General features: G+C 66.5%; 40 protein-coding genes, 1 other RNA gene and 1 pseudogene. 21 read left to right on the top strand and 21 right to left on the bottom strand.

Annotation, left to right across the window (positions count from 1 at the left end; genetic code table 11):
• Positions 1-340: 340 nt before the first annotated feature.
• Positions 341-1,678, bottom strand: coding sequence for a type I glutamate--ammonia ligase (gene glnA, locus ACLMAJ_RS37695; RefSeq protein WP_412018698.1), 1,338 nt, complete (start codon positions 1,676-1,678; stop codon positions 341-343).
• A 145-nt stretch (positions 1,679-1,823) separates the two neighbouring features.
• Positions 1,824-3,350, bottom strand: a complete 1,527-nt coding sequence (locus ACLMAJ_RS37690) for an alpha/beta hydrolase (protein WP_412018703.1) — start codon at positions 3,348-3,350, stop codon at positions 1,824-1,826.
• A 190-nt stretch (positions 3,351-3,540) separates the two neighbouring features.
• Between ACLMAJ_RS37690 and panB the strand changes: the two genes are divergently transcribed.
• From panB to ACLMAJ_RS37665, 5 genes are all read left to right on the top strand, one after another.
• Positions 3,541-4,398: a 3-methyl-2-oxobutanoate hydroxymethyltransferase gene (gene panB, locus ACLMAJ_RS37685; protein WP_412018702.1), complete on the top strand. Its 858-nt coding sequence runs from the start codon at positions 3,541-3,543 to the stop codon at positions 4,396-4,398.
• Positions 4,399-4,411: 13 nt separating this feature from the next.
• Positions 4,412-5,272, top strand: coding sequence for a phosphotransferase (locus ACLMAJ_RS37680; protein WP_412018697.1), 861 nt, complete (start codon positions 4,412-4,414; stop codon positions 5,270-5,272).
• Positions 5,273-5,376: 104 nt separating this feature from the next.
• Positions 5,377-5,817, top strand: coding sequence for a hypothetical protein (locus ACLMAJ_RS37675; RefSeq protein ID WP_412018696.1), 441 nt, complete (start codon positions 5,377-5,379; stop codon positions 5,815-5,817).
• Positions 5,817-6,779, top strand: coding sequence for a prolyl aminopeptidase (pip, locus tag ACLMAJ_RS37670; RefSeq protein ID WP_412018695.1), 963 nt, complete (start codon positions 5,817-5,819; stop codon positions 6,777-6,779). Before ACLMAJ_RS37675 ends, pip begins: the two co-directional genes overlap by 1 nt.
• Before the next feature lie 2 nt (positions 6,780-6,781).
• On the top strand, positions 6,782-7,714 hold the full coding sequence (locus ACLMAJ_RS37665; protein ID WP_412018694.1) for a CHAD domain-containing protein: 933 nt from the start codon (positions 6,782-6,784) through the stop codon (positions 7,712-7,714).
• 24 nt (positions 7,715-7,738) lie between these two features.
• Here ACLMAJ_RS37665 and ACLMAJ_RS37660 read toward each other — a convergent pair whose 3' ends face one another.
• A complete protein-coding gene (locus ACLMAJ_RS37660; RefSeq protein ID WP_412018693.1) occupies positions 7,739-9,319 on the bottom strand; it encodes an RNB domain-containing ribonuclease in 1,581 nt (526 codons plus the stop codon).
• A 17-nt stretch (positions 9,320-9,336) separates the two neighbouring features.
• Complete coding sequence (locus ACLMAJ_RS37655; protein WP_412018692.1) at positions 9,337-9,672, bottom strand: hypothetical protein; 336 nt, start codon at positions 9,670-9,672, stop codon at positions 9,337-9,339.
• Between the two features lie 425 nt (positions 9,673-10,097).
• Here ACLMAJ_RS37655 and ACLMAJ_RS37650 point away from each other — a divergent pair, with 425 nt between their 5' ends.
• The gene (locus tag ACLMAJ_RS37650; protein ID WP_412018691.1) at positions 10,098-10,481 is read left to right on the top strand and encodes a hypothetical protein; all 384 of its coding nucleotides are present in this window, start codon (positions 10,098-10,100) and stop codon (positions 10,479-10,481) included.
• A gap of 1 nt (position 10,482) precedes the next feature.
• Here ACLMAJ_RS37650 and ACLMAJ_RS37645 read toward each other — a convergent pair whose 3' ends face one another.
• Positions 10,483-11,301, bottom strand: coding sequence for a slipin family protein (locus ACLMAJ_RS37645; RefSeq protein ID WP_412018690.1), 819 nt, complete (start codon positions 11,299-11,301; stop codon positions 10,483-10,485).
• A gap of 88 nt (positions 11,302-11,389) precedes the next feature.
• Positions 11,390-11,798: RNase P RNA component class A (gene rnpB / locus ACLMAJ_RS37640), an RNA gene on the bottom strand.
• 76 nt (positions 11,799-11,874) lie between these two features.
• On the opposite strand from rnpB, the gene ACLMAJ_RS37635 reads away from it, so the two are divergent.
• From ACLMAJ_RS37635 to ACLMAJ_RS37625, 3 genes are all read left to right on the top strand, one after another.
• A complete protein-coding gene (locus ACLMAJ_RS37635) occupies positions 11,875-12,762 on the top strand; it encodes an alpha/beta hydrolase (protein ID WP_412018689.1) in 888 nt (295 codons plus the stop codon).
• Positions 12,763-12,938: 176 nt separating this feature from the next.
• The gene (locus ACLMAJ_RS37630; protein WP_412018688.1) at positions 12,939-13,457 is read left to right on the top strand and encodes a TrmH family RNA methyltransferase; all 519 of its coding nucleotides are present in this window, start codon (positions 12,939-12,941) and stop codon (positions 13,455-13,457) included.
• Between the two features lie 74 nt (positions 13,458-13,531).
• Complete coding sequence (locus ACLMAJ_RS37625; protein ID WP_412018687.1) at positions 13,532-14,101, top strand: NUDIX domain-containing protein; 570 nt, start codon at positions 13,532-13,534, stop codon at positions 14,099-14,101.
• A gap of 131 nt (positions 14,102-14,232) precedes the next feature.
• Here ACLMAJ_RS37625 and ACLMAJ_RS37620 read toward each other — a convergent pair whose 3' ends face one another.
• The 4 genes from ACLMAJ_RS37620 to ACLMAJ_RS37605 all read right to left on the bottom strand — a co-directional run bounded on the left by ACLMAJ_RS37620 (position 14,233) and on the right by ACLMAJ_RS37605 (position 17,829).
• Positions 14,233-14,727: an SgcJ/EcaC family oxidoreductase gene (locus tag ACLMAJ_RS37620; RefSeq protein ID WP_412018686.1), complete on the bottom strand. Its 495-nt coding sequence runs from the start codon at positions 14,725-14,727 to the stop codon at positions 14,233-14,235.
• 177 nt (positions 14,728-14,904) lie between these two features.
• Entirely contained in the window at positions 14,905-15,603 is a 699-nt protein-coding gene (locus ACLMAJ_RS37615) for a S1 family peptidase (protein ID WP_479725050.1), read from the bottom strand.
• Positions 15,604-15,732: 129 nt separating this feature from the next.
• A complete protein-coding gene (locus ACLMAJ_RS37610) occupies positions 15,733-17,025 on the bottom strand; it encodes a bifunctional RNase H/acid phosphatase (protein WP_412018700.1) in 1,293 nt (430 codons plus the stop codon).
• Positions 17,026-17,091: 66 nt separating this feature from the next.
• The gene (locus tag ACLMAJ_RS37605) at positions 17,092-17,829 is read right to left on the bottom strand and encodes a zinc ribbon domain-containing protein (RefSeq protein WP_412018685.1); all 738 of its coding nucleotides are present in this window, start codon (positions 17,827-17,829) and stop codon (positions 17,092-17,094) included.
• Between the two features lie 340 nt (positions 17,830-18,169).
• Here ACLMAJ_RS37605 and ACLMAJ_RS37600 point away from each other — a divergent pair, with 340 nt between their 5' ends.
• Genes ACLMAJ_RS37600 through ACLMAJ_RS37585 form a run of 4 tightly spaced genes read left to right on the top strand, consistent with a single transcriptional unit; the run spans position 18,170 to position 21,404 of the window.
• Complete coding sequence (locus tag ACLMAJ_RS37600) at positions 18,170-18,667, top strand: DUF3558 domain-containing protein (RefSeq protein ID WP_412018684.1); 498 nt, start codon at positions 18,170-18,172, stop codon at positions 18,665-18,667.
• Positions 18,668-18,718: 51 nt separating this feature from the next.
• A complete protein-coding gene (locus tag ACLMAJ_RS37595; RefSeq protein ID WP_412018683.1) occupies positions 18,719-19,123 on the top strand; it encodes a hypothetical protein in 405 nt (134 codons plus the stop codon).
• Positions 19,123-20,460: a hypothetical protein gene (locus ACLMAJ_RS37590; protein WP_412018682.1), complete on the top strand. Its 1,338-nt coding sequence runs from the start codon at positions 19,123-19,125 to the stop codon at positions 20,458-20,460. The genes ACLMAJ_RS37595 and ACLMAJ_RS37590 overlap by 1 nt, the downstream gene beginning before the upstream one ends.
• On the top strand, positions 20,457-21,404 hold the full coding sequence (locus ACLMAJ_RS37585) for an ESX secretion-associated protein EspG (RefSeq protein WP_412018681.1): 948 nt from the start codon (positions 20,457-20,459) through the stop codon (positions 21,402-21,404). Before ACLMAJ_RS37590 ends, ACLMAJ_RS37585 begins: the two co-directional genes overlap by 4 nt.
• Here ACLMAJ_RS37585 and ACLMAJ_RS37580 read toward each other — a convergent pair.
• From ACLMAJ_RS37580 to cobC, 3 genes are all read right to left on the bottom strand, one after another.
• Entirely contained in the window at positions 21,317-21,961 is a 645-nt protein-coding gene (locus ACLMAJ_RS37580; protein WP_412018680.1) for a hypothetical protein, read from the bottom strand. The genes ACLMAJ_RS37585 and ACLMAJ_RS37580 overlap by 88 nt on opposite strands.
• 116 nt (positions 21,962-22,077) lie before the next feature.
• Positions 22,078-23,202, bottom strand: a complete 1,125-nt coding sequence (locus ACLMAJ_RS37575) for a Nif3-like dinuclear metal center hexameric protein (RefSeq protein ID WP_412018679.1) — start codon at positions 23,200-23,202, stop codon at positions 22,078-22,080.
• Positions 23,203-23,260: 58 nt separating this feature from the next.
• On the bottom strand, positions 23,261-24,298 hold the full coding sequence (gene cobC, locus ACLMAJ_RS37570; protein ID WP_412018678.1) for an Rv2231c family histidinol phosphate aminotransferase CobC: 1,038 nt from the start codon (positions 24,296-24,298) through the stop codon (positions 23,261-23,263).
• A gap of 44 nt (positions 24,299-24,342) precedes the next feature.
• Here cobC and ACLMAJ_RS37565 point away from each other — a divergent pair, with 44 nt between their 5' ends.
• Entirely contained in the window at positions 24,343-24,861 is a 519-nt protein-coding gene (locus ACLMAJ_RS37565) for a low molecular weight protein-tyrosine-phosphatase (protein WP_412018677.1), read from the top strand.
• The gene (locus ACLMAJ_RS37560; protein WP_412018699.1) at positions 24,861-25,721 is read left to right on the top strand and encodes an SURF1 family cytochrome oxidase biogenesis protein; all 861 of its coding nucleotides are present in this window, start codon (positions 24,861-24,863) and stop codon (positions 25,719-25,721) included. Before ACLMAJ_RS37565 ends, ACLMAJ_RS37560 begins: the two co-directional genes overlap by 1 nt.
• 242 nt (positions 25,722-25,963) lie before the next feature.
• On the opposite strand, the gene ACLMAJ_RS37555 is transcribed toward ACLMAJ_RS37560, so the two are convergent.
• Positions 25,964-26,887 carry a cobalamin biosynthesis protein gene (locus ACLMAJ_RS37555; protein WP_412018676.1) on the bottom strand — a complete coding sequence of 308 codons (924 nt, stop codon included), beginning with the start codon at positions 26,885-26,887 and terminating at the stop codon, positions 25,964-25,966.
• A 241-nt stretch (positions 26,888-27,128) separates the two neighbouring features.
• Here ACLMAJ_RS37555 and sigJ point away from each other — a divergent pair, with 241 nt between their 5' ends.
• Positions 27,129-28,106 carry an RNA polymerase sigma factor SigJ gene (gene sigJ, locus ACLMAJ_RS37550; RefSeq protein WP_412018675.1) on the top strand — a complete coding sequence of 326 codons (978 nt, stop codon included), beginning with the start codon at positions 27,129-27,131 and terminating at the stop codon, positions 28,104-28,106.
• Between the two features lie 154 nt (positions 28,107-28,260).
• Here sigJ and ald read toward each other — a convergent pair whose 3' ends face one another.
• Together ald and ACLMAJ_RS37540 are read right to left on the bottom strand one after the other, a co-directional pair.
• Positions 28,261-29,373 (bottom strand): alanine dehydrogenase, encoded by a 1,113-nt coding sequence (gene ald, locus ACLMAJ_RS37545; RefSeq protein WP_412018674.1) that lies wholly within the window; start codon positions 29,371-29,373, stop codon positions 28,261-28,263.
• A gap of 280 nt (positions 29,374-29,653) precedes the next feature.
• The gene (locus tag ACLMAJ_RS37540) at positions 29,654-30,421 is read right to left on the bottom strand and encodes an MBL fold metallo-hydrolase (RefSeq protein ID WP_412018673.1); all 768 of its coding nucleotides are present in this window, start codon (positions 30,419-30,421) and stop codon (positions 29,654-29,656) included.
• A 71-nt stretch (positions 30,422-30,492) separates the two neighbouring features.
• Here ACLMAJ_RS37540 and ACLMAJ_RS37535 point away from each other — a divergent pair, with 71 nt between their 5' ends.
• The 4 genes and pseudogenes from ACLMAJ_RS37535 to ACLMAJ_RS37520 all read left to right on the top strand — a co-directional run.
• Entirely contained in the window at positions 30,493-31,470 is a 978-nt protein-coding gene (locus ACLMAJ_RS37535; protein WP_412018672.1) for a GlxA family transcriptional regulator, read from the top strand.
• Between the two features lie 34 nt (positions 31,471-31,504).
• The gene (locus ACLMAJ_RS37530) at positions 31,505-32,020 is read left to right on the top strand and encodes a gamma carbonic anhydrase family protein (RefSeq protein WP_412018671.1); all 516 of its coding nucleotides are present in this window, start codon (positions 31,505-31,507) and stop codon (positions 32,018-32,020) included.
• A 165-nt stretch (positions 32,021-32,185) separates the two neighbouring features.
• On the top strand, positions 32,186-32,371 hold the full coding sequence (locus ACLMAJ_RS37525) for a hypothetical protein (protein WP_412018670.1): 186 nt from the start codon (positions 32,186-32,188) through the stop codon (positions 32,369-32,371).
• Between the two features lie 472 nt (positions 32,372-32,843).
• Positions 32,844-33,317, top strand: a pseudogene (locus ACLMAJ_RS37520) (TetR/AcrR family transcriptional regulator); the annotation flags it as partial.
• Here ACLMAJ_RS37520 and ACLMAJ_RS37515 read toward each other — a convergent pair.
• Entirely contained in the window at positions 33,285-35,324 is a 2,040-nt protein-coding gene (locus ACLMAJ_RS37515; protein ID WP_412018669.1) for an N-6 DNA methylase family protein, read from the bottom strand. The pseudogene ACLMAJ_RS37520 and the gene ACLMAJ_RS37515 sit on opposite strands and share 33 nt — an antisense overlap.
• A gap of 114 nt (positions 35,325-35,438) precedes the next feature.
• Between ACLMAJ_RS37515 and ACLMAJ_RS37510 the strand changes: the two genes are divergently transcribed.
• Positions 35,439-36,161, top strand: a complete 723-nt coding sequence (locus ACLMAJ_RS37510) for a nitroreductase (protein ID WP_412018668.1) — start codon at positions 35,439-35,441, stop codon at positions 36,159-36,161.
• 1 nt (position 36,162) lies between these two features.
• On the opposite strand, the gene ACLMAJ_RS37505 is transcribed toward ACLMAJ_RS37510, so the two are convergent.
• The 4 genes from ACLMAJ_RS37505 to ACLMAJ_RS37490 all read right to left on the bottom strand — a co-directional run.
• A complete protein-coding gene (locus ACLMAJ_RS37505; protein WP_412018667.1) occupies positions 36,163-36,648 on the bottom strand; it encodes a winged helix-turn-helix transcriptional regulator in 486 nt (161 codons plus the stop codon).
• Positions 36,649-36,681: 33 nt separating this feature from the next.
• The gene (gene dctA, locus ACLMAJ_RS37500; RefSeq protein WP_412018666.1) at positions 36,682-38,070 is read right to left on the bottom strand and encodes a C4-dicarboxylate transporter DctA; all 1,389 of its coding nucleotides are present in this window, start codon (positions 38,068-38,070) and stop codon (positions 36,682-36,684) included.
• Between the two features lie 164 nt (positions 38,071-38,234).
• On the bottom strand, positions 38,235-39,668 hold the full coding sequence (locus tag ACLMAJ_RS37495; protein WP_412018665.1) for an acyl-CoA carboxylase subunit beta: 1,434 nt from the start codon (positions 39,666-39,668) through the stop codon (positions 38,235-38,237).
• Between the two features lie 124 nt (positions 39,669-39,792).
• The coding region (locus tag ACLMAJ_RS37490; RefSeq protein ID WP_412018664.1) for a beta-ketoacyl synthase N-terminal-like domain-containing protein at positions 39,793-40,551 on the bottom strand (759 nt) is incomplete at its 5' end.

Raw genomic sequence — 40,551 nt, 5'->3', positions numbered from 1 at the left:
CCGCACGGCGACCGGGCGTCGGGAGCGGTGGGTGAGCAACTGGTAGGCCCGATGGCGTTCGGTCGTCAATACCACTGCATCGCAAGCGATCCGCTCACCCCGGTCGGTATGCACCGCGAGCGGGCCCCCCCCCCCCCCCCCCCCCCCCCCCCCCCGGGGGGGGGGGGGGGGGGGCCCCCCCCCCCCCCCCCCCCCGACGCCGGGAACAGCTGAACGAGCAGACGGCGGCCGGACCATATGTCCAACTTAGTTCGCCCGGGAAGTCTTTCCGCGCGGGCGGGTGGAAAGACGCGCAAACGTAGCCGTTATGGACCTGCGAGCAGTCGTCGGCCGTGTTCGACTACAAGCCGAGGTATTCCTTCAGCTCGAACGGCGTCACCTGGCTGCGGTAGTCCGCCCACTCCCTGCGCTTGTTGCGCAGGAAGAAGTCGAACACGTGCTCGCCGAGGGTCTCGGCGACCAGTTCGGAGCGCTCCATGGCCTGCAGTGCCTCGTCAAGGGTGCCCGGCAGTTCACGGAAGCCCATAGCGCGACGTTCCGCGACGGTGAGCGACCACACGTCGTCCTCCGCCTCCGGCGGCAGCGTGTAGCCCTTCTCGATGCCACGCAGGCCGGCGGCGAGCAGCACCGCGAAGGTCAGGTACGGGTTGCACGCCGAATCTGGGCTGCGGATCTCGACGCGGCGCGAGGAGGACTTGTTCGGGGTGTACATCGGGACGCGAACCAGCGCGGAGCGGTTCGACCTGCCCCACGAGGCGGCGGTCGGCGCCTCGCCACCGTGGATGAGCCGCTTGTAGGAGTTCACCCACTGGTTGGTGATAGCGCTGATCTCCGGTGCGTGCTCGAGGATGCCCGCGATGAACGCCCGCGCGGTCTCCGACAGGTTGATCGGGTCGTCCGGGTCGTGGAAGGCGTTCGCCTCGCCCTCGAACAGGCTCATGTGGGTGTGCATCGCCGAACCCGGGTACTGGGCGAACGGCTTGGGCATGAACGTCGCGCGCACGCCCTCGTCGATGCCGACTTCCTTGATCAGGTAGCGGAAGGTCATCACGTTGTCGGCCATGGAAAGCGCGTCGGCGTAACGCAGGTCGATCTCCTGCTGGCCCGGCGCGCCCTCGTGATGGCTGAACTCGACCGAGATGCCCATCGACTCGAGCGCGTCGATGGCGTGGCGGCGGAAGTTCGGCGCCGAATCGTGCACGGCCTGATCGAAGAAGCCGCCGGCGTCGGCGGGGCGGGGCTCGGAGCCCTGCGGGCCGTTCTCCAGCAGGAAGAATTCGATCTCCGGGTGCACGTAGCAGCTGAAGCCGACGTCAGCGGCCTTGTTGAGCTGACGACGCAGCACGTGCCTCGGGTCGGCCCATGACGGCGAGCCGTCCGGCATGGTGATGTCGCAGAACATCCGCGCGGAGTGCTGGTGGCCCTTGCTGGTTGCCCACGGCAGGACCTGGAATGTCGACGGATCCGGTCGGGCGACCATGTCCGCTTCCGACACGCGAGCGAAGCCCTCGATGGCAGAGCCGTCGAAGCCGATGCCCTCCTCGAAGGCGCCCTCTAGCTCGGCCGGCGCGATGGCGACGGACTTCAGGTAGCCCAATACGTCGGTGAACCAGAGCCGCACGAAGCGGATATCCCGTTCTTCGAGCGTCCGCAGCACGAATTCCTTCTGGCGATCCATGAACGCGAGCGTAAGCACCTGGAGTTAAATCCGTGTTACATACGCGTCTAGGGATTGCAATCCGATGTTTTGAAATAGATCGCACCGCCGCGCAAACATGGTCTGTGAGGCCGTCATGGCGGCGGATCGCACCCGCACGCACCGATCAGCAGGTGAGCCCCTGCTCCGGAACCTTCAACTCGGTGAGGTAGGCGATGACCGCATCGTCGAGGCAGGCATCGCCGGCGACGAGGGCAGCGGTGTGCCTGGTGCCACGGAAGGTCACCAATGCCGCGCCGAGCTGTCCAGCGAGCTCGACACCGGCCTGGTAGGGCGTCGCCGGGTCCTCGGTCGTCGAAACGACCACCGTCTTCGGCAGCCCGTTCACCGCGATCTTGTGTGGTCCGCTGGTGTTGGGCACCGGCCAGGCGTTGCAAACCTCGAGCGGAGCCGCGCCCGTGCCGCGCCCGTCGTCGAGGAAAGGCGCCGCCTTGCGGTATTCGGCGTCCTGCGCGGCCGCCACGGCGGGATCGGCGATCCGAGGATCGTCGACACACCGGATCGCGTTGAACGCGTCCTGGGTGTTGTTGTAGGTGCCGTCGTCGCGGCGGCCGTCGTAGATATCGGCGAGCTGGAGCAGAGTGTCGCCGCGGCCGTCACGCAACTCGGAGAGGCCGAGGGTGAGCACCCGCCAGAATTCATCGGTGTAGAGCGCCTGCTGCACGCCGGTGATGGCATCGTTGTAGCCGAGCCCGCGCGGGTCGTTGGTCACGGCCGGCTTGTCGCGCAACGGGTTCACCAGCGCACGGAACCGCGCGACGGACTGCGCGGGGTCGGTGCCGAGCGGGCAGTCGGCTTCCTTGGCGCAGTCGGCGCTATAGCCGTCGAACGCCTTCTGGAAGCCCGCGGCCTGGCGCAACGACTCCTGCACAGGATCCGCCGCGGAGTCGACGGCGCCGTCGAGCACCAGCGCGCGCACATTGCCTGGGAACTTCTCGGCGTAGGCCGAGCCGAGCTTGGTGCCATAGGAGTAACCGAGATAGGTGAGCTTCGGGTCACCGAGCACCGCGCGGATCACGTCCATGTCCTGGATCACCTCACGGGTGCCGACATGGGCGAGCAATTCGGCGCCGTTGCGCTCGGCGCAGTGCCCGGCGTACGTGCGGTTCTCGTCTTCGGATTTGGCTATGCCCTCCGGCGTGTTGTCCGTCGGCGGCTCGGCGCGCTCGCTGTCGGACTCCTGCGCGGTCTGGCAGGCGATGGCGGGGAGCGAGGAGCCGACGCCACGCGGGTCGAACCCGACTCGATCGAAACGCTCGGCGAGCGGTGTCTTGGCCGCGATGCTCGACATCGACAGGCCGGACACCCCCGGACCACCGGGGTTCAGCAGCAGCGAACCGATGCGCTTGCCGCTGGCCTCCAGTCGGGAAAGGGCGATCTGCGCGGTCGGACCGTCGGGCTTCTCGTAATCGACGGGCACCGTGATGCGGGTGCACTGCGTCTTCGGGGCGAGCTTGTCCTCGAGGTCGCCGAAGCCCTCGCAACTGCCCCATTGCGGAACCTGCGCGTAGAACTTCTCCAACCCGCCGGGCGGCGCGGGCAGCGGACCGTTCGGCTCCTCCTCGGTGACGCTGCACCCTGCCAGCACCATCGCCAGCACCGCCGCAACGAGCACACCACGCCCACTCCGCATCCACGCCATGCGTGAAATCCTGACAGGGCCGCAGCCACGCGCGAAATCAGTCGTTTCGCCGCTAGGGCGATGTGACCAATCGCACCGGTCACGGCCCTGATCCAGCTGAAGCGTCGGTGGCACACTGAACGTGTCAGACAAACCCGGGGACCCGTATGGGCCTCGAGGAGACACGACGAAAGGGACGATGATGTCCGTGTCCGATTCGGAAACTCCCGCGTACGGCAGCGCACCCACCACTCCCAAGGCAGCCAAGCGCAAGACGCGGGTCCACCACCTCCAGCAGATGAAGGCCGAGGGTGAGCGCTGGTCCATGCTCACCGCCTACGACTACTCCTCGGCGCGGCTGTTCGAAGAGGCCGGTATTCCGGTGCTGCTTGTCGGCGATTCCGCGGCGAACGTGGTGTACGGCTACGACACCACCGTGCCGATCACCGTCGACGAGCTGATCCCGTTGGTTCGCGGCGTGGTTCGCGGCGCACCGCACGCACTGGTCGTCGCCGATCTGCCGTTCGGAACCTACGAGTCCTCGCCGCAGCAGGCGCTGGCGACCGCGACACGGTTCATGAAGGAAGGCCAGGCGCACGCGGTCAAACTGGAGGGCGGTGAGCGCGTCGCCGAGCAGATCGCGCTGATCACCTCGGCGGGCATTCCGGTGATGGCGCACATCGGCTTCACCCCGCAGAGCGTCAACACCCTCGGCGGCTTCCGAGTGCAGGGGCGCGGTGACGCCGCCGAACAACTCGTCGCCGACGCCATCGCCGTCCAGGAGGCCGGCGCGTTCTCCGTGGTCATGGAGATGGTTCCCGCCGAGCTCGCCGGTCAGGTCACCCGCAAGTTGACGATCCCGACCGTCGGCATCGGCGCGGGCGTCGACTGCGACGCGCAGGTGCTCGTGTGGCAGGACATGGCGGGCTTCACCAGTGGCAAGACCGCCAAGTTCGTCAAGCGCTTCGGCAATATCGGTGACGAACTGCGCACTGCCGCAGCCGCTTACGCCGACGAGGTTCGTCGAGGCACCTTCCCGGGCCCTGAACACAGCTTCTGATCCGGGACCATCGATGATCGGCCGAGCAGTGCACGCACCCGTGGCACTGCTCGGTCAACCGGTGGAACCGATGCTGGAATGGGCCACCGGAATCCTCGCGGCGCGTGGCATCGAAATCACCGGCCCTCCTGCGCAATTGCGGCGGCGCGCGTGGTCGTTGATCGTCCGCATACCGACCGACGCGGGCCCGGTATGGCTGAAAGCCAACGCGCGGGCCTTCGCACACGAAGGTCCACTGCTCCAGCGAATCGCGGAGCTTCGCCCCGGCAGTGTGCTGGAACCCATTGCGGTGCGACCCGATCACGGCTGGCTGCTCAGCAAGGACGGCGGCGACACCGCCAAGGACGTCGACGCCGAGTGGACCGGGCTCATCGAGAGCTACGTCGATCTACAGCAGTCGCTCGCCGCGCACATCGAGGACCTGCGAGCGACCGGCACACCGTATCTGCCACCGACACAACTGGTTACCGTCTACCGGCACTTCGAGCCGCGCATTCCAGGACTCACTGCCGCGATCGAGGAGACGGCCGCCGCGCTGGCCGAATTCGACAGGCTCAGCATCGAACACAACGATCTACACCCCGGCAATGTGTTCGCAGGGGCCACTCCGGGCACCGGCATGCTGTTCGATTGGGGCGACGCGGTGATCACCCACGCCTTCCTGTCCCAGCGCATGCTCAACGGCCCGTACCGCACGCAGTACCTCGCGCACTGGCGGCGGCGCGGCCCGGTCTCCGAATTGGAAATCACCCTCGCCGAACGCCTGGCCCCCCTGGTATCGCTGCATCCGTGGCGCACCATCGACACCTCCCAACCACGATTCGCCAGGATGGTCCAGGAATTGCTGGACGGACTACAGGCCGGTTTCCGTTAGGCCGGATCGGGCAAGGCGCAAGGGCCCGACCGATTCGCACGGGCCCGATAACGCAAACAATGGCAGACTCGATGCGGACAATGTCGACACGAGCAGAGGTACCGATGCCGCAGCCCCGTTGGATTTCACGTAGCACACTGCTGCTGGCCGGAGTTTTCACCGCCGCGGCGCTGACCGCCTGCGGAACAAGTTCGGACCCGGCACCGACCGGTAGCTCGGCATCGACAACGGGAGCCGCGACCAGCGCACCGGGCAGCTCGACCGGCAAGCCTGCCCCGACGGTCTCCGATGCCTCGGCAACCCAGCTGTGCGACATGCTCCGCCAGGAGCTGTCGAACTGGCGGATCCAGGGCGGGACGCTGGGCAAGATCGGCCTCAACGCGCTGGTACACGAGTGGGCGCTGCGAAACGGCGGCATCAACGGCCAGGTGCTCGCAGACAAGGCGATCCTCGACCGGACCACAACCAAGAGCTGCTCCGATGTACGTCAGCAGGCGATCGAGGCGCTCGGAATTCCCAACCTCGCCGCCGGGCTCGCCTTCTGATGCGAACCCTGTACCCCCCGATCGAACCGCACCAGACCGGAATGCTCGATGTCGGCTCGGGTCAGTCGGTGTACTGGGAGGTCAGCGGCAACCCCGACGGCAAGCCGGTGGTGTTCCTGCACGGCGGTCCCGGCGGCTGTACCTCGCCGTATCACCGGCAGTTCTTCGACCCGGCCGCCTACCGCATCGTGCTGCTCGACCAGCGCGGCTGCGGCCACTCCAGCCCGCACATCGCCGACGGCGCGAGCCTGGAAACCAACACAACGCCGAACCTGATCGCCGACATCGAGGCGCTGCGTACCCATCTGGGCGTCGATCGCTGGCAGGTCTTCGGCGGCTCCTGGGGTTCGACGCTGGCGCTCGCCTATGCCCAGCGGCATCCGGAACGGGTGACCGAGTTGGTGCTTCGCGGGATATTCCTGCTGCGGCGCAAGGAAATCGACTGGTACTACAACGGCGCGGCGAGTTACGTCTACCCGGACGAGTGGGAGAAGTTCCTTGCCCCGGTGCCGGAAGCCGAGCGCGGCAACGATCTGGTCGAGGTTTACCACCGGCTGCTGCACTCCGCCGACGAGCAGGTCGCCCTCGCCGCGGCCGTGGCCTGGTCCACCTGGGAGAGCGCGACGAGTTCACTACTGCTCCAACCGGATCGGGTGGCCCAGACCGCCGATCCGCGTTTCGCGCTTGCCTTCGCTCGGATCGAGAATCACTACTTCATACACGGCGGCTTCCTCGAAGAAGGCCAGCTGCTGCGCGATATCGACAGGGTCGCCCACATTCCCACCGTCATCGTGCAGGGCCGCCACGACATCGTCTGCCCCGCCGTCAGCGCATGGGACCTGCACCGCGCACTGCCCGGCTCGCGGCTGCACATCGTCGACGACGCGGGGCACGCCGCCAATGAGCCGGGCATCACCCATCACCTCGTCGAGGCAACCGACGGATTCGCGAAAGTGAGCTGAACATGGTCGGCGCCGCAAACGCCCTCGTCACGGCATTGGGCGACGACGTGGACCGGCTGCTGGCCGCCGAACCGGAAGTCCGTGCGAACGATGATGATTCGGTGCACCAGATGCGGGTGGCCACCCGCCGTCTGCGCAGCGTGCTGCGTTCGTATCGCAGCCTGTTCGAACAGGCGCCCGCCGCCACGATGGGTGATGAACTCAAGTGGCTCGCCGGACTCCTCGGCGTAGCCAGGGACGCCGAGGTGCGCGCCGAACGCTTCACCGCTCTGGTGGCCGAGCATGCCCGACCCACCGAATCAGGCACGGCCGCAAGAGAGCCGGCTACGGAAGCCGAAGCGAACAGAGCTGAACTCACAGCCGCCGACATCGTTTTCCTCACGACCGAACTGGTCGGCGCGGAGCAAGCGAGGTATGCGCGCGCACATGCCGAAATCCTGACCGAACTCGACGGCGACCGGTATCGCAAACTGCGCGAGGAATTGTCGATCTGGCGCACCGATCCCCCGCTGCACCCCACCAAGGCCGACCGGCCCGCACCGGAAGCCTTCGAGCGCATACTGCGCCGCGACCGTAAACGACTGCGCCGCCTGGTATTCGCCGAGCCTGTCGTCCCCGCCACCGAGCGAGTCGAGTTACTGCACGATATCCGCAAGGGCGCCAAGCGCTTACGCTATTCCTGCGAAGGTGCGGCGCAGACACTCGGCGAGGCGGCCACCGAGCTCGGCAGCAGCGCGAAACGACTGCAAACCGTTCTAGGGGACCACCGCGACGCCGTCGAGTCCCGCGAAGCCATCCTCGTCCGCGCCGCCGAAGCCGCCGCACGAAGCCCGGCAAGGGCGCTCTACGAAATCCTCGCCGACGCAGAGGAAATCGCGGCGGGCAAAGCACTCGCGCGTTACCCGGCCGCCGCCGCATTCGTCTCGACCGACTGACTCCGGACCGCGCGGGTCGCGGGCTCAGACCGGGAAAGCGAAGCTGATCTTGCGGGCGACCGGGTCGGCCGATACCAGGCGAACGCGCACCGCCGCGCCTTCGGGCGGTGCGCCGATGCACGGCCCGACCACGGGCGGGTCGGCGACGAATACCTCGGCGGGCCGGTTGCTGGTTGCTTCACGCACCACCACCGCGTCGAACTCCGCACCGCTTCGCTCGGCGAGCAGGGTGGCCTCGGTCAGGTCGATGCAGGCGCGTTCCACCTTGTTCGCGAGGGCGTCGCTGCGCTTCATCGAATCGGCGGTCGGCAACAGTCCATCTCGAACCCATTGCGGGACTTCGACTCCCGCGCACAGGGCAAGGCAGATCTCGGTGGCGAAGCGGTCGGCAAGGCGACGCAGCGGCGCGGTCACATGTGTGTAGGGCGCGCCGATCGCGCTGTGCTGTAAGTTGTTCGGCTCGCCCGGCCTTCTGGTGTTCGAATGGCCGTCGTCGGCGCGCCGGTCGTCCGGCTGCTCGGGCCGCCGCGCATCAGGCTCGGCATCCGCCCGCGCGGCCCATGGCCGCGCACCATTCGAAGAGGCGGTGTCCGATCGGTCCGCGGCCGCACCGTCGAGCACGGTGTATCCGGCCCCGCGCAGCAACCCGGTCGCCTCGGACATGAGCACGAGTGCCGCGGGCGTATTCGGATCGAGCCCGGCCAGCATCCTGCCGACCGACTGATCGGCGGGCCAAGAGATGCCCACCGCCGCGGCCGTCCTGCGAATCGAATCGATCGCCGATTCGGGCGGCGGCGGCATGGTCCGCAGCAGCGCGACGCGTTCTCCCGACGGCGGCGCGTTATCGAGCATGATCCTGGCCGCGCACATTCCGGTCAGTAGCGACACCTGCTCGTTCCAGTCGTCGGCGGCGGTGCGCGGCTCCAGCACAAGTCGCCAGTGTCCGTCGGCCTTGTCGTCGCCGATCACGCTCTGCGCGGGCAGGCGCAGCCCGATCGCGCCGCGCACCAGTCCCGCCTCGATGCGCCGCGTGCCGAATTCCGGCAGGGCTGCGATCGAGGGGTGCAGGCGGCCCGCGTCGGCGTCGGCCTGCACGCCCGCGTAGTCGAGCCTGGCCCTGGATCGAACGAGCGCACGCACCACCGAGAACCGCCGCGGTTCGGCGTTCTCGTCGAGTTCGATGGTCCACAACGCGGCGGGCCTGGTCTGATCCGGCAGCAGGCTCGCGGTGTCTTCCGACAGGACCGGCGGATGCAGCGGCACGGTGCTGTCCGGCAGATAGAAGGTCTGGCCCCGAGCGCCCGCCGCCGCGGCGAGTGCGCTTTCGGGGACGATCACGGCGCCGACATCGGCGATCGCGTAGTGCAATGTGAAGCCGGAGGCGGAGCGCTCCAGGTGCAATGCCTGATCGAGGTCCATCGCGCCGGGCGGATCGATCGTCACGAACGGGATGTCCGTGCGATCAACGCGGTTGCCCGCGAACGCGTCGATCGCGTCGCGGGCTTCCGTGGTTGCCTCGGCGGGATACGCCGAGGCTAATCCGAATTCGGAACGGATGGCGCCGAAATCAACCGGCGCCGAGACGATCCGCTGGTGCAGTTCCACGCTGTTGGTGTCGAGCTCTACTGCAGCGCCAACATGGTGCCGCTCAATTCATTGAACGGTCCGTACACAGTGAAAGTCACGCGCCCGTTGGGGACGTTCGACGACACTCCGGCCGCCGCGTCGAGCGCCTGACCGAACGAGGCCGCCGACGGGTGCGGCAGACCCGCGATGACCGTCTTCCCGATGTGACTCTGGTACACCCAGGTGGTGTCGGCGGGGCTGAGGTCGACCTGGACCCCACCTGCCAGCGGGGTCACCGCGACCGCGCTAGCGGACCCGGCACCCAGCAGTGCGAAAACCGATGCAGCCCCGGCGATCAACGCGCCGGTGACCAGTGAACGAGCGATCCGCATAGAGTTGAGACCTACTTTCCCGCGATCGAAGAATGAACGGCCCTGCTGCCCGGCAGCGGGCCGTGCCAACGGCGACCACTCTATGACGTCGCTCACGTTATAAGCCAGTCCCCGCCGAATCGCCATGCCGGACACGCCGAGCACCGCCCACCACGACCGACTGCTAGCGTTGCCGGGCGTAGCGGAGGTTTCGATCTCCCGCACATTTCTAGATGTCCCGTACGTCGACAATTGGGAGTTACGCACTCATGTCATCGCTGCTTTTCGACTACCTGATGCCGCTGCTCGGCCCTGAGCAGGCCGCGTATTGGGCGCAGGTCTTCATGGTCTCGCCGGTCTGACCTCACCGCCTCCCGTGCGGCCTCGTCGCCTCCCGTTAACCACATGGGAGGCGACGTTCGTCAAGTGCCGCTAGCATCCCGCCCGTGCAAAGAACTTCCGCCGCTATCGCGGCCAGCGTCACCCTCTTCACCTTGCTTCTCGCAGGCTGCAACGACGACACCGCCGGCAGCGCCGCCCCCTCGACAACGGCGAGCGCGGGTGCCTCCGCCGCGGGCAGCGACCCCGGCGACAACATCAAAGCGGGCACCTTCGTGGTGAGCTTCCGCAGCGCCTTCCCGAAGCTCGCCGACGGCAAGGACGACAACAAAATTCGCGACCTGCTCGTCGACACCTGCAAAGACGTCAAGGACGGCAAAGCCGAGGACGCGGTCGTGCTGAACATCATCAAGCGCACCAGGACCGGTTCGACCGAGGCGAGCAAGGAAGAAGCGCAGGCGATCTATCAGATGGCCAAGCTGCTCTGCTGAACTACGTGTGCGTTGCGCCCTGACCGCCCGCGGGCGCGTCGTCCGAAGGCTGCGCCGATGGGCTACTGCGCTCCAGGAAGCGCAGCAGCTCCACCGGGAACGGCAGCACCAACGTCGAGTTCTTCTCCGCCGCAACCTGGACCACGGTTTCCAGCAGCCGCAGCTGCAATGCCGAGGGATGCTCCGACATCTTGGCGCCTGCCTGGGCGAGCATGTGCGAGGCCTGCAACTCGCCCTCGGCCGAGATAACCCTGGCGCGGCGCTCCCGCTCCGCCTCCGCCTGCCGCGACATCGAGCGTTTCAGCGAATCGGGCAGCGCCACATCCTTGATCTCCACCCGGTCGATGTGCACGCCCCACGCCAGCGCTGGACTATCGATCATCAGCTCCAGGCCCTTGTTCAACTCCTCGCGGTTGGACAGCAGATCGTCGAGTTCGCTCTTGCCGATGATCGAGCGCAGCGAGGTCTGGGCCACCTGGCCAACCGCGAACAGATAGTTCTGCACCTCGACGACGGCGGCGATCGGGTCGATCACCCGGAAGTACACCACCGCGTCCACCCGCACCGTGACGTTGTCGCGCGTGATGCCGTCCTGTGCGGGAACCGGCGTGGTGATGATCTGGATGGAAACCTTACGCATCCGATCGACGAACGGAATCAGCATGCGCAGTCCGGGGTCTCGTACCCCCACCACCCGGCCGAATCGGAACACCAGTCCCTTCTCGTACTGCGTGACCACCCGCGCGCTCATGGCGGTCAAAACACCGCCGATGATCGCCCCCGCACCGAAAATACTGCCGATAATGGCAAGAATGTCCATAGCTACACCGCCAAGGCGAATCGTCCACCGCGCCGGAAAACCGGGCTCCCGGCCCACCTCCATGATGGCACCGTATGCACTGTGCGAACGGACGAGTTGGCCTGTAAGCCGGATCCTGTCCCCGGTTCGCACCGGGTGACGACCATCCATCTGGACACACCGTTGCCGGGTGCCTCGAGCGATCCACCCGCAGGCTCGGGCGAGCAGCCCTCGAACACCTGCGCAGCCGCAACGCGAGCGATGCGACCTTTGACCTTGCTCCGGGCGGGGTTTACCTAGCCGCCCCGGTCGCCCGGGGCGCTGGTGCGCTCTTACCGCACCGTTTCACCCTTACCGATGCTCGCGCATCGGCGGTCTATTTTCTGTGGCACTGTCCCGCGGGTCACCCCGGGTTGCCGTTAGCAACCGCCCTGCTCTGTGGAGTCCGGACTTTCCTCGGCGACGGGCGGCGGCACAGTTGTGCCCGTTCCCTTCGCCGCGGTCGCCCGGCCAACTCGTCCGCAGCGTCCAGGGTACGTTGTTCACGGGCCTGACCTCGCAGCTGGTCGGAGCAGAACAGTACGGTGGGGTGCCATGGAACGTGTCGAGGTCAGTTTTCCGTCGGGTAGCGAGCAGTGTGCCGCCTGGCTGTACCCGCCCGACGGTGTCCCCAAGCCTCGCCCACTGATCATCATGGGGCACGGTCTCGGGGCCAATCGGGAAATGGGATTGGATAGATATGCGCGCCGGTTCGCCGCCGCTGGGATGGCAGTACTGGTCTTCGACTACCGACATTTCGGCGCCAGCCAGGGCACGCCGCGTCAGCTACTGAATATCGCGCGCCAGCGCGAAGACTGGCGCTCCGCCATCGCATACGCGCGCACTCTCCGTGGTATCGACGCGACCCGAATTGCCCTGTGGGGCACCTCCTTCGGCGGCGGCCACGTGCTATCGGTGGCACCCGACGACGACTACATCGCGGCCGTCGTCGCACAGGTGCCCTTCACCAGCGGCTTAGCCTCGGCATGGGCGAAGGGGCCGACCAGCCTGACCAAGGTGGCGACCATCGCCGCCACCGACCTGCTCGTCGGGTCGCTGCGCCGCAAGCCGGTGCGCATCCGGCTCGCGGGGCGCAAGCGCTCGGCCGCGCTGATGAGCGCGAAGGATGTGCCGGAGGGTTTCGGCAGGCTTGCCGACGAAAGCGAAAGCTACGAACCGAAAGTCGCCGCACGGGTTGCGCTCTCGACGCTGTTCGACTCTCCCGGCCGCCGAGCCAAGTCACTGAAGATGCCGGTCATGTACGTCATCGCCGACAACGATTCGATCGCACCGGTCAAACCGACCTTGCGTGCCGCGGAACGCACCAAGCACGCCGTCGTGAAGCGTTATCCGGTAGGACATTTCGATGTCTATTTCGACGACCACTTCGAGGTCGCCGTCTACGATCAGACCGAATTCCTGGTCTCGGTACTGCGTCCCTGACCGAGTCCGGCGTCGGGACTTCTGCCGGTGGTCTCGACGCCGGTATGCTCGAACCGTACGGTTCGGCCGGTTCGACGGCCGCCACCAATGATGGCCCGGATGCGCCGCGAAGCATTCCTCATGATGAATCTTGTTATCTCCCCCGCATTCCCCGGGAAGGACCTTCCCGTCCGCCGTTGACCGCCGCGCGGGTACGGACCCGTCCCGAGCTCCGGCGTCAACGCAGGCAGCGGGCACACGGCTGCTGGAATCACCTGCTCATCGCACCGCTGTGGCCGATGCACGGCGTCAACCTCGGCACCCTGCTGCGCACCTGCGATGCGGTCGGCGCGTGCATGGCGGTGCCGCGCCGCCCTTGGATTCCGCAAGCGCTCGCGCAGGGCAACACATTGCGCCGTCGGCAATGCGTGCACTGGATCGACGGTCCCGTGGAAAGGTGGCTCGATCGCCAGCGCGCCGGAGGTTCCGCGATCGTCGGCGTCGAGCTCACCGACGAATCCATCCGGCTCGCCGACCTCCCCACCGCACGAAAACGCACCATCATCGTCCTCGGCCACGAAAGCAGCGGCATCCCACCCGAGGGCCTCGAACTCCTCGACATCACCGTCGAAATCCCCATGGTCGGCACCGGCCACAGTCTCAACGTGGCGGTCGCCGGGTCGCTGGTGCTCTATAAACTCTCCGGGCTGTGCTGATCGACCGCGACCATGCGACGTGCGCCCGTCGTGCCGGACCTCCCGTGGCGACATCTATCGCTCATACTTTTCCCATGAACCTCGCGACCGCCACCGTCGCCGAAATCATCGGTGCGATAGTGCCGTTCGACGCGCTCGAGCAGCGCCACATCGAGGAAACGTTGACCTGGCTCGAGTCGACCGATGATGTGTTCCGTCGCATCAAACCCGACACTCCCCCACGTCATCTGGTTTCGTATGTGGTGCTCGTCGACCCGGATGCCCGCGCCGTCCTGCTCGGCCGACACCTCCTCGCCGGACTGTGGCTGCCGACCGGCGGTCACATTTCGCCGGGCGAACACCCGCGGGTCGCCGCTAGGCGTGAGGCCGCCGAGGAGCTCGGTATCGACGCCGAATTCACCGTCGTCGGGGACGAACCACTCTTCCTCACCGTCACGACCACGGTCGGCACAACCAGCGGCCACGAGGACATCAGCCTCTGGTATCTCATCCGAGGCGACCGCACCTGCGAATACGCCCTCGACCCGAGCGAGTTCAGCGAGGGGCGCTGGTGGGACATCGACACAGACATCATCCCCGACCCCGACCCGCACTTCCCCCGTTTCCTCGCCAAGCTCGACTCAGCACTGCCACTACCAGCATGAACAAGCACGCGAGCATCAGACTGGTGGTCTTGTCGTAGTCGGGTGTCAGTGCGGCGCTCACGTTGATCATCGCGTGCATCAGGATCGCCGCGAGCACACCGCAGCAGGTGTTGTCGTGCACCGCCCCTGGCTTAGTGTGTCGCGCTGACCGAAGTTGTCGGATTGGCACCCGGATGCGGCAGAATGCGGGTGTTCCGGAACGACGTGAACAGCCAGGTGTCGTTGTCGCGCACCGCGATACGGGTCTGGATGGACAGCTCCTCCGGCCGTTCTTCATCGGCTTCGGGACGAATCACCCACACGCCGCTGGTGACCATGACGGCCACATCCGGCGTGGGGAATCGAAAGGTGGTCACCTCGGGTGCGAACAGCCGGGTCCCTTTCATGAAGCCGTCGAACCCCTCCCGCATGGCTCGGCCGAGCGAGGCTCGGCCCTGGACGAATTCGCCGATCACCGATACGAAGTCGGCGTCCTCGGTGAAAGTGGCGGCGAAGGCCGCACCGTCGCCCTGAGCCCAGGCATCGGTCTGTTTGCGGGCGAGATCGGTGATGGCCTCCTTGTCCTCGCGGTGCGGGTCCACCTCTTCCAGCTTCGCGTTCACTTCGCCGAGCTCGGTGTTGTGCATCAGGCGTTCTCCGTTGTCGGATGTGTGCTGTCGGTGGTGTAACCGGCTGCTCTTACCGCCCTACCCGCCGCGAGCCCATGTACTCGAGGCAGGCCGCCATTGTTCTATCCCCTGGACGAATTCACCGCCGCGGCCCTGCGTGGGCTCGCGGCGGCGAAGACATCGGCCGAATCGGGTTCAGAGAGGACGGAATCCGGCCCCGACGCCACCGGTGGCGTTCACGGCATCCAGAATCTGATCGATCGACGCGAAGAAGGCCGGTGAGTGCATCGGATTGCCCGCGCCGACACACGGCACGTCGAAGCCGATACCGCCCATGCCGGTCAATCGCCCCTGGTTCATCCCGACCAGTCGATCACCGACGGTCACCGGACCACCGGAATCGCCCGGCTTCGAGCAGGATTGATTGATCGTCGAACCTTCCAGCCCACCCCACACCACACCGCAGTCGGTTCCGCTGGTACGACCGCTCTTGCAGACGGTGGTACCCGGTGCGGGCCGCCCACCGAGCCCGGAAATAGTGGTCGGACCGACGGTGCGCACCGGGGTGACGCGTGCCGGATCGAATTGCAGTACCGCGAAGTCCAGTCCCGCACCGTTATCCGAGTAGGCCACCACTCCGACCACCCCGGCATCCATCGTCTTTTCGGCGCCCAGCCGCGCACCCGCCGGGGCGCAGTGCCCCGCGGTCAGCCCGACCAGCCTGCCCGCGCCGTCATACCCGATGGCGGTGAGCGAACATGCCGAATTGTTGTCGAATACCAGGCCCGAGCCGCCGCCGAGTTCCGCGTTACCCGCCGCCTGCGCGGTACCGGAACCGACCGGACCGACGCCCGCGACAACTACCGCCGCAGCCGCCATCCACTTGAATTTCACCCTGTGAACTCCTTCTCGAAACCCGCCGGCCGACATCGGAATCGGCCTCACGACGGCCCACCCGCACGTGAGGGAGAACCGCTCCGGACAATTCTGCGGCCACCGCTCAGGATCCGGGGCATGATCAGGTCATAGATACGAGGTGTCGTTCACCAGCCGCACCGACGCGCCACCGTCGGGATAGAACTCGGCGATCGACAAGGACGCCAGATCCAGATGCAAGCGATACAGCAGCGATGGACCGACACCGAGCGCCAGCTGCAACATCGTCTTGATCGGGGTCACGTGACTGACCACCACCAGGTTCGCGCCGGGATACAGCGCGATCAGATCACGCCGCGCCGCCTCCACCCGCTCGCGCACCTGATCGAAACTCTCGCCGCCCGGTGCTGCCACCGACGGATCGCCCATCCAGCGGGCGTGCAGCTGCGGATCACGTTGTGCCGCTTCCAAAAACGTCAGGCCCTCCCAGTCACCGAAGTCGGTCTCGATCAGGCCGTCGATGACATGCACGGGCACATCGAGCGCTGTCGCCGCGGCCTGTGCGGTTTCCCTCGCGCGACCGAGCGGAGAGCACACCACGGCGGCGATATCACCCTTGGATGCCAGCATCTTGGCTGCGCGTGCGGCTTGCTCGCGACCGAGTTCGGTGAGCGGTGGGTTGCCGCGGCCGGAATACCTGCGCTGGATCGAGAGTTCGGTTTGACCGTGGCGCAACAGCAGTAGCCGGGTCGGGCGGCCGGTGGCACCGGTCCAGCCGGGAGCGGTCTGCGTACTGCCCTCCGTAGCAGGCGAATTCGAGGCCGTGTCCGCGGAATTCGGAGCGGCGTCTTCGGCGGTATCCGCCGCTTGCGCGTCTGCGACCTCGTCGATCCAGCTCGGCAGTTCTCGTTCGACACCGGCCGCTGAATCCGATTGCCCAGCAGTACTATCGGCGTTATCCACGCTGCTGCTGCGATCGGCCGCCGGTGCGGGCCCGGCATCGAGCGCGGTACGCACCTCGCCAACCAGTGCGGCGTCGTCCATGGCTTCGTTCGCGAGTCGATCCGCATACGAATTCTCCGCGCGCGGAATCCACGTGAAGCTCACCCGATCGAAACCGGCGATCAGCCTGCGGGCCCGGTCCGCCAGCGGAATCATGGCCGGGTGCTTGATCTTCCAGCGTCCCGCCATCTGCTCGATGACCAGTTTGGAATCCATCCGCACCGACACCACGCGCGCGCCGAGCTCGGTCGCCGCCTCCAAAGCCGCTATGAGCCCGCGGTATTCGGCGACATTGTTGGTCGCGACACCGATGTACTCACGGCGCTCGGCGAGGACATTGGCGTGGGCGGCATCGAAAACCACCGCACCGTAACCGGCGGGCCCCGGATTGCCACGGGAACCACCGTCGGCTTCGACGATCACCTCGAGCTGGGCCATCATTCCCCTCGCTGTACTCGACCCATCACTGTCACGATCCACACGCCGAAACGCGGGCTCGGAAACTCACAGACCCGATTCCTTGGTACGCACCAGCACCGCACTGCATTCCGGGCAGCGCACGATCGCGTCGGGCTCGGCCTTCGCGATGCGCGCGATCTCACCACGATCCAGTTCGATCCGGCACGCGCCACAACGACGGGCCTGTAGCAGCGCTGCGCCGACACCGTTCTTGATGCGCTGGCGGTCGTAGATGCTCAGCAGCTCGTCCGGGAACAGCCCCACGAGTCCCGCCCGGTCGCCATCACAACGGCCCTGCGCCACATCGAGATCCGCGAGTGCCTCATCCCGCATGCGCTGCGCGTCGGCGAGATCCTGCTCGGTCTTGTCCAGCCGCGCGCCCGCGTGCTCATGATCGGCGGCGGAGGCCTCACGGCGCTCCATCACCTCCAGCAGCTCGTCCTCCAGCACCGAACGACGCCGCTCCAAGCTGCCGAGCTCGTGCTGGATCTCCGAAAGCTGTTTGGCGCCTACCGAACCCGCGCTCAGCATGCCCCTGTCGCGCTCCTCGCGCTTGCGAACCGCCTCGACCTCACCCTCCAGCTTGCGGATATCGCGGTCGAGGTCGTCCAACATGATCTCCACAGCCACCGCGGCATCCTTGTGACCATTGCGCTCCGCCTCCAGCCGCGCCACCTCCCGCTGCTCGGGCAGCACGGTGCGCCGGTGCGCAATCCGCGTCAGTTCGGCGTCGACAGCGGCGAGCTGCAGCAGCTTGGCCTGGATCTGGGGTTCGACATTCAACGCGGACAAACTCCTGGACGCTATGGATGGATGGGAGGCAACGCGCGCCCTCGGCCCACGATTACCAGTGCTCAACCGTACCCCGGGCAGCCGGCGAATATGTCCGAGGCCATGGTCAACGGGCGTTAGTGGTGAGTGACGGCGGCGAACGGAGCGAATCCAGGTTCGAACAGGGCCGAGCTCATGCTCGACCGGCCACGACTCGTATGGAACCAGAGGGCCACCCGGTGCGTCATATAGTAGCGACGGGGATCGAAAACGGGGATCACTGAGGCCGACGCCAGGGAGACATACGCGAACCGCCGACGTCCTACGCACCGCGTTCGCGGGAGCGGCTGTGATGGCATTGGCTGCCGGTTGCGGGTCGACCGTATCCGGGTCTCCGGCGACGACGACCAGGAACCTCGACGACATCCAGGTCTGGAATCCGTGTACGCAACTCGGGGACGGTGTTCTGCTGTCCACCGGCGTGGACCCCGCTACCAAGAGCGTCACAACCGATCCGCCGCAGGGACCTGCGGCGTGGCGGATTTGCGGCTGGTACCCACCGGGGCGCGCCTACAAGATGACGGTCTACTCCTCCAGCCACACCGTCGCAGAATCCAAGGCCAACGAAAAGAACACGGGATTTCGCGATGTGACGATCGGGCCTCGCAGTGGAATGACCTACCAGGACAAGTCCGATGCGCAGGGTGATCGCTGCTACGCGAGTTTCCCGGCAGAACAAGGCATGTTCGAGGTCAGCGCGAGTTGGACCGGTACCGGCGCTCGCACTCTGGATATGTGTGAGACAGCCGTCAAGCACGCAAAAGATCTCGAACCCCACCTACCCAAGTAACCACCCGTGAACTGAAAGCAGTGCCTCAGATCCGTGTAAGGGGAGAACACAATGGCGGATGACATTCAGAGCCAGATGAGGCGCTGGGAGCAGCTCAAACAGCAGGCAGTGGTTGGCGAGTTCAAGATGCAGGAAGGCATCGGCGAGGCTCTTCGCAGTCGTTGCGAAACGTTCCTCACCGAGCTCAAGGACATGAAGGAAAAGGCGAAGGACCTCGACCACCTCGCCGGGTACGGCGGCCTCCCATCGGCCCAGCTACTGCAGGGGAAATTCCAGAACAAAGCAGCCAACGGTGGTTCGCACGACACCAATGACTCCGCCGTCACTCGGCTACAGCAGAACATCGACGTCGTTCAGCTGATGCAGGACACTTACGCCGCCGCCATCGGCCAGCTCAAAGAGACCGATCAGGCGGCAGGTAGTCAGATGAACGCGAACACCGAAGAGGTCAAGTGATGGTCAACCCTTGGGATGTCACCAAGAACGTCATCAATGCCGTGTCCGGCGGTGCTACCGACGTGCCCTTCAAGCTCATCGACGCGCGGATCCAGTCTTCTGACAACAATTCCCGCGACGGCAACTTGAAGGACGACGGCGACAACACCTGGAAAGACGACCGGCAGACCATCAACAATGAATGGAATCTGCTGAACGGGCAGTACAACAAGCCCGCGCCGACGGTGCTCAATGAACACAACAAGGAACCCTTCGCGACCTGGAGCCACGAGCAGATCTGGAAGGCGCTCAACGGCGACGGTAAGACGAAGGGGGTCGAACAGGCTGACATCAACAGCGGCGCGGACGGCTGGCGTCAACTGACCAAGCAAGCCCGGGACGCGGTCGACACGTTCCGCCGAGGCGTCGACCAGGACATCGAATCATTATGGAAAGGCCGCGCCGCCAACAGCGCGATGGAAGCCACCCGCACCTACACCGACGATTTCAAGAAGCTGCACGTGAGCTTCCAGGAAGTCGCCAACGGCATCGACCTCATCCAGGGCTACCTCGATCAGGCGAAGCGTTCGGTGTCCCCGCCGGAGAACGTGTCCGGATTCGATGAGTTCGTCGGTCATATCCCCGGCAATGGAGTCCTGAAGCTCGGTAAGCATCGCGCCAATGAGGCTCAGGCCTCCGCTCAGGAGCGGATGAAGGAATACGCGGCGGGTGCCGATCTCGTCGACGGCAAGACTCCGCTGCTGCCCGAACCTCTCAACGCGGTGTCCAAACCCGACGACAAGCCAAAGCCGTCCGAGAAGCCGACCAGCGAGTGGCCCTCCAGCGGGAAGTCACCAGACGGCAAAACCACGGACGACCCCAAGTCCACCGAGAACCCGACGACCAACGATCCGAACGCCTCGGACGACAACCCGCAGAGCACAAGTCCAGCCAGCACCCCGGCAGCCACCACCCCTACTCCCACCGGCACGCCGACCACCCCGGCAGGCACGCCCAACACCCCCGGGCTCCCGGACAAGTCCAATCTGGAGAATCCGCTCGGGCGCCCCGGCTCACCGGGTGGCATCCCCGGCGGAACGCCTTCCGGTCCCGGCAAAAGCGTCCCCGGCAATCCGGCGAGCCAGCTCAACGGCGCGGGCGGACCCGGCAATCGCGGTAGCAAGGCCGCCGCTGGTCGAGCGGGCGCACCCGGCATGGGCGCGCCGGGCAGCCGTGGCAAGAACGGGGAGGACGACGACGAGCACCATTCGCCGGACTACCTCATCCAGGATCGCACCACCGAACTGCTCGGCGAGCAGCCACGGGTGCTTCCGCCGGGTGGAGTAATCGGCGGATGAGCGCAACCCGTTGGCGGCTGGACGGTCTCGCGTTCACCATCGCCCTGGAGGCGATGGACCGGGATCGTCTGCCGTATCCATTGAGCTACCAACCCGAGTTCATGGAACGCCTGAGCGATTTCGAGCGGCTGCGTCAGCGCCGAGCGCGGGAATTGCAGGCGGTGTTCGACGAGCGCCTCTACAAGGCACTCACCGTCTTGCTGGAACCGCAGGTCCGCATCGAGATCCACGGTTTCTACGGCCCGGATCTTTCCCGGGTTGTGCGGATGCACGCAGGCATCGTGGATCGGATTGCGACTCTTGCCATTCAGCAGCACGGCCCGACTCGCGACCACGGCCTCGATATCGTCGTCGGCGAGTGCCACGCCGACACGCTTGTCACCGATATCGCAGCCAACCTGCCGCAGTCCCGTGGCGGCACCCATCCCGCTTTCTCCGCGCGCCGGTCCGACCTCGACCATCCGATCTACTCGCGTCATCCGACTCCCCTGTCCCCCACCGAGGAAATCAATCAGTTCCTCCGCCGCCCGCACACCAGCACCGGCGAGATCACCGTCTATCCGGGCATCGCCTACGACGCCCGCCCCACCGATGACGGCCACCCGTTCATCTGGCTGGATTACCCCGACGACGGCCGGTATCTGCTCCACAACCACAACCAGAACGACTTCACCATCGCCCCCGGGCCTTCACAGGAGCTCATGCACCACTCCAAGGCCGTATCGACACCGTCCAGCATCGCCGAACGGGAGCCGCCGCCCGATAATCCAACAGCCACAACCACTTCGGCATCACGATCGGGACAGCGCGCGACAAAAGCTCCAGGCGAGTCGCCCCACGTCCCGTCAGCTACGGGTTACCGACCTGCCGCGCGGACTTTGATGGCGTCGCGGGAGATGAGGACGTCGTATTCGCCCGGGGTGGCGATGACGGCGTTGCCGTAGGCGGAACGAACGAAGGGTTCTGTCCACCAACGGCCTTTGCTCATGTCGGCGAAGAAGTCCTGGTCGTCGCCGTTGACGAAGAACTGGTTCTGGCTGGTCGCGATGCCGTCGAGGCGCTGGCCGTAGAGGCGGGTCACCTTGTAACCGGAATGGAAGCCGAGCGCGTTCACCCACGGCTCCAGTTCGACGATATTGGCCTGCAGCACCATCAGGTCCCCTTCGACCTGATACTTGTCGTGCTTCTCGCCGTGATCGTCGTCCCCGTACAGCGTGAGATCCACTTCGAGCCGATGTTCCTGCCCCGCAACAGGACTCACCACAACGTGGGCCGCCTTGATCTCTCCGCTCAGCCCGAGGTAAGTCTGCATCAAGGTGGCAATCCACAGCAGCACCGCCGCCACGACCAAGAGCCCGAGCCCGGTCGCGCCCCGCCCGAGCAGCACTCGCAATCCCACTCGGCGCACCATCACCAGCGCCGATATCAACAGTGCTATTCCGACGAGGATGAGCAGCATCAGCCCGATCTGCACGATCCCCAGATCTACCGGGAAACTCATGCGGTCGTTATACCCCTTTGCGCCCAACAGATTCGCCCGAACCAACCGACACTCCATGGACACGCCGGGCGCACCCCGAATCGGGCTCGCCGCAAGGCGGATTTCCGATGCGGCGGTCAGGCAGTAGCGCTCACTGTCCAGGGATCGGTGCGCAGCGTCGATACCCGGGTCTCGACGTCGGGTAGGGCGGATCGCACCACCGTTTCGGCTTGTGCGCACCAAGGGAATTCGGTGGCCCAGTGAGCTGCGTCGATGAGGGCGGGGCCGCCCCTGCGCAGGTGTTCGTCGACCGGGTGGTGGCGCAGGTCCGAGGTGACGTAGGCGTCGACACCGAGGCGTGCGGCGGTGTCGAGGTAGGAGTCCCCTGCGCCGCCACAGACAGCGACGGTGTGGATCATCCGGTCCGGGTCGCCGGCGGCGCGGACACCCCAGACGGTCGCGGGTAAGGCGGCGGCGACCCGGGTGGTGAAGGTGCGCAGCGACTCCGGTTCCGGCAGGGTGCCGACGCGGCCGATACCGAGACCGGATGGCACGGCCGCGCGTTCGGTGACGTGGTAGGCGGGGTCCTCGTAAGGGTGCGCGGCGCGCAGTGCCGCGAGGATGGCGGCGCGGGCGGTGGACGGCGCGATCACTTCGATGCGGTCTTCCTCGACCTGCTGCAACTCACCGATCGAACCGACCGCCGGATTCGCCCCTGTCACCGGCCGGAATTGGCCGATCCCCCGCACTCGCGACGCACAGTCCCGGTATGAGTCGTTGCCACCCGCACCGGCCGCGAACAAGGCGGCGAGTACCGCCTCGGTGTGCGGTCGCGGCACCTGTACGACCCAGTTGTCCACGGCGGTTCGCGGTTTCGCGTCCAGTGGGCCGGTGACAGTGAGACCCAGCGCCGCTGCCAGTGCGTCGGAGACTCCAGGATCGGCGGAGTCCGCATTGGTATGCGCACTGAACAGCGCACAGCCGGACCGAATCAGCCGATGCAGCAACGCCCCCTTCGGGGTGTCGGCCGCAACGGTATCCACACCACGCAACAGCAGCGGATGATGCACCACCAAAGCCTGTGCCCGCCAACCAATCGCCTCATCGACAACGTCGGCCGTGGCATCGACCGCGAACAGGACCCTGGTCACCTCATCGGCAGGATCCCCGCACACCAGCCCCACCGAATCCCACGACTCGGCCAGCTTCGGCGGATACGCCGAATCGAGCACCCCGATCACATCCGCCAGCGTGGTCACCATCCGCCTTCCTCCAGTTCGCTCATCTCACAACCGATCCCGTGCCGGATCACGTCGCTTGTCATAGGCTCGCCGCGCGAATTCCGGCGATGAGCCGATCCACCTCAGCGGTACCGCGCACCGCGACTCGCAGGTAGTCGGGGCCGAGTCCGGGGAAGGTGTCTGCGCGGCGTACCGCGATTCCCTTGTCCGAAAGATACTTTCGCAGCAGTTCGCCATCGGCTACGCGCAGCAACAGGAACGGTCCTTCGGCGGGTGTGTGGACATCGACGCCGACTGCCCTCAGCCGTTCGATCATCGACGCTCGTTCGACCGCGATTTCCCGCGCCCGCTCCTGCGCCTGCTCGACCGCGACCGGCTCGGCCGTGGCGCCGATGGCCTCGAGTTGCAGTGTGCCGAGCGGCCAGTGCGGGCGACCGTGGCTCAGACGGGCGAGCAGTTCGGGAGCGCCGAGGAAATAGCCGCAGCGCAGGCCCGCCAACGCCCAGGTCTTGGTGAGGCTGCGGAGTACCAGAACATCGGACGAGGCGGCGTGCGCCAGTGATTCCACTTCTCCCGGCACCGCGTCGGCGAAGGCTTCGTCGACCACGATGATCCGACCTGGCCTGCGCAAGGCGCGGATCGCTTCGGCGGGATGCAGTACCGAGGTCGGATTGGTCGGGTTGCCGAGGACCACCAGGTCCGCGGCGGCGGGCACCGCTGCCGCGGACAGCAGGTAGGGCGGTTCGAGCAGTATCCGGCTGACCGGGACGCCAGCTTCCCGCAACGCCAACTCCGGCTCGGTGAACGAGGGATGGATCACCGCGGCCAGCTCGGGTGCCAGCCGGGGCAACATCGCGAAGCCTTCCGCCGCGCCCGCCAGCAGCAGAACCTCCTCGGGCGCGCGACCGTGCCGCAGCGCCACCGCGGACCGCGCCGCGAGATCCGCCGCGACGCTCGGATACCGCCCGAGCGAATCCAGCCGCGCGGCCAGACGCAGGCGTAGCCAGTCCGGCGGCGCGCTGCCCCGCACATTCACCGCGAAATCGAGCATGCCGGGCCGCGCGTCCACGTCGCCGTGATGGCGCAGTTTCGCGTGGTCGACGCTGTCTTCGGGCACGAGAAAACACCCTACGTGGCGGCTGCCGCGGACCACCGGCCAGAATGGCTGTCGTGGGTGAGCTGCACGTGTCGTTCGTCTGTACCGGAAACATCTGCCGATCGCCGATGGCGGAGAAGATGTTCGCGGGACATCTGTACCGCGCTGGTCTGTCCGACCAGGTGCGGGTCAGCAGCGCGGGCACCGGCGCATGGCACGTCGGTGACGACGCCGATCCGCGCACCACCGCGACGCTGCGCCGCCACGGATACCCGACCGGTCACGTCGCTGCCGTCTTCGGCGACGAGCACCGCGACGCCGACCTGGTGATCGCCCTCGACACCGGCCACGAACGCGAACTCGCCCGCCTTGGCGTGCCCGCCGATCGCCGCCGCCTATTGCGCAGCTTCGACCCCGACGCCGACGGCCCTGACGTCCCCGACCCGTACTACGGCGACGCCGCCGACTTCGAACTCGTCCGCGACCAGATCGAAGCGGCCATCCCGGCCCTGCTGGACTGGGTCCGCGCCACCTTGGAAGCCGCAGGACACGACGCATACCCCGCCACCGACGGACGCTCATGATCCGAAGACTGACGTTCCTCCTGCGCCCGAGCTGGCTGATCCTGGCCGTGCTGGTGGCCGCGTTCGCCTACCTGTGCTTCACGGTGCTCGCGCCGTGGCAGCTCGGCAAGAACACCTCCACGTCGCATCGCAATCAGCTGATCGCCGACTCGGTGGATGCCGCGCCGATCGACATCACCTCTGTTCTCGACAACACCGCCAGTGATTCGCACGACGAGTGGCGCAGGGTCACCGCGACCGGAACCTATCTCCCGGACTCGACGGTGCTGGTCCGGCTACGCCACCTCGACGGCGCTCCCGGCTACGCCGTGCTGTCCACCTTCCGGCTCGACGACGGCAGAGTCCTGCTCGTCGATCGCGGCCTCGTCGCCGCCGTCGACGGAACCCGCCCACCCCCGATCGCCGACCCACCCGCCGGGACCGAGCACATCGAGGCGAGGGTCCGCATGTCCGAGGGCATCACCCCGGGCAAGGACCCGTCGGTCCAAGACGGCTACCGCCAGGTCTACTCGATCGACACCACCCAGGAAGCAGCCGTTCTACAGCAACCATTGACCGCCATCCCCACTGGCGAACGCGGCGGCTACCTCCAACTCGACGACAACCAGCCCGGCGCCTTCACCCCCACCCCCCTGCCCCAACTCGACGCGGGCCCCTACCTCTCCTACGGCCTCCAATGGCTGGCCTTCGGCCTCATGGCTCCCCTCGGCCTCGGCTACCTCGTCTACGCCGAGATCCGCGAACGCCGCAAGGAGAAAGCCCTCAGCACCACCCCTGCCTCCACCACCGAAACCTCCACCACCCAAACACCTTCCACCAAAGAGCAACGACTCGCGGACCGCTACGGCGGCAACCGCTGACCGCACCCCGGTAACCGACGCCGACCGCCGAGCCGCCCCGACATCGCCCGCGGAACAATTCGGCAAGCCGCCCTCGTCCCAGCGCACAACCAGCAGCTGGACACCCACCGGCGTTTACCACCCCTCGAATTCACGAGTGGCACATAGCGGAGTGATCCTGCGTGTCACCGCAACCACTCATCAGCCCCGAACATCTCCGAACCTGCGGCGCTGCGATGTCTGACGGCTGGGCCGTGGGAGCGTCAGCGGGAGGGGCGGAGGAACAACCACAGGGCTGTGCTGACGGCGGCCGCAATTTGGACGGCTTCCGACATACGCACGGCGCGGCGGAGATCCGCTACGGCGGGGGGCGGGCCTTCGCCGAGGATGGGGCGCAGTTCGGTGCCGTAGTGGTATTGAGTTCGGCCGCCGAGGTGGACGCCGAGTGCGCCGGCCATCGATGCCTCGACGACTCCCGCGTTCGGGCTGGGATGTTTGGCGGCGTCGCGACGCCAGGCGCGCAGAACAGCGGAAGGACGGCCGCCGACCAATGGCGACAGTGCGGCGGTGAGCAGGCCGGTGAGGCGGGCGGGCAATAGGTTTGCCAGGTCGTCGGTGCGGGCGGCGGCCCAGCCGAACCGTTCGTAGCGGCTGTTTCGGTAGCCGATCATGGCGTCCAGGGTGTTGATCGCGCGGTAGCCGAGCAGGCCGGGCACTCCGGCGACCGCGCCCCACACCAGCGGCGCGACGGTCGCGTCGGAGGTGTTCTCGGCGATGGATTCCAGTGCGGCGCGGGCTAATCCGTCCGCGTCGAGGACCTCGGGATCACGTCCGCACAGCGAGGGCAGCAACGCACGCGCGGCGCTGAGGTCGCCGGATTCGAGCCGGTCGGCCATCTGCCGACCGGTCCGCGCCAAGCTGCGCCCGCCGAGCACTGTCCAGGTGGCCAGCGCCGTGGCCACCATTCCACCGCGGCGCGCACCGACACCGAACGCGACGACCGCGCCCACCGATAGCGCCTCGTGCAGCATCCCTGCCGACCGCCTGTCGGCATAGGTCAAGGATTCGAGAGCGCTTGCCGCCGAACCGAACCCGGCCACCGGATGCCACCGACGCGGATCACCGAACGCGCGGTCGAGCGCGAAGCCGAGCAGCAGCCCGGCAGCGGTCGAGGTCCCCGTCTGCACCCGGCGAGGGTAGCCGGTACGCGCGCCACATCGACGACCACGTCGGCTGTCCGTCGAACCGCGCCACAAAATCGCGGCTTGCCACTTCTCATACCGCGCCGACTACAGCGCACTCTGCGCAACCCGCGTGTCCGCCCGGCGTGTCGTTGTATGTCACACTCTGCTCCCCTGGATCGTCAACTTGGCGACTCCCTCATAGACTCGCCCCCACCGGGGGCCGCACGACCGAACGGCGAGACCAGTGACCTCTGATCAGCCCCCCGCATCCGAGCCCATCGACCAGGCCGAGCTGGCCAGGCAGTTCGAGGAGCATCGGCCGTATCTGCGTCGGCTCGCCTACAGCAACCTCGGCAGCCTGACCGATGCCGACGATGTTGTGCAGGAAGCGTGGCTGCGGCTACAGCGTCAGCACGACGCCGGAACCGCGGGCGAGATCGATAATCTGCGGGCCTGGCTGACCACAGTTACCGGTCGGCTCGCGCTGGACTACCTCGGCTCCGCACGGGTCCGCCGCGAACAGTACGTCGGTGAATGGCTTCCCGAGCCCGAGGTGACGAGTTGGGACGATCCCTCCGACCGCATCACCCAGGACGAGCGCGTCACCACGGCCCTGCTGGTGGTCCTCGAATCCCTTTCTCCCGCCGAACGCACCGCGTTCGTACTCCAGGACGTGTTCGGCATGACCGGCCCCGAGGTCGCCGAAGTGGTCGGGCGCACGCCGGCGGCCGTACGCCAACTCGCCTCACGGGCCCGCAAACGCATCCAGGACGGGACACCCCGTTTCCCCGCATCGCCGGACGAGCAGGAGAAGGTGGTATCGGCCTTCTCGGTGGCTTGGCGCTCCGGTGACCTCAGCGCGTTGCTCGGTGTGCTGGATTCCGCGGTCAGCCTCACCGCCGATGGCGGCGGCAAGGTGCCCGCGATCCGGCAGCCGGTGCACGGTGCCGAACTGGTGGCGAAGCTGCTGCTCGGCTGGTATCACGCGCCGTCGACGGCGGGTGCGTGGGGCCGCGCGGTCCTGGTCAACGGCGAGCCCGGTCTCGTCGTCTTCGACGGCACCCACACCGGCGTCTTCGCGTTCACCGTCGACGCAGGTCGCATCGTCGCCATCGACGTGGTCCGCAACCCGGACAAGCTGCACGACCTGCCGACCACCGGCGCCCCGGACTGGTACCTCGGCGCGAGCCCCGATGAGGCCGGGCCGACCAGCACCGAATAACCCGCTACGCCAACGGGCGGCTCCCCTCGCCGGGCCGCGGCCCGTTCGCCGGCACACTCCGACGAGCTTTCCTTCTCCGAAGCGCATTCAGCCAGGTGAGCCACCCCGCGAACGGGACGTGGCTACCGGGCGGCGACTGGATTCCCACAGTGGGTCAGCCGACGAGACCGATGGGATTCAATGCCGTGTATCCGTGCGCGGCAGCGACTTCGGACGAGAGCAGCCGTCCGCCATCCGCCGTGAGTCCGCGTGCCAGGTCGAGGTTCGCGGCGCAGGCCTCGCGCCAGCCGTGGTCGGCCACGGCACGCACGTACGGCAGTGTCGCGTTGATGAGGGCGACGGTCGCGGTGTGCGGTACCGCGCCCGGCATATTCGCCACGCAGTAGAACAACGAATTTGCCACGCGGAAAGTGGGATTCGCGTGTGTGGTCGGATGGGAGCCCGCGAAGCACCCACCCTGGTCGATGGCGATATCCACCAGCACCGAGCCGGGGCGCATGCCCTTCACCAGCTCGTCGGAGACCAGTTCCGGCGCACGCGCTCCCGGCACAAGCACTGAACCGACTACCAGATCGGCCGCGAGTACGGCCTGCTCTATCGCGGCCGAGTTCGACGCGAGAGTGGTTACACGCCCGTGGAATCGGGCGTCCAGCTCGCGCAGCCGGGCCAGATTGGTATCGAGCACAGTCACTTTCGCGCCCATCCCGGCGGCGACCTCGGCCGCGTTGGTCCCCGCGACGCCACCACCGAGAACCACCACATCGGCCGGTCGCACCCCCGGCACCCCACCGAGCAGCAGCCCGGCGCCACCGAGCGGCGCCATCAGGTGATAAGCGCCGACCTGACTGCCGAGCTTCCCGGCGACCTCGCTCATCGGCGCGAGCAGTGGCAACGAGCCATCGGCCGCACGCACCGTCTCGAGGGCGATGGCGGTGATCCCCGACCGCAGAATCGCATCGGTGCATTCCCTGGACGCGGCCAGGTGCAGGTACGCGAACAACACCTGTTCCCGCCGCATCCGCGGATACTCCTGGGCGATCGGCTCCTTGACCTTCAACACCAGCTCGGCGTCCCCCCACACCTGGTCGACGGCCACCAACCGCCCCCCGGCCGCGGCATAGTCGGAATCCGCGAACCCCGACCCGGCCCCGGCCCCCGCCTCGACCACCACCTCATGCCCGTGCCGCACCAACTCCGCGGCCGCCGCCGGAGTCAGTGCCACCCGAAACTCCTGTTCCTTGACCTCCCGTGGTACTCCGATCCTCATATCGCCATCGTGGACCACACACCGGCCCGAGGCCGTGACCGCCGCGCGGTCCACCTCGGCCGACCTCCGCGAGTGGCGAACCGCCGAGACCCGCACTCGCCTTTGCCGCAAGCGGGTGCCACTCACCGAGGTCACTCCGCCGCGGCCCGTGTCGTGCCGAACTGCCGCCCTGCCGGAGAATCTCGAGCCGGTCAGGACGGCGGCCGCAGCACAAATCGGGAGCATGCGCGAGTCCAGGACGAACGCACCGCTGGTGCAGCCGCGCGGTGCAGATTCGCGGTTACACCGTGAACGACTCCCCCGGCCGTGGGATGTGGAGTTGCTCGGCGCGGCCGCCGTATGCGAAGACGCGGGTGAGGTGGTCGAGGGTCTCGGTGAAGTGGGCCCACCCCTCGGCATGCACCGGGATGATGGCCGCGTCGCCGAGGTGTTCGGCGGCTTGCAGGGCGGTGCGAGCATTGAGGGTGAGGTCGGTGTCGCCGAAGCGGCCGACGTTCGCGGCGCCCACGTTCAGGATGGCGATGTCGATGCCGCCGATTCGCTGCACGATCTGCTCGACCAGGGCGACCGACGCATTGTCGCCTGAGACATACACCGTCGGCTGTCCGTCGGCCTGCAACACGAAGCCGGTCACGACACCGGTGGCCGGTTCGCAGCCTTCGGGTCCGTGCAGCGCGGGAACCGCCGTCACGCGCGCATCGCCGATCGGCACGGTCTCCCAATTCGCCAGTCCCCGAACACCGTTCAGCCGTCCTGCCGCATCGGGCGTGGACAGCACGGTTTCGACAGTGGTGAGGAACTCACGACCGGAGTTGTCGAGGTTGTCGGCGTGCTGGTCGTGCGAGAGCAACACCACGTCCACCGGTCCGACCCGCTCCTGCGGCACCGCGGGGCCGGTGAGTTTGTGCAGCGGGATCGGCCCCTCGTAGTCACCGGGCGCATCGAAGGTGGGGTCGGTCAGCCAGGTGCGGCCGGCGTATCGGAAGCGCAGAGTTGGGCCACCGACGTGCAGGGCCTCGAGGGTGGTCCGTTCGATCGTTTCGCTCATGAGGTCGATATTTGTGGATACGCGGCGCAGCGACCAGTGGCCCGAGAGTCATCTAACGCTAAGATCAGGCCATGCACTCCGTCGCGGTTCTCGCCTTCGACAACGTCAGCCCATTCCACCTGTCGGTGCCGACCCTGGTGTTCGGGCGCGTCGGCGCGGAGGGTCACGCACCATATCGGGTCGGCGTATGTGCCGAGCGCCCAGGCATTCTGCGCACTCCGGCCGGATTCGACATCGTCGTCGAACACGGACTGGAGACGTTCGAGCATGCCGACACCGTGGTCATCCCCAGCTGGCCGCGCGGCGGCGGGGTATCCGATGACCTGCGTGCGGCACTGCACCACGCGCACACGCGCGGGACCAGGATCGTCGGCTTATGCCTCGGCTCATGGGCGGTCGCCGCGAGCGGCCTTGCCGACGGCCGCGAAGTAACCACGCACTGGTCCGCGGCCGCCGCCCTGGCCAGCGCCTACCCAGCGGTCCAAGTGCACGCCGACCGGCTCTGGTCGGACCTGGGCGACATCGTCACCTCCGCAGGGGTCGCCGCCGCGCTCGACTGCTGCCTGCACCTGGTGCGCCGGGATTTCGGCAGCCGCGAGGCAACCGAACTGGCCAGAACCCTTGTCACCGCACCGCATCGCAGCGGTTCCCAAGCCCAATACATCCCGATAGCGGTACCCGAGGACGCCGACGACGACCCCATCGAACACGCGATGGTCTGGGCGAGAACACATCTCGGTGATCCGATCGATCTGGACGGCTGGGCCGCCGTGGCATTGATGTCACGGCGCACCTTCACCCGTCATTTCCGCGACCGCACCGGCAGCAGCCCGCAACAGTGGCTGCTGCACCAGCGCGCCGACCGCGCCCGGCTACTCCTGGAATCCACCGCCGACACCATGGACCGCATCGCCGCCGAAACCGGTTTCGCCACCGCCGTCAGCCTGCGCCACCACTTCCACCGCATCCTCGGCACCAGCCCAGCCGCCCATCGAGCCATGTTCCAGACCGCCGTCCCGGACATTCAGCAAGCCGGCTCGGGGCGCTGAACAGGCCCCGCGGAGGCATCGCTACGTTTTCCCCATGAGGATTCAGGTGGGCGAGTTTGCGCCGGAGATCGACGACAGTGCGTGGATCGCACCCAATGCGACCGTGATCGGGCGCGCGCAGCTCGCGGCCGAGGTGAGCATTTGGTACAACGCTGTGGTGCGTGCCGACCTCGAGGCGATCAGCATCGGCGCTCGCACCAACATTCAGGACGGTTGCGTATTGCACGCCGATCCCGGCTTCCCACTGACCGTCGGCACGGGGGTTTCGGTGGGGCACAACGCGATTCTGCACGGCTGCACCATCGGTGACGACGTGCTCGTCGGCATGGGCGCGACCGTGCTCAATGGCGCGGTGATCGGCGCGGGCAGTCTGATCGCGGCCAACGCGCTCATTCCCGAGGGTGCGCAGATTCCGCCGGGTTCGTTGGTCGCCGGTGTGCCCGGCAAGGTCCGGCGCGAACTCGGCGCGGCGGAGCAAGATGGCATTCGGCTCAATGGCGCTGTGTACCTTCACAACATGGCCGACCACCGGGCTGCGAAGATCCTGTGAGTCAGCGCACACTGATCAAGCGTCCAACACGAATCGCTGATAACATTTTGCCAGCGTGCCCGGTATCCGGGGATTGCCTGCCGACATCGCCGACGTGCGGTCTGTAACAGCAGAGTCGATCCGCAGAGATAGCGGACGCGGAGCGTGCAGGCAGGAGGTATCACGGTGGCGTACGTACAGACAAGTATGCACCGGCCGAACAGGCGGCTCAGCGTGGCCGACATCGCGGCCCAGCCAGGTGGAATCGAGGCGCTACAGCGCCGCGTTCACGAATTACGCTCCAGCGGAGTCGATTTCGCGGCCAATGCGATCGAACAAGAGATGGCGGCGCTAGACCTACCGCGCCAGTGATCCCCCGGTCACCGCACCATCGTTCCGGCGCGGCGGCGATCATCTTCCGCAGCGGCCTCCCGCTCGGAAACGAAATGCCGAGCCCTCTACCAACTCGCGATACGAACCGATGGGCGGCGGCCGAGCACCCCGCGCGACATCAAGTCCGACAGGAACTTTCACCTGCCAGATTATCCCCGCGACAAAAGCATAAATGCGAACTCCCGTTTGCATCCGCCTCGATTCGGCCCGTGCGACCGATGGCCGTTGACACCGGAATAGACGACAATTCGCGGCGGGCAGATCGGTGCTCGACGCGGACACCGTCAGCGCCGAGCACGATGCAGTGAGATGATTCATACGCATTTCACTCACGTATTCGCGAATCCTCAGCCATCCCGCCGCAACACGGTGAAATAATGAACGCCCATCACCCGCACCGTCGCGGCGCCGCGCACTCTTCGGCGCCCGCGCCGAATCGACTGGAGACCAGATGCCCACCGTCCCTCCCATGCTCCAGCGGATCCTCGACAACCCCGTCAAGGACGGCGAGAAGCTACTGGAGAGCGCGCTATCGGCATTCCTGGACTTCGGTATCAAGCGCACCAGCATGGGCGAGATCGCCCGACGCGCCGGCATCAGTCCGGCAACCCTGTATCGCCGATTCGAGTCGAAGAACGAACTGGTCGAAGCGGTGAGCGTGCGGGAGGCACAGCGCTTCGTCGCCGCGATCGACGAGCGGGTGCGCACCGTCGCGGGTAGCGAGAACCAGCTCGTGGAGATCTTCGCCGCATTCATCAGCGCGATCGCGAGTAATGAACTGCTGCGCAGGTTGCTGCGCACCGAACCCGACCTCATCTTGCCACGACTCACCACGGAGGCCGCGCCGATCATCGCGGTCGGCCGCACCTACTTGGCCGTGAAGCTGCGCGAACTACGGACCGACGACGGCTCCGACGATTTCGACGCCGACCTGGTCGCCGAGATCATGGCCAGACTCGCCCTCTCGCTGGCGTTGACTCCCGACGGGCTCATCCCGCTCGACGATGTCGAAGCCGGACGCGTCTTCGCCCGCCGAATCCTGCTGCCGATGGTCGGGGTCCGCACCACAGCCTGACCGCAGCCCGAACGCCGCGGCCACCCGCTCGTTCAACACGCGCACCGAGTCGGCGTCGGGCACCCGCCCGCCGTCGACGAATTCGGTGACCAACTCGACGATCCCGGCCGAGCGCGCCGGGTCGGGCAGCGGCAGCCGCGACACGTACTGGGTAATCCACCGCCGCCGACCCGAATACAGCCGATTGCCGCATACCGCATCATAGAAGTGCAGGCCGAGCGCCGAATTCGCCACGCCCATCAGCAGATACGCCAGTTGCTCGGCATCCCCCCGAAGACCGATGTCCGCCAATGACATCCAATAGCAATCCCCATTCACCACCGCCCCCGACCGATCCAAGGCGAACCGCGGCCGCTCACTGATATCGGGAAACACCACCTTCGGCACCCGCCACAAATGCGGTCGCTGCGGCACCCAGATCTCGAACCACTCCCGCCCACTCGCCGCCACATACTTCCGCCCGGCCAACGTTTCCCGATGACCACGCAAATATGCTGCGGCACTGGGATATTTGCTCAGATCAACAGGGATGCGACGAGACCTGGTGGTGTCGTACGGATACAGCACACGAATGCCACGACCACCGGGGATCCGCCAAGGCTCGAAATCATGATGAGTAATCAAGTCGAACAACAACTCCGCCTCCGGACACGGCTCCCGCTCCCCCCACCGATCCGATATGAACACCCGATCCGCCGTCGTCTTGATCCCCACCCGAATCCGCGCCACCTCCCCGAATGTCTTCCACGTCCCCGCCCTCACCCGCCCCAGCCAGTCATCTAAGCCCGGCCGCGACATCCGCCAAGCCCATCCGGAACCACCATCGAACTGCCCACCGCCCCAGCCACTCTCGACCAACCCGCCGATACCGAGCGCCCCCGATTCCGAACTCGCGACCTCCGCCGCGCGACGGCCGAGCTCAACCCCCGCTCCGGCGCCCCTGGGTGCATCGACCACGTCCGCGACCATCACGCCGGGCTCGAACGACTCCGCCGCGGCAGCTGCGCGATCGGAGCCGAGTTCGCCGGTCGCCAGTGTGCCCACTTCTACCGCGAAGGTGCGCCCGCCATGCGTGATGAAACCGCCCTGATTCTCGGTCAGCGCCTCGAATAGTCCTGTCCTGCCGATGGTTTCAGACGTAGCGACCTCATAGGCCGACACGTAGCGGCAGGTGTCGCGGTGCGAAGTACGCTTGGCGATCGTGACGGCGGGTAGCACGGCGGCCTCGAACAGCTTGGTGTCACCCAGGTCGTACAGCTCTACCGGAGCCAACTCCGACAGCAGCAATCCCCGAATGTTCGCGCCCGCCTTGGTGGTGAGAAAGCGGTTCGCGCACAGCAATCCGAGCACCCCACCCGGGCACAGCAACCGCGGTGCGATCGCGACGAACGGATGAGTGAGATCAATGCGGCCCCGCAACCCGAACTGCTTGCTGAGCAGCTGCGCTGTCACCCCGCCCAGTTGCTGGGTCCGCACATACGGCGGATTGGTGATAATCGCGTCGAAGCAGCCGTCCGTGATGCCGCCGGAGACCGCGAGGAAGTCGCCGACGTGCCAGTCGACACCGATCCCAGCGTCGCGCGCCCGCTCCCGTGCCACCGCCAACGCCTCGTCGTCCAGGTCATAACCGACCAACTCCACCTGCACCCCCGGCAGCCCGATAGCAGCCTCCCGATGCAGCGCCAGTAGCAATTCGCCATCCCCGCAGGCGGGATCGAGCACCCGCAGCACGCCGGAAACCCCCGATCGAGGGACGTGCTCGAGTAGCCGCTGTGCCAGAAATCGGGCCAACGCGGGCGGCGTGTAGTGCCTGCCGTGCCGTTTACGATCCCGCGCAGCGGCGATCTCGGAACCCATGCCAGGGATTGTGCCCGGTCGGGGCGCGACAGTCCCGGCAACGCGAGGACGCGAGCGGCGGGCACGAAGTCGCGGTTCCGAAACGAGACTTTGAATGTTAGCGTCAGTCTTAAAATGAGACTGAATGAAGCGAGGTCCGAAGCCGTGACGCCGACCAGCAATTCCCCCGACCAGTTCGCCGTACTGTCCCGAATCCTCGACGACCGATGGACCTGTCGGCAGTTTCTCGCGCAACCGGTAGCGCGGGACACGATCGATTCGCTGCTGCGGCTGGCACAGCGGACCCCCTCGTGGTGCAACACCCAGCCATGGCAGGTCGTGGTGACCGCGGGGTCCGGCACCGATCGGTTCCGCAAAGAACTGCTGGCGCACATCGAAAAGTCCGCGCCGGAACCGGATTTCGCATTTCCCGCGCAGTACACCGGCGCCTACCGAGACCGCAGACGCGAGTGCGGTATGCAGCTCTACGACAGTGTCGGAATCACCAAGGGCGACCACGAGAAGACCATGCGCCAAGCGCTGCGCAACTTCGAACTCTTCGACGCACCCCATGTCGCGATCGTCACCTCGGAAGCCGACCTCGGCGTATACGGTGCCATCGACTGCGACCTCTACATCGGCAATTTCCTACTCGGCGCGCAAAGCCTCGGACTGGGTGCCGCTCCGCAAGCCGCGCTCGCGTCCTACGCACCATTCCTGCGCGAGTATTTCGGCATCCAGGACACTCGGCGAGTAGTCGCGGGCATCTCATTCGGGTACCCCGACCTCGACCACCCGATCAATGCCTTCCGCACCGCGCGCGAAGACCCTGAACACGTTGCGATCTGGGCCGACTGAACTACCGCGCCGGACTGTGCGCATCGGCCGAGGTTTCGGCGACCCCGAGCCCCGGCCCCGGCAGCGGAGTCACGTCACGAGCGGTGAGCTCGGTCCCACACACATCGCATTCGAGCTTCGAATGCGCCTCACCGGCGCACTCGCGGTGCCGGTATTCCACCGGCGGACCGTCCGGCGCCATGTAAGCGTCGCCCCAATCCCGGATCGCCATGAGGATCGGGTAGATATCGTGCCCCTTCGGCGTGAGGCGGTACTCCTCATGGGCCCCCGCAGCCGCCTTCTGCTTCACCAGAATCCCGTGCTCGATCAACCGGTCGAGCCGGTCCTGCAACCGACTACGGGAGATGCCGAGTGTGCTCTGGAAGGCATTGAACCTGCGGATGCCCGAGAAGGAATACTTCAGGATCAGCAAGGTCCACCGGTCGCCGAAGATCACGAGCGGGCGCGTGATCGAGCACGGGACCTCAGCAAGTTCCTCGTAACGCACCCCTCGATGCTACTGCGCTGTCAACGCCAGGACTCACTGGCGAGCATCGGCGGTGTCCAGGTCGAGGGAGTAGTCGGCCATCGGGTCGGCATCCTCCAGCGGCGGCGCTTGCTCGCCGTCGAGCACCTTGCGCATCCGCTCCGCATCCAGTTGCCCCTCCCACTTCGCGACAACGAACGTGGCAACACAGTTGCCGAGCAGGTTCACCGTCACGCGCATCGAATCCATCAGCCGGTCCGCACCGAGCAGCAGCGCGACGGCCGCCACCGGAATCGCGCCATGCCCGATCGCGCTGATGGTGGCCGACAGCGCGAGGAACGACGACCCCGGCACACCCGCCATGCCCTTGGACGTCAGCATCAGCACCCCGACCGCGGTGATCTGCTCCCCCAGACTCAGATCCACCCCGAGCGCCTGAGCAAGAAACAGCACGCAGATGGACAGATATAGCGTCGCCCCATCGAGATTGAACGAATATCCGGTCGGCACAACCAATCCGGTGGTCGCTCGGGAGCACCCCGCTTCCGTCAGCTTGACCATGATCCGCGGCAGCACGACCTCGGTCGACGCGGTACCGAGCGCCAGAAACAGCTCATCCTTGATGTACTTGACGAGCTTCCACAGATTCACCCCCGCGAACACCCGCACCACCACCGCGAGCACAAGCAGAAACAGCAGCGCCGCAAGGTAACAGCAGGCAATCAGCTTGCCGTAACTGCCGAGCGCGGACAGCCCATATTGGCCCACGATGTAGGCCATTGCCCCGAACGCGCCGATCGGCGCCAATTTCATGATCCAGCCGATGATCGTGAAGAAGATTCGCCCGATGTGATCGACGGCCTCGAGTATGACGGGCGGCCCATGCTCGCCGAACTTCGCGAGCGCCAACCCGAACAGCACCGCGAAGAACAACACCTGCAACAGCGCGTTCTCGGCGAACGCCGAAATCACCGACGTCGGAATGATATTCAGCAGAAAGTCGACGGTGTGCGGAAGTTCTCCGTTATTGGTCTTCTGCGCGATCTTGTCCGCCCCCGAGGCCAGCGTCTGCGCATCGACGTCGAATCCCGCACCCGGCTTCACCAGATTGCCGACCGCCAAACCGAATAGCAACGCGAAGGTGGTGATGACCTCGAAGTAGATCAGCGCCTTCACCCCGATGCGCCCCACTGCCTTCATGTCGCCGACATGCGCGATGCCGAGCACCACGGTGCAGAAGATGATCGGTGCGATCACCATCTTGATCAGCTTGATGAACCCGTCGGCCAGCGGTTTGAGATCCGCGCCGAAGTCCGGCCACAACTTGCCGACCACGATGCCCGCCACGATCGCCGCCAGCAGCTGCATGAATAACGAGCGGTACCACGGCGGTTTGCGCACCGACTCCGTCGAGTCGGCGACAGGCTCGATCGTCACGTTCATGGCGGCAACCTACGAACGCTTCGTATCGAGGGTGTTTCGCCGATATTGCTACGCCGAAACCGATCGATATATGACTATCTCGCCTGGTCGTGCGCATCGAACAATACGTACGAAAGTGGGCCACGAGAAGAATCCCATGGCCCACTTTCGGTGCTCGGTCCCGCCTACAGCGGAATGTTCTTGTGGTGGCTCTTAAGAGCCGGCACCGACGCCAACGCGGCGGCGATGATGCTGCGCGTCTTCGCCGGGTCGATGACCTGGTCGACGACGCCGATCGCGATGGCGCGCTCGACGCCGCCCGCGATCTGCTCATGCTCCGCGGTTAGGCGATCGTGCAGTGCCTCGCGCTCTTCCTCGGGGGCTGCCGCGAGGGCCTTCTTGTGCAGGATGCCGACGGCGGCCTTGGCTCCCATCACGGCAACCTCGGAACCGGGCCATGCGTACACCGCGGTCGCGCCGAGCGAACGGGCGTTCATCGCGATGTAGGCGCCACCGTAGATCTTCCTGGTGACCAGCGTGACGCGCGGCACCCTGGCTTCGGCGAACGCGTGCAGCAGCTTCGCGCCACGGCGCACGACGCCTTCCCACTCCATGCTGACCCCGGGCAGGTAGCCGGGGACGTCGGTGACGACGACAAGCGGGATGCCGAAGGCGTCGCACAGCCGCACGAAACGCGCGGCCTTCTCGGCGCTTTCGGAGTTCAGGCAGCCGCCGAGCCGGATCGGGTTGTTCGCGAGCACGCCGACCGTACGACCGGCGAGCCTGCCGAGACCGGTGACGATGCTGCGGGCGTAACCACCCTGTAGCTCCTCGAACGACGACTCACCGTCGACGTTGTCGAGCAGCTCGTTGATGATCGGCTTGACGTCATAGGCGCGCTTAGCCGATTCCGGCATCATCGCCTTCAGGTCGACATCGCCGTATTCGGCGGCGACCAAGTCGAATTCGCCCTGCTCGGCGAACATCGACACCAGCCGACGGCCACGATGCAGCGCATCGGCCTCGTCGTTGGCGACGATGTGGGTCACGCCGGACTTCTTGCCGTGGGTCTCCGGGCCACCGAGGGTCACCATGTCGACCTGCTCACCGGTGACGCTGCGGACCACGTCGGGGCCGGTCACGAAGATCCGTCCCTCGGGCGCCATGATCACGATGTCGGTCAGCGCGGGGCCGTAAGCGGCGCCACCGGCGGCGAAGCCGAGGACTACCGAGATCTGCGGGACGAGGCCGGAAGCCCGGACCATGGCCTCGAAGACCAGGCCGACGGCGTGCAGTGCCTCGACACCCTCGGCAAGGCGGGCGCCGCCGGAGTGCCAGATGCCGACGATAGGAATGGCGGAGTCGATGGCAGTGTCGATGGCATCGACGATGTGCTTGCAGCCTTCCACGCCCATCGCGCCACCCATGACGGTCGCGTCGGAGCAGTAGGCGACGGTGCGCACGCCGTCGACCTCGCCGATAGCGGCGAGCACACCTGACTTGTCCCGTGGGTGCAGCGGCAAGACGGTACCGGGGTCGAAGAAACGCTGCAACCGACCCAACGGGTCACGCGGATCGGTGGCTGTTTCGGGCTGAAACGCGGGGGCAATGATCGTCATCGCGTTTACTCCTCACCTCTGCGAAGTGCGCCGCTGCCGCGGCTGCGTATGTCGAACCACGGTGGGGCCGACCAAATTGAGTTGGCCGACCCCACCGGGATCGTTGTGCAGTCGATGCGGGCGGCTATGCCCGACCGAAGGCGAGCGCGACGTTGTGCCCACCGAAACCGAACGAGTTATTGATCGCGTACTCGATCTCCTGGCGGCGAGCCTCGCCGTGCACCACGTCCAGATCGATCTCCGGATCGAGGTTGTCCAGGTTCAGCGTCGGCGGGACAATCCCGTCCCGAATGCTGAGCACGGTGAGGATCGACTCGAGAGCGCCGACAGCGCCGATCGAGTGACCCAAGGCCGACTTCGGCGCGTACACCGAAGCATGGTTACCCACAGCCAGATTGATCGCCCGCGCCTCGGCGGTATCGCCGATCGGAGTGGCGGTGGCATGCGCGTTGACATGCGCGATGTCCTTCTTCGTCAAACCCGCGGTCTGCATCGCCCGAGTCATCGCCCGCGCCGCACCATTACCGTCCGGAGCAGGCGCGACCAGGTGATAACCATCAGAGGTGATACCCGCACCCAGCAACCGGGCATGAATGGTCGCCCCACGTGCCTTGGCGTGCTCCTCGGTCTCCACGACCATCAGGGCACCGGCTTCACCGAAGACGAACCCGTCACGATCCTTGTCGAAGGGACGCGAGGCACCCTTCGGATCATCGTTACGGGTACTCATCGCACGCATCATCGTGAACGCCGCGATCGGCACCGCGTCGATGTAGCCCTCGACGCCACCGGTGACGACGATATCGGCGTCACCCATGACGATCATGCGCCACGCGTTGGCGATCGCCTCGGAACCGGACGAGCACGCCGAGACCGGAGTGAC

Source organism: Nocardia arseniciresistens (assembly GCF_046764875.1).
GTDB classification, from domain to species: Bacteria; Actinomycetota; Actinomycetes; order Mycobacteriales; family Mycobacteriaceae; genus Nocardia; species Nocardia arseniciresistens.
The sequence above is the reverse complement of the archived record's forward strand: the minus strand, read 5'-3'. Positions and strand labels throughout refer to the sequence as shown.

What these genes read in the sequence shown, in the direction of transcription:
- glnA (WP_412018698.1), bottom strand. Translation starts at nt 1,678, where the DNA reads ATGGATCGCCAGAAGGAATTCGTGCTGCGGACGCTCGAAGAACGGGAT.
- ACLMAJ_RS37690 (WP_412018703.1), bottom strand. Translation starts at nt 3,350, where the DNA reads ATGCGGAGTGGGCGTGGTGTGCTCGTTGCGGCGGTGCTGGCGATGGTG.
- panB (WP_412018702.1), top strand. Translation starts at nt 3,541, where the DNA reads ATGTCCGTGTCCGATTCGGAAACTCCCGCGTACGGCAGCGCACCCACC.
- ACLMAJ_RS37680 (WP_412018697.1), top strand. Translation starts at nt 4,412, where the DNA reads ATGATCGGCCGAGCAGTGCACGCACCCGTGGCACTGCTCGGTCAACCG.
- ACLMAJ_RS37675 (WP_412018696.1), top strand. Translation starts at nt 5,377, where the DNA reads ATGCCGCAGCCCCGTTGGATTTCACGTAGCACACTGCTGCTGGCCGGA.
- pip (WP_412018695.1), top strand. Translation starts at nt 5,817, where the DNA reads ATGCGAACCCTGTACCCCCCGATCGAACCGCACCAGACCGGAATGCTC.
- ACLMAJ_RS37665 (WP_412018694.1), top strand. Translation starts at nt 6,782, where the DNA reads ATGGTCGGCGCCGCAAACGCCCTCGTCACGGCATTGGGCGACGACGTG.
- ACLMAJ_RS37655 (WP_412018692.1), bottom strand. Translation starts at nt 9,672, where the DNA reads ATGCGGATCGCTCGTTCACTGGTCACCGGCGCGTTGATCGCCGGGGCT.
- ACLMAJ_RS37645 (WP_412018690.1), bottom strand. Translation starts at nt 11,301, where the DNA reads ATGGACATTCTTGCCATTATCGGCAGTATTTTCGGTGCGGGGGCGATC.
- ACLMAJ_RS37635 (WP_412018689.1), top strand. Translation starts at nt 11,875, where the DNA reads ATGGAACGTGTCGAGGTCAGTTTTCCGTCGGGTAGCGAGCAGTGTGCC.
- ACLMAJ_RS37625 (WP_412018687.1), top strand. Translation starts at nt 13,532, where the DNA reads ATGAACCTCGCGACCGCCACCGTCGCCGAAATCATCGGTGCGATAGTG.
- ACLMAJ_RS37620 (WP_412018686.1), bottom strand. Translation starts at nt 14,727, where the DNA reads ATGCACAACACCGAGCTCGGCGAAGTGAACGCGAAGCTGGAAGAGGTG.
- ACLMAJ_RS37610 (WP_412018700.1), bottom strand. Translation starts at nt 17,025, where the DNA reads ATGGCCCAGCTCGAGGTGATCGTCGAAGCCGACGGTGGTTCCCGTGGC.
- ACLMAJ_RS37600 (WP_412018684.1), top strand. Translation starts at nt 18,170, where the DNA reads ATGGCATTGGCTGCCGGTTGCGGGTCGACCGTATCCGGGTCTCCGGCG.
- ACLMAJ_RS37595 (WP_412018683.1), top strand. Translation starts at nt 18,719, where the DNA reads ATGGCGGATGACATTCAGAGCCAGATGAGGCGCTGGGAGCAGCTCAAA.
- ACLMAJ_RS37590 (WP_412018682.1), top strand. Translation starts at nt 19,123, where the DNA reads ATGGTCAACCCTTGGGATGTCACCAAGAACGTCATCAATGCCGTGTCC.
- ACLMAJ_RS37585 (WP_412018681.1), top strand. Translation starts at nt 20,457, where the DNA reads ATGAGCGCAACCCGTTGGCGGCTGGACGGTCTCGCGTTCACCATCGCC.
- ACLMAJ_RS37580 (WP_412018680.1), bottom strand. Translation starts at nt 21,961, where the DNA reads ATGAGTTTCCCGGTAGATCTGGGGATCGTGCAGATCGGGCTGATGCTG.
- ACLMAJ_RS37575 (WP_412018679.1), bottom strand. Translation starts at nt 23,202, where the DNA reads ATGGTGACCACGCTGGCGGATGTGATCGGGGTGCTCGATTCGGCGTAT.
- ACLMAJ_RS37565 (WP_412018677.1), top strand. Translation starts at nt 24,343, where the DNA reads ATGGCTGTCGTGGGTGAGCTGCACGTGTCGTTCGTCTGTACCGGAAAC.
- ald (WP_412018674.1), bottom strand. Translation starts at nt 29,373, where the DNA reads ATGAGGATCGGAGTACCACGGGAGGTCAAGGAACAGGAGTTTCGGGTG.
- ACLMAJ_RS37540 (WP_412018673.1), bottom strand. Translation starts at nt 30,421, where the DNA reads ATGAGCGAAACGATCGAACGGACCACCCTCGAGGCCCTGCACGTCGGT.
- ACLMAJ_RS37535 (WP_412018672.1), top strand. Translation starts at nt 30,493, where the DNA reads ATGCACTCCGTCGCGGTTCTCGCCTTCGACAACGTCAGCCCATTCCAC.
- ACLMAJ_RS37530 (WP_412018671.1), top strand. Translation starts at nt 31,505, where the DNA reads ATGAGGATTCAGGTGGGCGAGTTTGCGCCGGAGATCGACGACAGTGCG.
- ACLMAJ_RS37515 (WP_412018669.1), bottom strand. Translation starts at nt 35,324, where the DNA reads ATGGGTTCCGAGATCGCCGCTGCGCGGGATCGTAAACGGCACGGCAGG.
- ACLMAJ_RS37510 (WP_412018668.1), top strand. Translation starts at nt 35,439, where the DNA reads ATGAGACTGAATGAAGCGAGGTCCGAAGCCGTGACGCCGACCAGCAAT.
- dctA (WP_412018666.1), bottom strand. Translation starts at nt 38,070, where the DNA reads ATGAACGTGACGATCGAGCCTGTCGCCGACTCGACGGAGTCGGTGCGC.
- ACLMAJ_RS37495 (WP_412018665.1), bottom strand. Translation starts at nt 39,668, where the DNA reads ATGACGATCATTGCCCCCGCGTTTCAGCCCGAAACAGCCACCGATCCG.